The sequence below is a fragment of the Kitasatospora sp. NPDC048194 genome (genome assembly GCF_043202455.1).
Taxonomy (GTDB): Bacteria; Actinomycetota; Actinomycetes; order Streptomycetales; family Streptomycetaceae; genus Kitasatospora.
Map to the genome: position 1 here is coordinate 280954 of NZ_JBIDAK010000004.1, position 57287 is coordinate 338240.

The window sequence follows — 57287 nt, forward strand, 5'->3', positions numbered from 1 at the left end:
GGGGCGGCCGCCGTCGACGAGGCCTTCCTGCTCCGGATCACCTGGACCAGCCTCGCCGCGGCCGCCGGTTCCGCCCTGCTCAGCTGGCTCGTCCTCGGCCGCATCCTGCGCCCGGTGCGGCGGCTGGCCCACGCCGCCGAGCACATCACCACCACCCGCGACCTGGCGACGCCGCTGCCCGCCGCCGGACGGGACGAGGTCGGGCGCCTCACCCGGGCCTTCGAGGCGATGGTCGGCGCCCTGCGCCGCTCCCGGGAGCAGCAGCAGCGCCTGGTGCAGGACGCCAGCCACGAGCTGCGCACCCCGCTGACCTCGGTGCGCGGCTGCGCCGAACTCCTCCAGCGGGCGCGCGGGCGGCTCGACCCGGCGGACGAGGAGCAGATCCTCGGCACGCTGGTCACCGAGAGCGTGGCGCTCGACGAACTGGTGCGGGAACTGGTCGAGTTGGCCACCGCCCAGTGGACCGCGGAGGACCGGGAGCCGGTCGAGCTGCCGACTGCCGCCGAGGACAGCGCCCGCCGCTTCCGCCGCCGCACCGGCCGAGACATCGCCGTCACCGCCGACGGGCCGGTGCCGGTGCTGGCCCGCCCGCGCGCGGTGCAGCGCTGCGTGGACAACCTGGTCGGCAACGCCGTCAAGTTCAGCCCGGAGGGCACGCCGGTGGAGATCCTGGTGACCGGCACCCGGCTGGCCGTGCGCGACCACGGGCCGGGCATCGCCCCGGGCGACCGCCAGGCCGTGTTCCAGCGCTTCTACCGCGCGGCCGGGACCCAGTCCACGCCGGGCTCGGGGCTGGGTCTGGCCATCGTCGACGACCTGGTCGCCGCCGACCACGGCACCGTCTTCGCGACCGGGGCCCCCTCGGGCGGCGCCGAGGTCGGGTTCGAGCTGCCGCCGGCCCCCGGTGGCTGAGCCGGCGGCTCCGGCCGGCCGGCTCAGGTGATGGGCAGCAGCATGAGCGGCGCCGTGGTGGGGTGCGCGGAGCCGCCCGCCGGTTCGACGGTCACGCCGATGCCGCTCGCACCGTCCAGCGCTCCGGTGAGCAGCAGGCTGCCGTCGCCGGTGGGCAGCAGTCCGGCCGGGCGCATCGTTCCGGCGTCGTCGAACCACAGTTCGTAGGTGGTGCCGGCGGCGGGTGCGGGCATGCCGGAGGCCAGGAATCCGACCTGGCCGCGGCTGTGCGACCACACCACGGTGCCCAGTCCGTTCCCGCCCTGGGCGGCCGCGGTGGCGGTGCGGGCGTCGGGTGCGGTGAGCAGGCCGGCCAAGCGCTCCTGCTGCTGCTGGAGCGCGGCGGCGCGGGCCCGGGCCTGCTCGGCCTGCTGGTGCTGCTGCACGGCGATGCCGCCGGCGCCGGCGGCGAGTGCCAGGCAGGCCGCGAGGGCGAGTTTCGCCCAGCCCTTGGCGAGCCGGCCGCCACGGCGCCCCTGGACGGGTGCGGTGCGCGGCGCGTCCTGGCGCAGCGTGGGCAGCGCGGCCATCACCCGGGCCTTGAGGTCCGGCGGCGGGAGCACTGCCTGGGCCCCGCCGAGCCGTGCGAGGGTCGCGGCGAACTCCGTGACCTCCTGGGCGCAGGCCGCGCACCTGGCCAGGTGGTGCTCGAACTCGGCGCTCTCGTCGGGGTCGAGGGCGTGCGCGGCGTACGCGCCGGTCAGGGTGTGCAGGTCGGCGGTGCTCATGCTCCCACCCCCAGGCAGTCGCGCAGACGGATCAGTGCGTCGCGCATCCGGGTCTTGATCGTGCCCAGCGGTGCACCGAGGACCTCGGCGACCTGCGGGTAGGTGTAGCCGCGGTAGTAGGCCAGTGTCAACGCCTCGCGTTGGAGGTCGGTGAGCGTCTTCATGCACCGGCGAACCTGTTCGCGCTCGAGCCGGCCTTCCACCTGTTCGGCGACGTCGTCGAACGCCGGGGTGTGGGACGCCGCGGCCGCGCGCTGGTCGCGGTCGGCGGCGGCCTGAGCGGAGCGCACGCGGTCCACCGCGCGGCGGTGGGCGATGGTCAGCACCCAGGGCATCACCTCGCCCTGGTCGGCCCGGTAGCGCGCGGCGGTGCGCCACACCTCCAGCATGACCTCCTGCGCGACCTCCTCGGACTGCGCCGGATCCCGCACGACCCGGCGTACCAGACCAAGCACCGGCGCCGCGATGGCGTCGTAGAGCCGGGAGAAGGCGTCCTGGTCACCACGGGCCACCTGGGTGAGGAGGTCCTTCAGAACAGAGCCCGGCCGCCCCGGGCCGGGCAGGTGGACGACGGCGCTCATCCCGCCGCGCCTGCGGTGCGGCGGGCGGGCGAGGAGCCCAGCGGGCGGACGGCGGACATCACAGGCCTCCAGGGCCATGGCCGGAGCGGTGCCCCGGCGAGGTGGACGGAACTGACTGACACGTCTTGTTCGAAGCGCGCGGGGAGCTGGATTGGTCTGCCGGTTCGATCGCGGGCCGCCCCGCCCCACGGACCGAGCCGTGGCCCCGACGTGAGGGGGTCGTGACGCGATCCGTCGGACCGGGCCGTGTTCCGTCGGACCGGACCGTGTTCCGCCGGACCGGACCGTGATCCCCCGGGCAGGGCCGCGATCCCCCGGTGCCCGTCCGCAGCGGTCTTCGCGGGGCGGATCGACGCCTGCCGAACCGCCACCCATCCGGGACCGCGGGTGTGCCGAATGCGGGATGTGAGCAACGATGCAGCCCAGTCCCCCGGACGTCGCGGCCCCCGACTCGATCGGCTTGTACGGGCCGGCACGGCCGCCGCGACCGGCTGGGCGGCAGCCGCCGCCGCACTGGGTGCCGGGGAGCTGGTCGCCGCCGTCACCGGTCCGGACACCGCGCCGGTCATCGCGGTCGGCTCCGCGGCCATCGACCTGACGCCCACTGCGCTCAAGGAGTACGCCGTTCGGACCTTCGGCACCGATGACAAAGCGGTGCTGCTCGGCGGGATCCACCTGACGACGGCCCTGCTCGCCGCCCTCGCCGGCGTGCTCGCAGCACGCCGGCCGCTCCTCGGCGCGGGGGTCTTCGCGGCCTTCGGCCTCCTCGGCACCTGGGCCGCCCTCTCACGCCCCGCCGCCGACACCGCGGACGCCGCCCCCGCCCTCGTCGCGGGCCTGGCAGGCGCCCTCACCGCACACGTCCTCGCCCGCATCCTGCGAGCCACCGACAGGACCGCGGCGACGCGTCCGACCGCACCCGGTGAAGCACCGGAGCAGGACGGGCGCAACAAGGATCAGACCGCCGGTCCGGTGGTCACCAGCCGACGGGCCGTCCTGGCCGCCACCGGCGGGACGATCGCCGTCGGGGCCCTCGCCGGTGTCGGGGGCCGCAGCCTGTCCGACCACCGCGACGGCACCGGCGCCGCCCGGACCGCCGTCCACATTCCCCCGGCCGCCGCGCCGCTACCGCCGCTGCCCACCACGGTCCACCCGAACGTGCCGGGCCTGTCCCCGTTCGTCACCTCCACCGCGGACTTCTACCGCGTCGACACGGCGCTGACGCTGCCCCGCATCGACCCTCGTCGATGGGCGCTGCACATCCGCGGCATGGTCGACCGCCCCCTGCTCATCACCTTCGACGAGTTGCTGCGCGAACAGCTGGAGGAGCTGGACCACACGTTGTCCTGCGTGTCCAACGAGGTGGGCGGCCCCTACGTCGGCACCACCCGCTGGCTCGGCGCCTCCCTTCCCGCCCTGCTGCTCCGGGCCGGCGTGCGCCCCGGCGCGGACCAGTTGGTCGGACGGTCCCAGGACGGCATGACCATCGGCACGCCCCTGGAATCCGTGCTCGACGGACGCCGCGCGCTGCTCGCCGTCGCGATGAACGGCGAGGCCCTGCCCGTCGCCCACGGCTTCCCCTGCCGCAGCGTCATCCCGGGTTTCTACGGCTACACCTCCGCCACCAAGTGGCTCGTCGACCTGAACGTCACCACCTTCGCCGCCTACGACCCGTACTGGGTACGCCGCGGTTGGGACCGCACCGGAACGGTCCGCACCGCCTCGCGCATCGAGGTGCCGGCGCCGTTCGCCCGCGTCCCCGCCGGGGACGTCACCATCGCCGGCACCGCCTGGGCGACCCACCGCGGCGTCGCCGCCGTCGAGGTCCGCATCGACGACGGCTCCTGGCAGGAGGCGCTGCTCGCCGCCGACGCCGGAGCGGACCTCTGGCGCCAGTGGTCCTGCACCTGGACCGGAGCGACTCCCGGCACCCACCGGATCGAGGCCCGCGCCACCGACGCCACCGGCAGTGTCCAGACCGCGAACCGGGCCGCCCCCTACCCGGCGGGCGCCACCGGCTGGCACAGCACCGTCGTCACGGTCACCTGAGAACCCTTCAGCCACCCGTCCCACCGGGCACCGCCCGGCACCGCCCGCCCACGAGGGCGGCCGGCCCACCTCACAAGGAGATCCCTTCCATGTCCGTCACCACCCGCCGCCGCAACACCCTCGCCGCGCTGCTCGCCGCCACCGCGCTCGCGGTCAGCCTCGGCGCTTGCAGCAGCGGCGGCTCCGCGACGTCGTCCTCGTCCAAGGCCCCCGCCCCCGCCCCCGCCGCCACCGCGACCGCAATGTCCGCCGATGACGGCGCGGCTTCCGGCGCCGGCGCCGGGATGAGCGACCAGCCGTTCGGCACCGCCTGCGCCGCCGTGCCCAAGGACGGCGCCGGCTCCTTCACGGGCATGGCCAAGGACCCGGTCGCCACCGCCGCCTCCAACAACCCGCTGCTGTCCACCCTGGTGACCGCCGTCAAGCAGGCCGGCCTCGTCGACACCCTCAACTCCGCGCAGAACATCACCGTCTTCGCGCCCACCAACGACGCCTTCGCCAGGATCCCGAAGAAGGACCTCGCCGCCGTCCTCGCCGACAAGGACAAGCTCACCAAGATCCTCACCTACCACGTCGTCCCCCAGCGCCTCGCGCCCACCGCCCTCACCGGCGCGCACAGGACCCTCGGGACCGGCGACCTCACCGTCACCGGCACCAGCCCCGACTTCACCGTCAACGACACGGCCAAGGTGCTCTGCGGCAACGTCCGGACCGCCAACGCCACCGTCTACATCGTCGACACCGTCCTGATTCCGACCAGCTGACCGCACCCAGCGCTCCGGCCGGGACCGCCCCCTCGGGCGGCCCCGGCCGACGTCACCCGGGTGAGCGCGGGCCGCGGCTCACCCCTTCCGGCGACGGCAGGCCAGCCACACCACGGCGGCCACGCCCGCTGCTACCACCAGCACCGTGCCATTGGCCCGCGTCAGCGACGCGCCCCGGGCGGTCCCCTCCCGCACCGGCTCGGGTGCCTTCTCCTCCCACAGGTGACCGACCTCGGCGGCCTTGGCCCGGACCTGCCCGGCGGCCTGAGCGGCCTTCTCCTTCACCGGGTCGGGCAGCCGGTCCTGCACCTGGTGGGCCAGGTCGGTGGCCTTCGCCTTCAGTTCCCCCGCCTTGAGAGCGGCCTGCTCCTTCACCTCGCCGGCCTTCGCGGCGGCCTGCTCCCTGACCTCGGCGGCCTTCTCGTGGGCGCGCGCCCTGACATCGGTCTTCGCCGCGAACGCCTGGATCGTCTCCCCGAGCTCGGCCCGGGTCCGCTCGACCTGCTCGCGCAGTTCCTCGGGGCTGGCGGCGATGGGTTCGTCGTGAGGCGGCTGGGTCATCGGTGTGCCCTCTCCTTGATCTCGGCCAGGTCGGCCTTCACGTTCTCGACGGTCCGCTCGGGCACGGCCGGGCCGGCCCTGTCGATCTGTCTCTTTCCACTCACGGCCAGCACTGCGGTGATGACCCCCAGCACCGCCGTGACGATCAGCCCGGCCGCCCACACCGGCAGCGTCACCGCCAGCGCGGCGATCACGGTGGCGACCAGCGCCTGCGCCATCAGGAAACCGACCAGCCCGGCGCCTCCGAACAGGCCTCCGCCCTTGCCGTAGCGCCGGCCCTTCTCCTTCATCTCCTGCTGCGCCAGGTGGAGTTCGCCCCGCACCAGCTCGGTCAGCTGGTGCGAGGCCAGCTGGACCAGCTCACCCACCGACTGCCGGCCCGGTCGGTCCACGCTCGAGGCGGACCCGGCCCCGTGCGCCTGCGTGCTCGACACAGCGGTCACCTCCTCTCCCTCTGCGCTCCTCCTCCGCCGGCCGGAACGCGTGCGCCCGGCCGCCTGTCCAGGGCGCGCTTACCCCGGCCGGGCGAGTTCAGACCGGTCGTATGCCCGACGTGCCAGACGGCTTCACCGGTCCCCCTGGCCGGACTCGGGCCACCCACGGGCCGAGCCCCGACCGGTCCGGTGACTCCGGCCCAGGTTCGAGTGCCATTCGAGTGCCAAGGGTCACGATTCGCCCGGGCCGCGCCCGGTCGAGCCCACGAGTCCAGCCCAGCCCGCGAGTCCAGCCCAGCAGGAGCCCGGGCGCTGCCCGGTCCGGTCAGTCCTTCCTCGATGGCCTGATGTGACAGATCCTGGTCATTGCGGCCATGCCCGGCCGGGCGGAATGATCAGGGCATGCCCCCACCGCACCGCGTCGTGATCGCCGCCTTCCCCGGCATCGAGCTGCTGGACGTCACCGGGCCGGCCGAGGTCTTCTCCGTCGCCTCCCGGGTCGCCGGGGCCGAGCGGCCGGGCTACCTCGTGCAGATCGCGACGGCCGACGGCGGCCCGGTGGTCACCTCCAGCGGCGTTCGGCTGATGGCCGACCTGACCCTCGACGACGTGGCCGGCCCGGTCGACACCCTGCTGGTCTCGGGGGCGATCGAGATCGTCGGGGACGCCGTCGAGCCGGTGATCGACCAGGAGGTCACCCGCTGGCTGCGTCGCGCGGCGCCCCTGGCCCGGCGGATCGGGTCGGTCTGTGCCGGTGCGCACCTGCTGGCCGCCGCCGGGCTGCTCGACGGACGGCCGGCCACCACGCACTGGCTCACCGCGGCCCGGCTGGCCGCCGAACACCCCGGGGTCCGGGTCGACCCGGATCCGATCTTCGTCCGGGACGGGCAGGTGTGGACCTGCGCCGGCGTCACCTCCGGGATGGACATGGCGCTGGCCATGGTCGCCGAGGACCACGGCCAGGACCTCGCGCTCGCCACCGCCCGGATGATGGTGATGTACGTCAAACGCCACGGCGGGCAGAGCCAGTTCAGGGGCCCCCCTGTCCGTCCAGAGCTCCGAGGACGACCGGATCGACGAGCTGCGCCGGTGGATCGCCGAGCACCTCACCCACGACCTCTCGCTCGAAGCCCTCGCCGCTCGGGCGCACCTGAGCGCGCGCCACCTCGCCCGGCTGTTCCAGCGGCGCACCTCCACGACACCGGCCGCCTACGTGGAGGCGGCCAGGTTGGAGGCCGCCCGACGGCTGCTGGAGGACGGCAGCCGAAGCCTGCCCGAGGTCGCCGCCGCCAGCGGTCTCGGCTCCGTGGAGACCTTGCACCGCGTCTTCCGCCGACGGCTCGGCACCACCCCGGCCGAGTACCGCCGCCGCTTCTGACCCACCCCGCCCACCGGCCGGGGCGCGCCGCCCCGGCCGAGCTTCGCCATGCCCGCACACACGACATCGACCGACGAGCTCCGGAGGAGAGCCATGTCCCGCACGAAGGTCGTCCCGATCCCGGTCATGGGCCGGCACAACATCAACGCCTACCTGCTGCTCGGCCGACGGCCCGTCATCGTCGACGCCGGGACCCCGGGCAGCGGCCGGAAGATCCTCGCCCAGGTCGTCGCGCACGGCGTCGACCCCGCCGACGTCTCGTTGATCGTCATCACCCACGGCCACATCGACCACTTCGGCTCCGCCGCCGAACTGCACCGGCTCACCGGCGCACCCGTCGCCGGCCACGTCGCCGACCTCGGACCGTACCGCTCCGGGCGGGTCCGCGAACCGTACCTGCCCACCGGCCCGATGGGCCGCCTCATGGCCCGCAACCGCAAGCTCCACGTCCAGGCGGAGCCGGTCGAACCGGCCGTGCTCATCCGCGGCGAGACGAGCCTGGAGGACTTCGGGGTCGGGGCGCGCATCATGCCCACCCCCGGCCACACCGCCGGATCGGTGTCCGTCCTCACCGACGCCGGTGACCTCGTCGCCGGCGACCTGGTCGCCGGCTCCTTCATGGGCCTCGTCCCCGGCAAGCCCGCCAACCCGCCCTTCCACGACGACCCGCGGCAGAACCTCGCCAGTCTCCGCCGGGTGCTCGCCCTCGACCCCGTCGCCCTCCATGTCGGCCACGGCACCGCGCTCGACCCGGACCGGGTGCGCCGGTGGGCCGACCGGGAGCACGACCGCCTCGCCCGACTCGAGGCCGGCGGACGCCTGCCTTCCCGCGCCGGGTGACGCACGGGGTCCGGCCCAGCACCTCCCGGCCCAGCACCTCCCGGCCCGGACGCCGACCTGTCGGCGAGCGGGTCCGCCACCGAGGTCGGTGGCGGACCCGCTCGCCCTCCGGTGCCGTGCCGGGCCTGCTGAGCCGGCTACCACATCGCTGGAAGCCGCTCGGGAATCCGCTTCATGAAGCCCGTGCGCCAGACGAGTTGCTCGACGGGGACGGCGAGCTCGAGATCCGGAAGCCGCTCCAGCAGGACCTCCAGAGCGATCCGGGCGTGGACGCGCCCGTGTGCGGTGGCGGGGCAGTAGTGGGAGCCGCCGCCGAAGGAGAGGTGGTCGGCGGCGTTGGTGCGCTCCGGGTCGAAGCGGTGAGGGTCGGGGAAGGCCTCCGGGTCGAAGTTCGCGCCCTCGACCAGCACCAGGACCAGCTCTCCCCGTGCGACGTCGACGTCTCCGAGCCGCACGTCGGCGAGTGCGAGCCGGGGCAGGGCGTCGCCGATGGACAGGTTCACCCGCAGCAGCTCCTCCACACCCGCGTCGAGCAGATCGCGGCGGTCCCGCAACAGGTCCCAGGCGTCGCGGTTGGTGAGCAGGTGGACCAGGGCCATGGTGAGGAAGCCGGAGGTGGAGACGGTGCCGGCGCCGAACATGGTGACCCCGACGGTGGCCAGCATCTCGTCGGTCAGGTGCGCGTAGTCCGGGTCGTCGCGCAGGGCCGCGAGTTCCGCCATCAGCCCGGTGGTGGCGGGGTCGTCCAACAGCACGGCCATGCGGGCGATGTCGCGGTCCCAGTTGATCTTCGCGCCGGCGACGGGGCAGGCCGAGTTCATGAACGCGATGTCCAGGCTGCGCAGGAACGCGCCGCCCTCGGTCTGCGGAATGCCGAGGATGCGGCAGTGCAGGCCCGCGGAGTACGGCTCGCAGAACGCTCCGCGCAGGTCGGCCGTGGGGCCGTCCTCGACGAGCCGGTCGACGAGCCGCTCCGCCTCCTGGCGCAGCCACCGCACCAGTCCGGGCGCCTTGGGGTTCAGCGCCTTCATCACCGCCCTGCGCAACCCTGCGCCGGTGATGTTGCCCATGTTGTTGACGACCTCGGGCGGGATCGTCAGCGCGTACTGGCGGGGAACGCCCGGTGCCGAGGTGTCCTTCAGCGAGAACCGTTCGTCCGTCAGGACCTGCCGGCACAGCCGGTACGAGGACACCAGCCAGGCCTCGTCCCCGGCGATCGTGCGCACCCGCCGTACCGGCGTGGCCGCGCGCAGCTGCGCCAGTTCGGCGGGGAGCCGGCTGCCGTCCCGGGAGAACGGGAAGTCGAGCAGGTCGTGGCTGCCGACGGCCGGGGGCGCGGTCGTGGTGGTCGTGCTCATGCGCGGGCTCCTTCGGCGGGGGTGACGATGGCGTGGCCCTGGTTGCGGGAGGCCCGCAGGCCGGCGCCCCGGGCGTACAGGAGTTCTGCGAGCGGCAGGAGTTGGTGGTAGCAGTTGAGCGACGACGGCACGTCGACGATCGCGGGGGTGTCGAGGAACAGCGGTGCCTCGGCGCACACGTACTCCAGGCACACCGCGCGCTGCCGCTCGGTGGGTTCCTGTCCCCGTGCGGCCAGGAACCGGTTCACCAGGTCGTCGCAGGCCCTGCGGAGGTCGGCGTCCGTCTCCAGGCGGCGTGTCAGCTGCCGGTGGATCTCCTGGTAGGCGGTGTTGGCCCGGAACTCGGACATGGGCCGCCAGCGCAGCCGCGTCTGCCCCGGGTCCGCCGCCGTCACGGCGTCACGGACCTTGGCCCGCACGCTCCGCAGGTTCTTCGCCGCCTTCCTGCGGGCGTCGTCGGGACCGTACCCGCACGCCTCGTACATCTCGGCCACGTGGAGGTCGGTGTAGACGAAGTCGACCCGGTCGTAGTGGTCCAGGCTCCAGGCGGCGAGCTCGTGCAGCCGCCGGGCGGAGAAGTAGCTGTTGCCGGGCGAGACACCGATGACGGCGTGCGCGCCCTCGTCGTGGATGACCTCGCAGTGGCGCGTGTAGGGCTTCACCTGGAACACCTCGGCCATCAGCGGGGGTGCTGTGATCACACGCGTGATCCTCCACCGCGCGCTCCTGCCGACCGGGGCCCCGTGCCCCTCGGTGTGCGCTGCGGCCCCGTCACTCTATCTGCGGCGTACGGGCACCGACAGTAACCGCCGGGCTTTGTCCGAAACAGTGGTCGGGCGTCCGGAAGCCGCCCGCGCGCCGCCCGGGCGCCGCAGCCCCTCGGCGGGGAGGCAGCCGGGGCCCGGGAGAGCCGGCGTACGTCGTGCCCGCCCGGCCGGCTCTGTCCGCAAGACCGGCTGAGTCCGGCTCTGCCCACGGCGCCGGGCCCCGGCACGGCTGCCGTGCGGTGCCCCCGCCGGCTACAGGGCCGCCAGGGCCTCCGCCAGGTCGTCCAGGCCCAGCGAGCCCTGCCGCAGGGCCTTCATGTGCCAGCGTTTGAGGTCGAACCCGGCACCCGGCCTGCGCTGCGCCGCCTCGCGGCCGGCCAGCCAGGCGCGTTCACCGAGCTTGTAGCCGATGGCCTGACCGGGGCGGCCGAGATAGCGGACGATCTCGCTGTCGAGGTGGGTGGGTGTCAGGCCGACGTACTCGCCCATGAAGGCGGTGGCCAGCTCCGGGGTCCAGCGCTCGCCCGGACGGAACGGGGAGTGGGCCGGGATGACGCTCTCCAGGTGCATGCCGATGTCGACGATGACGCGGACGATCCGCATCATCTGCTTGCCGAGGTAGCCGAGCCGGCGTGCGGGATCGGTCAGGAAGCCCAGCTCGTCCATCAGACGCTCCGCGTACAACGCCCAGCCCTCCACGTTGGCGCTGATCTTGCCCAGGGACCTGGTAGCGGGAGAGCTGCTCCGCCGCGCCGGTCCAGGAGGCGAGTTGCAGGTGGTGGCCGGGAACGCCCTCGTGGTACCAGGTGCTGACCAGCCGCCAGGTGCGGAACCGCTCGTGGGCGTCGCCGTTGGCCGACGGCAGGTAGGTGCGGCCCGGGCGGCTGAAGTCGAGGCTCGGTCCGCTGTAGTAGGGCGTGGCGGCGCTGCCCACCGGAGCGATCCGGGTCTCGACCCGGCGCAGCGGGCCGGTGATGTCGAAGTGACGCCCGTCGAGCGCCTCGATCGCCTCCTCGATGAGCTGCTGCAGCCAGGCCCGCATCCGCTCGGTGCCCTGCACGGTGTGTCCGTGCTCGTCCAGGTGGACCCGGACCTGCTGGACGGGGGCACCGGGCAGGATGCGCCCGGCCTCGGTGCGCAGTTCGGCCCAGACCCGGTGGAACTCCTCCCAGGCCCAGTCGTAGGCCTCCTCCGGGTTCACGTCGGCGCCGGTGTACTGCCGGGACGTGATCAGGTAGCGCTCGCGGCCGACGGCGTCCGGTGTGCCGTCCGCGGCGGGCCGGTAGGTGTCACGGAGCCAGTCGCGGAACGCGGCCACGGCAGCGGTCGCCGCGCCCGCGGCCGCGTCCAGTTCGGGGCGGAGCCGTTGCGGGGCCGGGGCGACGAAGTCGGCGAACCAGCCGGCGCCGCCGGACGCCTCGCCGGTCCATGCGGTCAACTGGGTGGCGAGCACGTCCGCCTGCCGCGGCGCGGCGAGCAGTCTGCGGGAAATGCCCTCGGCCAGGGTGGCGCGGTAGCCGTCCAGTGCGGTGGGCAGGTTCCGCAGCCGGCCGAGCACCGGGACCCAGTCCTCCTCGGTCTCGGTGGGCATCATCGTGAGGACGCCGCGGAGCCGGTGGACCGGCGCGTGCAGGTTCCGTACGGCCCGGAAGTCCTCGCCCGCCTCGTACGTCCGGGCCTCGGCCGCCAGCCGCTCGCGCAGCAGTCGGGCGCAGGTGGCCTCGGCGGGGTCCGCGTCGTACCCGGCGCCGGGAAGGGCGTCGAGTCGCGCCAGCGCCTCCCGCACCAGCCGGTAGCCCTCCTCGATGCCCTCCGGTGACGGATCGGGCATCCGGTCGTCGCCCGGTGCCACGCCCAGGGACGTGGCGGTGACGGGATCGTGGGCGGCGACCCGGGCCACGTGGTCGTCGGCGATTCGCCGTGGGGTCGTCAGGTCCTCGTTCATGGTCCCCTTCTCGCCGGTCCGGTCTCGGACGGCCGGTTGGCTTCCGTTCCTCCAAGACGGTACGCGGGGTCGGGAGTTCGGCGTGCAGCGGCTCCGCGGCTGCGGGCGGGGGGCGGCTGCAGGGGGCGTCGAGCGGGGTGTTCGCCGCGTGCCCGGGGTACGGGCCCGAGGCGCGGGCCCGGAGTGCGGGCCCGGGGGCCCGGGGTGGGGGCTGGTCCAACCGCGGGATCAGGTGGTGTCGGGGCGGTCGTTCCAGCCGGCCCGCCGGACGGTCTCCGCGGCCTGCTCCGGGTCGGGCCTCGCGTGCCTCGGGTCGGACGGCCACTGTTCCACCAGAGCGGTCGCCCAGTGGGCCCAGTCGTCCACCATGCGGTAGAAGTCGGTGAGGAAGCGGCCGACGAGCTGGGTCTGCGCGGCGCGTTCGGGAAAGGGAGCCTGGCCGGCGAGGTGGGCGCGGGCAGCGGCGAGGTTCTCGTCGTTGCGCTCGGCAGCCCAGGCGTGCGCCGCCCGGAGGGTGGCCAGCGTGTCGTCCCGGGTGCCGTTCTCCGCGAAGAAGATCTTGAGGAGCTGCTCGCACTCCAGGACCGGCCCCGTGCCGGGCTCCTGCAACCACGCGGCGAGTGCCCGCCTCCCGGCGTCGGTGATGGAGTAGACGGTGCGGGGGCGGCGGCCCACCGATTCCCTGGTGGCCTCGGCGAGACCGTGGCGGACCAGCTTCTTCGGCTCCTCGTAGAGCTTGCTCTCGGCCCTGGGCCAGATCCGGCCGAGGCTCCGGTCCATCTGGCGGGCCAGTTCATAGGTGCTCCAGGGCTGTACGGCGAGCAGGCCGAGGATGGAGTAGGAGGTGGTGGTGAGTTCGGAGGCTCTTGACATCTTCGTCCCCTGGGGAGTATTCCGGACATATCAGACATTTTAGTCCCCTTGGGAGTAAGCAGGCGGTAGACATGAGCACGAAGACCCTTGGGGTCCACCCCTCGAACGTGCAGCAGGCACGGGCCTGGGACGGCGAGGAGGGCGGATTCTGGGCCGCGAACGCCGCGCAGTTCGACGCGGCCGTCGCCGGTTACCACACCCGCCTGCTGGACGCCGCCGCCATCGGCCACGCCGAGCGGGTCCTCGACATCGGCTGCGGGACCGGCCGGACGACCGTCGACGCGGCGCGCCGCGCGGCCGACGGCTTCGTCCTCGGGGTCGACCTGTCATCGGAGATGCTCGCCGTGGCGCGGCGGCTCGCCGCGCAGGAGGGCGCGGCCAACGTCCACTTCGTCCAGGCCGACGTCCAGGTCCACGACTTCGGCGCCGATCCGTTCGACGTGGCGATCAGTCGCACCGGCACCATGTTCTTCGCGGACGCCGCTGCCGCGTTCGGCAACATCGCCCGCGCGCTGCGGGCCGGCGGCCGGCTGGTGCAACTCGTCTGGCAGGCGCCCTCGCACAATCCCTGGTTCACCGGGTTCACCACCGCCCTGGCCGCCGGCCGCACGCTGCCGGCCCCGCCACCGGACGCGCCGGGCCCCTTCTCGCTGGCCGACCCGGACCGGGTCCGCGCCGTCCTCACCGCGGCCGGCTTCGACGAACCGGCTTTCGAGGCCGTCGCCGCCCCCATGCACTTCGGCCACGACGCGGACCGGGCGTTCCGGTTCGTCACCGGCCTGCTCGGCTGGATGCTCACCGACCTCGACGAGACCGCCCGCAGCCGGGCCCTGGCCGACCTGCGGACCACGCTCGAGGCGCACGAGACCCGCTCCGGCGTCTGGTTCGACTCCGCCGCCTGGCTGATCACCACCCGGCGAGGGGACGTCACGGGCTGACCGTCGCGCCTGGGCGGGAAGGCCGCACGACCGCCAGGCCGCGCCGCCCACCCCCGAGCCGTGCAGCACCACCAGGCCCGCCGGTCGCTGGCCGACGCCATGGCGTCGCCCGGCGACCGGACGGTGACGGAACACGCCGGCGAGATCCGCCGCCGGAGCATGTCATCCGTCCGTGGCGGCGTCGGCCTCCCACCGCAGCAGGTCGCCCGGCTGGCACTCGAGGACCTCGCAGAGCGCGGCGAGCGTCGCGAAGCGCACGGCCTTGGCGCGGCCGTTCTTGAGTACGGCGAGGTTCGCCGGCGTGATCCCCACCCGGTCCGCCAGCTCGCCCACGGACATCTTCCGCCGGGCCAGCATCACGTCGATGTCGACGGCGATCGGCATCAGATGACCTCGTCCAACTCCGCCTGCAGCTGCGCCGCTTCGACGTCGCGCGCAACGGCCTGGGCGAGCAGCGTGCGCAGCACGAACACGATGAGCGCGACCGCCAGGATGGCGAGACCGATGCCGCCCATGATGAGCGTGACCCCCGGGTCGTCCCGCTGGCCCGGCGCGTTGACGGCCGTGACCGCGAACCACAGCAGGGACGCCGCCACGATCGCGCCGGTCACCACGTCCACGTACCGGAAGGCGGCGTGGGAGAACACGGTGCCGCGGCGCACCATCGTCACCAGCCGCCACACGCAGACCAGGACGACCTGGGCCGACACCATGCCCAGGAGCACGATCACGCGCAGCGGGGTCAGCGGGAGCGATCCGTCCTCCGGATCGTTCCCGCTGATCAACGCCCACGCCATCGACGCCTGCACGAACACCGTGCCGGCGAACACCACTGCGAGCACGGCGCGCAACGCACGCACTGCCAGCTTCCCCATGCCTCATCCCTCCATCGAATCGCGATGGGAATCTATCGTTTCTCGATAGATTAAGCAAAGGTGGGGCGAGGTGAGGACGAGGCCGCAGTCGCGCTCGCGGTAGGCGCGGCCGCTTCCGGGCACGGCGGCTGCGTGAACTGTCCGACGCCCTCGGGCCCGGCCTCCTGGAACCCGGCCGCGCTCGAAGCCGGCCGCGCTCGAAGCCGGCCGCGCTCGGAGCCGGACACGCTGGGAGCACGACGCTCGGAGCCCGACACGCTCGAGCCCGGCCTCGCCAGCGGCGGACCGGGCGAGCCGCCTCCTGCGGTCAGACCGCGCCGCGGAGAACGTACGCCGTCATCGGGGCGGTGACCGGGCCCGGACCGAGGAGCCTTGTCATCTCCTCGATGACGGCGGCCCGGACGGCCGGCCCGTCGCCGCGCTCCTCCACGGCCGCACGCACGGGCGTCCCGGTGAGGAACCCGGTGGCGACGTCGGCGGCCGAGGCGGCCCGGCCCTCCAGCGTCAGCTCCAGCTCGTCCTCGACGGCGAACCCGGCGGCCCGCAGGTCGGCGGCAGCGAGAGCGGGGTCGGAGTAGCCGTGCGGGACGGTCGGGAGGAACTGCGGCGGGTCGGCCGGAAAGGCCCGCTCCAGCCCGGCCTGCACCGCGGCGTCGAAGCCATGCGCGGGAAGCGGCCCCCAGGTGCTGAACAGGAACCGACCGCCCGAGGCCAGCACCCGGCGGACCTCGGTGAAGGCCGCGATCCGGTCCGGGAAGAACATCACTCCGAACTGGCAGACGACCAGGTCGAAGGCGGCGTCCGGGAACGGCAGCCGCTGCGCGTCGGCCCGCCGCCACACCGCGCCCGGCGCCCGGGCTGCCCCGAAGGCGACCATGGCCTCGTTCAGGTCGGTGGCCGTCACCTCGGCCGTCGGCACCGCCTCGAGCAGCGCCGACGTCAACACACCGGTTCCGGCAGCGAGTTCGAGGATCCGCCCGGGGCGGAGTACGGCGGCCCGGGCGGCCAGGTCCGCGGCGAAGGGCCGGAAGAGCACCGGCACGAGGTACTGCTCGTAGGCCGCCGGCATGGACTCGGCCCAGCGCCGATCGGCGTCGCTTCCCGTCATCCACGTGACGGTAGCGGGGCCTCGGGAAACTCCCCTCACGCCACGCCGTCCTCCCACCTCGGGTGCGGCTCGCCCGGGACGGCCCACGACCGGCGGGCAGCGGGCCCGGGCCTCAGCCGGAGTCCCCCGCCCGGATCGCGGGCCCCTCGCTCGCGCGCGTGCCCGGCCGGCCGGGCCCCCCGGTACCTCCCGGCACGGGGCGTCGGCCTCCGTTCGCCACGGCACCGCGCCACGCTCACCCCCCGGCACCGCGGCGCCGCGCGTCGGACACTCCGCCATCCCCTCCGCGCCGGAGGCCCTACCCGGCCTGCTCGTCCGGGGCGTCGGCGAGCCGGGGGTCCGCGGCCCGGGCGTCGCGGATCTCCCCTCGGTCCTCCTCGTGGAACTGCCGGCGGAACTGCTCGCGGATCTCCTGCGGCCCGAAGGGCCGGACGCCCTCGACCTTCGACCAGACCAGGTAGCTCCCGAACCCCGGGCCCCACCCGAAGCCCGGGCCCCGGCTCCCCCGGGGGCCGCAGAACGGGCCGGGCTGGCCGCCGACCACCGCTGCGGTCGTGCGCGGCACAGGCGCGGCGACCGAGGGCGGACCCACTCGCACGAGTCTGGCCAAACGTTTGGCCCGTCGGTTGACCCAAACGTTTGGGTACGGCATCCTGGGCCCCCGAAACAGGGGGTGCCGATGACTCAAGAACCCATACCCGCACTGCTCTTGAAGCCCGTTCCGCTCCGGAGGCTGCCCGCCTACCGGCGCCTGGCCGCCGCCGGTCCGGTAGTAGGCCTGGTCATGCTGGGCGCCGCCGTCAGGGTGGTGGCGCGGTCCGATCGGGCCGGCATCGGCGCCGTGGGCGGCGTGCTCGTCGTCGCCCTGCTGGCCGTGTCCGCCCTGGCCTGGCTGGGCGTGTACCGCTGGCAGCGTTCGCACCGCCAGCGGGTCGCCTATGCGAACGGCCTGCTGACCGTCACCGACCGCCGCGGCCGGAGCTCTTCGGTCGAACCGACCGCGGCCACCGCGCACCCGGTGCGCGGATCCAAGGGCGAGTCCGTGCTCCTGGTGGTGTCGGGCACGGCGGGCCGGACGCCGGTGGTGCTGCGCGCGGAGCACTGGGACTGGCAGCGCCTGCAGGACAGGGTGTTCCGCCCCTGCGGGTTCACCATCGCGCTGGCGTCCGAGCGCGACAGCACGCCACAGGCGCTGCGGACGGCGTACCCGGGGCTGCGGCTGCCGTTCTCCGTGGCGCGGCCGTACCTGTTCGCGGCCCTGCTCACCGTCGGCATCCTCGTCCTGATCGCAGCCGTCGTCGTCCTGGTGTCCCTGCCCTACCTGACGTCGGGCACGGGCTCCTGACGCACGGACCGACCCGGCCCACGGCCCGCCGGTGTCCGTGCCCGACCGGCGAGCCCGGGCCCCTGTCCGGACGCCGGTGCCGGGCACCGCATCCGGGTGCCGGGACCGCGCGCCGGGACCGCAATGCGGGCCCGGGCGCCGGGACCGGCGTCAGCGAGCGAACGGTCCGGGAGCTGAGCGGCGGCCGCGGAAAGCCGGGCCGCTCCCGCCGCACGAGGGTGGGTGCGGCAGGGCTACCCTCCTCTCGCCGCAGGCCCGTACGTTGGTCGGCATGCACACGAAACGGCTGAGTGAGTTCCTGCGGGCCCGGCGCGCACTGGTGCGCCCCGAGGACCACGGGATGCCCGCCGGGGTGCGCCGTACTCCCGGTCTGCGACGCGAGGAGATGGCCGTCCTCGCGGGGGTGAGCACCGACTACTACGTGCGGCTGGAGCAGGGGCGCGAGCGCAACCCGTCGCCCCAGGTCCTGCGGGCGCTGGCGGCCGCCCTGCTGCTGAGGGACGAGGAGGCCGCCTACCTGCGCGCGCTGGTCGATCCGCCGCGTCCCGGACGCCCCGGGCCGGCCCGGGAGTACGCGGGCCCGCAGCTGGTGTCCCTGCTGGACACCTGGGCGGACACGCCGGCGCTGGTCTACGGCCGGTACCTCGACCTGCTGGCCGTCAACTCCCTGGGCGAGGCGCTGTTCTCCTGGCTCGGCAGCGGGACCAGCCTGATCACGGCGATGTTCCTCGAACCGGCTGCGCGGGAGTTCTACCGTGACTGGCCCGTGGTGGCGCAGGGGTGCGTGGCCGCGCTGCGGGCCGCGAATCCCGCTCCGGACGACCGGCGGTTGCAGGACCTGGTGGGCGAACTGTCGGTACGAAGCCCGGACTTCGCCCGCATGTGGGCCCGTCACGAAGTCCGGGCCAAGTCGGCCTCCAGCAAGCGCTTCCGCCACCCGCTGGTCGGCGAACTCACCCTGGGCTTCGAGACCTTCTCCGTCAACAGCGCCCCCGGCCAGCACCTGGTCGTGTACCGGGCCGAAGCCGGCAGCGCCGACGAGGAGTCGCTGGCCTTGCTGGGAAGCCTCGCCCTCGCCGAGTTCCCACCCGATTCCCACGACGTCCACGACGTCCACGACGAAGGACACCTCCCCCATGACCTCCCCTGACTCCCCCGTGTGGTTCATCACCGGCTGCTCCTCCGGCCTGGGCCGGGCACTGGCCCGGGCGGTGCTGGACCGCGGATGGCGGGCGGTGATCACCGCCCGGGACCCGGGCACGGTCGCCGACCTCGTCTCCGGACACGAGGAGCGCGCCGTCGCCGTGGCCCTGGACGTCACCGACTCCGAGCAGATCGCGTCGGCGGTCGCCCGGGCCCGGGCCGCCTTCGGGCGGATCGACGTCCTGGTCAACAACGCCGGCTACGGCTACCTCGCCGCCGTCGAGGAGGGCGAGGACGACGAGGTCCGCGCCCTGTTCGAGACCAACGTCTTCGGCCTGGTCGCCACCACCAAGGCCGTCCTGCCGGGCATGCGGGCCCGTCGCGCCGGCCACATCGTGAACATCTCCTCGCTCGGCGGTCTGGTCGGCTTCGGCGCCACCGGCTACTACCACGCCACCAAGTTCGCCGTGGAGGGCCTCTCCGAGTCGCTCGCCGCCGAAGTCGCCCCGTTGGGGATCAACGTGACGATCGTCGAGCCGGCCGCGTTCCGCACCAACTGGTCCGGACCCTCCATGCGCCAGTCCGCCACCACCATCGACGACTACGCCGACACGGCGGGCGCACGCGGCGCCGGCACGCTGGCCACCTACGGCCGCCAGCCCGGGGATCCGGCGCGCGCCGCCCGGGCCGTCATCGACGCCGTCACGGCCGAGGAGCCCCCGCTGCGGCTGCTGCTGGGCAAGGCCGCGTACGACATCGCCACCGCCAAGCTGGACTCCCTCAAAGCCGCCTTCGACGACTGGCGGGAGGTGACCCTCGGCGCCGACTTCCCCGCCGAGCACACCGCAGGCTGACGGCGCACACCCGCGGCAGCCACCGGCACCACCCGACGGCCGGACCCCGGCAGGGGCGCCGCAGGGGGCGCTCCGGCCGGGGCCGGCCCGCTCGAGCACCGCAATCTGAAACCTGCTCGGCCGCTCCTGCTTCACCGCCCGCCTCCCGGCCGCCGGTGCTCCGCGACCGCTGCGCGGGACGAAGGGCGCCGTGCGGGACCTGCAGTGCGCTGGTCGAGGCCCGGCTCTTCCCCTCGCGGGAACCGGTCCGCGCAGGTCGGCGTCCTCCCATGAGTCCGCAAGATCGACTTCGCCGAAGGGCGCACCCATGACCGGTACGGCTGCCCGCTACCTCTATCTCGCCCGTCACGGTGAGGCATCGCCGGACGAGAGCGAACTGACGGATGCGGGCCGCCGCCAGGCTGCCCTGCTGGGGGAGCGGCTGCGCGGCGTCCCGCTGACGGCGATCCACCACGGCCCCCTCCCCCGCGCCGAACAGACCGCCCGGCTGGTCAGTGAGCAGCTGGGCGGAGTCCCCTGTCGCCGTTCCGAAGCGGCCGGCGACTACCTCCCCTACCTGCCGACGCGCGAGGAGCTGCCGCCGGAGGCAGCGGACGCCTGGATCGAGTTCCTGCACCGGTTCCCGGTCGAGGAACGCGAGCAGGGCCCCGGGCTCGCCGCCTTGGCACTCGCAGAGTTCACGGGGCCGGTCCTCGGAGCCGAACCGCGGCACGAACTCGTCGTCACCCACAACTTCCTCGTCGGCTGGCTCGTCCGAGCCGCCCTCGACGCGCCCGAGTGGCGATGGCTGGGCATCAACCACGCCAACGCGGCCCTGACCGTCATCCGCTACACGCCCGACCGTCCCCCGGCGGTCCTGCTCTTCAACGACACCGGCCACCTGCCCGCCGAGCTCCGCTGGACCGGATTCCCGCCGGAGCTCCACGTCTGAGGCCCGCGGAGGAGTTCGATGACGAACCGTCGGAGGCGATCCGGACCCACGGCCTGACCCTCGCCACGGGCTGACCGCCCCCTCCGGCGGGTGCCGGGTGCCGGTCTTCCGCCCGCCGGCGGGAGGCCGGCGCCCGTGTCGGGACACCCGCGACATCCGGGGTTCACCCGGTCTTCGCGCTGCGGCCTCCCGGGGAAGCTTCCCTCCCGTGATGGACGTTCACGTGGACCGGCCGACGGCTCGCCGCGATCCAACAGTGATCCGAAGGCTCTTGACGGAGACTTTGTTAGCGTTAACACTTCATTTCACGCCAGGCCGGAGCCCTGCGGAGCCGACTCCCTCGATCCACGAGGTCCGCCCCCGGTCGGCCCCCGCTCGACCGCTCCCGGCCACCCGGGCAGCAAGGTGGCGCCATGCCGGTCGCGGAAGATCACTGGAGGAACTGTGCGCAAGCTTTCAGCGGGCCTCGTCGCCGCAGGTCTCGCTCTCTCCCTGGCCGCCTGCGGCCAGAGTGCCAACGGCGCCGGCGACGGCGCGGCGAAGGGGGACGCCAAGGGCGGTCTCGTCGGCATCGCCATGCCGACCAAGGCGTCGGAGCGCTGGATCAACGACGGCAACAACATGGTCAAGGAGTTCCAGGCCAAGGGCTACAAGACCGACCTGCAGTACGGCGACAACGTGGTGGAGAACCAGGTCTCCCAGGTGGAGAACATGATCACCAAGGGCGCCAAGCTGCTCGTGATCGCCGCCATCGACGGTTCCTCGCTCACCAACGTGCTGCAGAAGGCGGCCGACGCCCACATCCCGGTCATCTCCTACGACCGGCTGATCCGCGGCACGAAGAACGTCGACTACTACGCGACCTTCGACAACTTCAAGGTCGGCGTCCTCCAGGGCGGCTACATCGTCGACAAGCTGGGGCTCAAGGACGGCAAGGGGCCGTACAACATCGAGCTGTTCGCGGGCTCGCCGGACGACAACAACGCCACCTTCTTCTTCAACGGCGCGATGAGCGTCCTCAAGCCGTACATCGACCAGAAGAAGCTGGTCGTGCAGAGCGGCCAGACCGAGTTCAACCAGGTCGCCACGCTGCGCTGGGACGGCGGACTCGCCCAGTCCAGGATGGACAACCTGCTGAGCAAGGCCTACACCTCCGCCCACGTCGACGCCGTGCTCTCGCCCTACGACGGCATCTCGATCGGCATCATCTCCTCGCTCAAGGGCGTCGGCTACGGCACCGCCAAGTCCCTGCCGGTCGTCACCGGCCAGGACGCCGAGCTGGCCTCCGTGAAGTCGATCATCGCGGGCGAGCAGACCCAGACCGTCTACAAGGACACCCGCCAACTGGCCAAGGCCGCGGCCCAGATGGGCGACGCGCTGCTGACCGGTGGCAAGCCCGAGGTCAACGACACCAGCCAGTACGACAACGGTGCCAAGACCGTCCCGGCGCAGCTGCTCCAGCCGGTGAGCGTCGACAAGGACAACTACCAGCACGTGCTGGTGGACAGCGGCCAGTACACCGCCGACCAGCTGAAGTAGTCCACCGGGCCCGCCCGGCGGGGCCGGCTCCCGACCGGCGGTGCGGGGCCCGGCGAACCCGTGGCCACCGCACCGCCCCGAACGATACGGACGCACAACCATGGCTGGACCCGTTCTCGAGATGCGGTCGATCAGCAAGTCGTTTCCCGGCGTCAAGGCGCTCTCCGAGGTCAACCTGACCGTCGCCGCCGGCGAGGTCCACGCCATCTGCGGCGAGAACGGCGCCGGCAAGTCCACCCTGATGAAGGTGCTCAGCGGCGTCTACCCGCACGGCAGTTACGAGGGCGAGATCCTCTTCGAGGGCGAGCCCTGCCGCTTCAGGGACATCCGGGCCAGCGAGCAGCGCGGCATCGTCATCATCCACCAGGAGCTGGCGCTGGTGCCGTACCTGTCGATCGCCGAGAACGTCTTCCTGGGCAACGAGCACGCCACCCGGGGCGTCATCAGCTGGCACCGGACGCTCACCCACGCCGGCGAACTGCTCCGTCAGGTCGGCCTGGACGAGAGCCCGCAGACCAGGGTCGCCGATCTCGGGGTGGGCAAGCAGCAGCTGGTGGAGATCGCCAAGGCGCTGGCCAAGAAGGTCAAGCTGCTCATCCTGGACGAGCCGACCGCCGCGCTGAACGACGAGGACAGCCGCAAGCTCCTCGATCTGATCCTGGAGCTCAAGGCGCAGGGCATCTCCTGCATCGTCATCTCGCACAAGCTGAACGAGATCGCCCGGGTCGCCGACGCCGTGACGATCCTGCGCGACGGGCGCACCATCGAGACCCTCGCGATCGGCCCGGAGGGCATCTCCGAGGAGCGGATCATCCGCGGCATGGTCGGCCGGGACCTCGAGCACCGCTACCCCGACCGCGTCCCGGACGTCGGCGAGGTCGCCCTCGAGATCGAGGACTGGAGCGTCCGGCACCCGATCGACCAGCAGCGCCTGGTGGTGGACGGTGCCTCGCTGAACGTGCGGCGCGGCGAGATCGTCGGCATCGCCGGCCTGATGGGCGCCGGCCGCACGGAGCTCGCGATGAGCGTCTTCGGCCGCTCGTACGGGCGCTGGAGCGGCGGACGGGTGCGGCTGCACGGCCGGGAGATCCGCACCCGGACGGTGCCGGAGGCGATCGGGCACGGCATCGCGTACGTCACCGAGGACCGCAAGCGCTTCGGCCTCAACCTCATCGACGACATCAGCCGGAACATCTCGCTGAGCGCGCTCGGCAAGGTCGCCCGGTTCGGCCGGGTCGACCGGCACGAGGAGGCCAAGGTCGCCGAATCGTTCCGGCGGTCCATGAACATCAAGGCCCCGACGGTGTTCACCCGGACCGGCACGCTCAGCGGCGGCAACCAGCAGAAGGTCGTCCTCAGCAAGTGGATCTTCGCCGAGCCGGAGGTGCTGATCCTCGACGAGCCCACCCGGGGCATCGACATCGGCGCCAAGGCGGAGATCTACGCCGTCATCGCCGAACTCGCCGCCCAGGGCAAGGCCGTGCTCGTCATCTCGTCCGAACTCCCCGAACTCCTGGGCCTGTGCGACCGGATCTACACCATGGCCGAAGGCCGGATCACCGGCGAGGTGGCCCGTGCCGACGCCACCCAGGAATCCCTCATGCGGCTCATGACCATGAGCGCCGCATCCAGCAACGAGCAGGTGTGAGGCATGGCCCAGACCGAGATCATCCCGGATTCGTCCCCGAAGGCACCGCAGGCCGGCCCGAGCCCGACCGCCGGCTCCGTCCTGGCCCGCGCGCTGCGCGGCAACGTGCGCCAGTACGGCATGCTGGTCGCCCTCGCGCTGATCGTGCTGCTGTTCCAGATCTGGACGGACGGCATCCTCCTCCAGCCGCTCAACATCACCAACCTGATCCAGCAGAACGGCTACATCCTCATCCTGGCGATCGGGATGATGATCGTCATCATCGCCGGGCACATCGACCTCTCCGTCGGCTCACTGGCCGCCTTCGTCGGAGCGGCCGCCGCGGTGATGATGGTCCGCCACCACGTCCCGTGGCCGGTGGCGATGCTGGCCGCGCTGGTCATCGGCGCCCTCGCCGGCGCCTGGCAGGGGTTCTGGATCGCCTACCTCGGGATCCCCTCGTTCATCGTCACCCTGGCGGGCATGCTGCTCTTCCGCGGCGGCACCCAGATCCTGCTCCAAGGCCAGTCGGTGGCGCCCTTCCCCAAGGGCTTCCAGAGCATCAGCAGCGGCTTCCTCCCCGAGGTCGGCCCGCACACCGACTACCACAACCTCACCCTGCTGCTGGGCCTCGCGGTGCTGGCCGTCGCGCTCCTCCAGGAACTGCGCGGCCGGCGCCAGACCGCCGCGTACGGGCTGGAGGTGCTCCCGCTCGGACTGTTCCTCGCCAAGCTCGCCGTCATCACGGCCGCCGTGCTCGTCTTCACCCTGCTGCTGGCCAGCTACCACGGCGTGCCGATCGTCCTGCTGATCCTCGGCGCCCTGCTGGTCGGCTTCGGCTACCTGATGCGCAACTCGGTCATCGGCCGGCACACCTACGCCATCGGCGGCAACGAGGCCGCGGCCAAGCTGTCCGGTGTGAAGAGCAAGCGGGTCGTCTTCCTCGCCTTCACCACCATGGGCGTCCTCGCGGCGCTCGCCGGGCTGGTCTTCGCCGCGCGACTCAACGCCGGCACCCCCCAGGCCGGCATCAACTTCGAACTGGAGGCCATCGCCGCCGCCTTCATCGGCGGCGCTTCCGCCAGCGGCGGCGTCGGCACCGTCATGGGCGCGATCATCGGCGGCCTGGTGCTCGGCGTGCTGAACAACGGCATGTCGCTGGTCGGCGTCGGCACCGACTACCAGCAGGTCATCAAGGGGCTGGTGCTGCTCGCAGCCGTCGGATTCGACGTCTACAACAAGCGCAAAGCCGGTTCCTGACCCCCTTCGACCGCGGGCGGGAGCAGCACCGTGATTGAGGGCACGGTGCAGCTCCCCGCCCGCTCGTCACCTCTCCCGGTGGGACGGTGACGGAGGTGTCCGGCGCGGCCCGGGAGGAACTCCCGGGGGCGTCCGGCTGGTGGACCTCGCCCCGGCGAGCGGCCGCCCGGCGGTGGCGGCCCCGGCCGGCCCACCAGCGCGCCCGGCGCAGGCGGAACGACTGCGGCCACGGGCCGTGCGCGCCGGCCGAGCGACCGCTGGGGGACCACCTCTCCGTCACCGCGCCCAGGCGGCGGACCGACACCACCGCCCGCCCATCGCTCACCCACCGTCCGCCCGCGGCTCAGTCACCGTGCGCCCGCGGCTCGGTCACCGTGCGCCCGCGGCTCGGTCACCGTGCGCCCGCGGCTCGGCCGCCGCAGAAAAAATCCCGCACCGGCGCGGCAACCTTTCCGTCTCCGGCGACCACTGGTCGCTGAAACGTCGAGTCGATCCACCGGGTCGAGCTACCGAATGGGATGGGAATGAGGGCAACGAAGCACGCCGCCCGGCAGTCGGGCCGCCGGCGGTCGAACCCCCGGCGCGGGCTGGTGCTCGGCATACCGGTGACGCTGGTGGCGGTCGGAGTACTGGCCTGCCTGGCCTTCGCGCTCCTCCGGGGGAGCGGGAGCCGGGACGCCGGCGCCGCGGAGCCGGCCGCCGCCTCCGTCGGGGCCACCGCGCCGAGCGCGCCCCAGGACGCCGCCGCACCGGCCGACCCCGCACCCTCGACGGCAGCGCCGTCGGTCAGCGGCCCCGCGACCTCGGCCGCCGCCACCCCGTCAGCCTCGGGCAGCGCGACGCCGTCGGCCACCGCGGCGCCGCGACCGTCGACCCCCACCGCCACCAGGGCCACCGCGCCGCCGCCGAGCGCCGGCAAGGCCGCCGACGACGCCTCCGGCGGCGCACCGGCCGCGGCGTCCCTGGCGGGGCGGATCAAGCCCGGGGCGAACTACCAGGGCGTCGCCACGTCCTACGACGCCGCCGACGGCAACGGCGCCTGCTCCTTCGGGCCGTCCGGCGACCTGATGATCGCCGCGATGAACCACACCGACTACGAGACGTCCAAGGCGTGCGGCGCCTCCGTGCTCGTCCGCGCCGCCAACGGGGCGAGCGTCACGGTGCGGATCGTCAACGAGTGCCCGCTGCCCTGTGCCCCCGGACAACTGGACCTGAGCCACGAGGCCTTCGCCAGGCTCGCGGACCTCTCGGTCGGCCGCCTGCCGATCACCTGGACGCTGCTGAGCCCGGGCACGGGGCCCGCCGCGGTGTCGCTCCGGTACAAGGCCGGCTCCAGCCAGTGGTGGTGCGGGATCCAGGTGATCGGACACCGGAACCCGGTCGCCTCCCTGGAGGTCCGGGCCGGCGCCGGCTGGCGGCAGCTGTCGCGCACCGACTACAACTACTTCCTCTCCCCCGACGGCACCGGATGCGGTGGCCCGGTCAGGATCACCGACATCTACGGGGAGCGACTGACCGTCGACGGGATCGCGGCGGAGCCGGACGTCGTCCAGCCGACCCGCGTCCAGTTCGCCCGGCATTGACGGCGCTGCTCGCCCGTCGGCCGTCGGCGACGGCCGTCCAGGGCCACCACCACCGCACCAGGGAGGCACTGCTAGGCTCATGCCGCTTGTTAACGCTCACATAGCAGGGAGAGGGCGACCGGGGGAAATGCTCCTCGATGACGCGTCCGCGGAGTTCCACGACTTCTTCGAACGCCACCACGCCGAACTCGCCCGTCTCGCCCACCTCCTGACCGGTGAGACGGACGCGGCCGACGACCTCGCCGCAGACGCCCTGATCGCCCTGTGGCAACGCTGGGACCGGCTGCGCGCGGCCGACCACCCGCTCGCCTACGCCCGCGGGGTGGTCGCCAACATGGCGCGCGCCCGGATCCGCAGCGCGGTCCGCGAGCGGCGCCGGGTGCTGCTGTTCTGGACCCGCGGCCCGGAGCGGACCGAAGGGCCGGACGTGGCGGCCGTGCTGGACGTCCGTGCCGCGCTCGCCAGGCTCCCGTTCCGCAAGCGGGCGTGCGTGGTGCTGCGCCACGCCTTCGACCTGTCCGAGAAGGACACCGCGGCGGCGCTCGGCATATCGGTCGGTACGGTGAAGAGCCAATGCTCGAAGGGCATGGCCGAGCTGCAACAGCTGCTCGGCGCGCGAGCGGTCGGAGAACTGGCGGCAGGAAGGAGGAACCGGTGAACGAGCACATCGCCCGGCAGCTGCGCGAGGCCGCCGAGGCCCACCAGCCCGACCGCGCAAGGATGCTGGCCCGGATGCAGCGCGGCGCGGTCGGCCCCGCTCCCCGTCACCGCGCGCGGTCGGGCCTGCGCTCGTGGCCGAGGGCCGCGCTCGCCGGCCTCGCCACCGCCGGGATCCTGGCCACCGGCGGCCTCGCCGTGGCCGCCATCGTCCAGACCCGGCCCTCGCCGGAAGCCACCACCACACCTGCGGCCCCGTCCCCGACGGCCACGCCCTCGCCGACGCCCTCGGCCCCGCCGACCACCTCGGCTCCGGTCCCGGCGCCCGCCGCGACCACCCCGGCCACGGCGCGCCCGACCCCGTCCGCGACCGGCCGGGCCCAGAACGGCCCGTTGTGGTCGGAGGCGTCGGTCGACGCGCACAGCAACCTCTACTGGGCCCAGAGCGACCTGATCCTGAGGACCGCCCAGCCGCTCACCTCGCTCACCGTCGAGCTGCGCATCGCGCAGACCGGCGACGTGCGCGACACCGGCAACTGGCGGACCCTGCCGAGCGAGGACTTCACCGTCACCTCCCAGGAGTCCGGCGGCGTACTGGTCTACCGCTGGGTCCTCAAACCCGGCCGTACGGTGCCCGCGGGGCAGCACGAGTTCGCGGCGCAGTACAACCACGCCCCGGGGGTGCGCAGCTCCGCGAGCGACAGCTACCGGGTCGACGCCCAGTCGGCGGGCGGCTCCTCGTCCGTCGGGGGAGGCTTCGCCCCGGCCCGCTGAGCCCCGGCACGCTCAGTCCCGGCACGCTGCGGCCCGGCACACCACGCGCATGCGCACCACGACGGCGCCCGCTCGAACGAGCGGGCGCCGTCGTCCGGTTCGGACGCGGGAGGTCCGGGCGCCGAGACCGGCCCGGCGTGGGCGTCCGCCGCGCGGCCGCTCCGCCATCGGCACCCCCGTTCGGCCGGCATCCCCGAGAACGCACCGACGACGGCCGCCGAGAAAGTCCCGGGCGCGCGGCAACCTTTGCGGCGTCCGCGACCACAAGGAGGTGGGTCCGGCCGGTTCCGGTGGTCGGATCCGCCCTTCTCGTGTCTCTCGTGACCGGTTCGCAAGGAGAACGTCTACCCATGAGCAACCCCACGAACGGCAGGCGCCGCGGGCGTCACCGCCGTCGCTGGAGCGCCACCGCCGTCCTGATCGCCGTGCCCGTCGCCGCCGCCTCGTACCTGTTCGTCCACCAGGAGTCGCAGGCCGCGACGGTCGAAGGCGACGCCTACTACCGGCTGGTCTCCGTCCGCAGCGGCCAGGTGCTGGACGTCAACGCCTTCTCCACCGCCGACGGCACCCGCATCCAGCAGTGGACCGACCAGGACACCGCCAACCAGCAGTGGCGGCTGAGGCCCACCGGGGACGGCTACTACGAGCTGGTGAACCGCAACAGCGGCAAGGTGCTGGGCATAGCGGGCGGCTCGACCGACCGGGCGGCCGTCGCCGAGCAGCAGACGGACAGCTCCTCGCCCGCCCAGCAGTGGCACATCGACGACGTGGGCGGTTCCGGCGCCGTCACCTTCACCTCCCGCCGCAGCGGTCAGGTCCTGGACGTGTCCGGGGCCTCCGAGGCCCGGGGCGCACAGGTCATCCAGTGGCCCCGCCACGGCGGCGGCAACCAGCAGTGGAAGCTGGTGAAGGCGGGCGGGGCCCAGCCGTCGGGGAGCGGGCCGTACGTGTGGCAGAACGCCCCGGTGGCGGGCGGCGGGTACGTCACCGGGCTGGTCTTCAACCAGAAGGAGAAGGGCCTGCTGTACGCGCGCACCGACATGGGCGGCGCCTACCGCTGGGACGCCGGGGCCGAGCAGTGGATCCCGCTGACCGACTGGATCGGCGAGAAGGACTGGAACCTGCTGGGCATCGAATCGCTGGCCACCGACCCGGTCGCCCCGGACCGGCTCTACCTCGCGTCGGGCACCTACACCAACGACTGGGCCGGCAACGGAGCGATCCTGCGCTCCACCGACCGCGGCCGCACCTTCCAGCGCACCGACCTGCCGTTCAAGCTGGGCGGCAACGAGGACGGCCGCGGCGCGGGCGAGCGCCTGGTGATCGACCCCGCGAACCACGACACCCTGCTGCTGGGCACCCGCAAGAACGGCCTGTGGCGCAGCACCGACGCCGGCGTGACCTGGAACCAGGTCCCCTCCTTCCCCGTCAAGGACGGGGCGGGCTTCGGCACCGGCATCTCCTTCGTGACGTACGGCCCGGCGGGCAGCAACACGATCTACGTCGGGGTCGCCGACAGGTCGACCAGCCTCTACCGCTCCACCGACGGCGGCAACAGCTGGCAGGCCGTCCCCGGTCAGCCCACCGGCCAGATGCCGCAGCACGGGGTGCTCGCCGGTGACGGCACGCTGTACCTGACGTACTCCAACGCGCCCGGCCCCAACAACGTGACGGCGGGCTCGGTGTGGAAGTACGCGCCGTCCGGCGGGACGTGGAAGAACATCTCGCCGTCCCAGGGCAGCTACGGGTTCGCCGGTCTGGCCGTCGACCCGCAGAAGCCGTCCACGGTGATGGTCACCACCCTGGACCGCTGGTGGCCCCAGGACGAGGTCTACCGCTCCACCGACGGCGGTGCGACCTGGAAGGCCCTGGCCGACAAGTCGGTGCGGGACGCCTCCGCCGCCCCGTACCTGGGCACCGGCATCGGGCACTGGATGACCGCCCTGAGCATCGACCCGTTCGACTCCGGGCACGTGATGTACGGCACCGGCAACGGCATCTGGGCGAGCAAGGACGCCGACGCGACCGACGGCGGCGGCACCAGCCACTGGTTCGTCGGGGCCCGCGGGCTGGAGGAGACGGCGCTGACGGACGCGATCTCCCTGCCCGGCGGTGCCCCCCTCATCACCGCGATGGGCGACCAGGGCGGCTTCCTGTACGACGACGTGACCAAGGAGCCCTCCAACCGGCTGACCAACCCGACCATCTACCAAGGCAGTTCCCTCGACTTCGCGCAGTCCGCCCCCTCGCTGGTGGTCCGGGCCGGCCAGGGCGGCGAGCAGGGCGGCGGCTACTCCACCGACGGCGGCCACCACTGGAACGGCTTCAGGACGGCGCCGGTGCCCGGCGCCCACAGCGGCCACATCGCCATCGCGGCGGACGGCTCCAGCATCGTGTGGACCCCGGCCGGTCAGGCCCCGTACCGCTCGACCGACCAGGGGGCGAGCTGGTCGCGGGTCAACGGCCTGGGCAACGACGCCGTCGTCGTCGCCGACCGAGCCTCGTCCGGGACCTTCTACGCGCTGGTCGGCGGCACGCTCTACGCCAGCACCGACGGCGGCGCCGGCTTCGGCGCCCGCGCCACCAACCTGCCCGCCGGCCGGCTCAACGCCGTCCCCGGCGTCGCGGGTGACCTGTGGATCTCCGGCGGCGGGAAGGGGCTGCTGCACTCCACGGACGGCGGCCGCAGCTTCACCACGCTCTCCTCGGTGGAGTCCGCCGCCGGCCTCGGCTTCGGCAAGGCCGCGCCCGGCACCGCGTACCAGGCGCTCTACCTGATCGGCCACGTGAAGGGCGTCGCAGGCGTCTTCCGCTCCACCGACCGGGGCGCGAGCTGGGTCCGCGTCAACGACGACGCCCACCAGTGGGGCAACTTCGCGGGCAACCCCACCATCACCGGGGACCCCAACACCTTCGGCCGCGTGTACGTCGGCACCAACGGACGCGGTCTCCAGTACGGGACCCCGTCCTGACGCCGACTCCCTCCCTGGGCGGGGCCGCGGGCAGACCCGGGGGCCGCGCGCCAGTAGGCGCAGGAACTCCGGGGCGGCCCGATGCGGAAAACGGCCCATCCGGCGCCCCCCGTGCGGGCGGCCGGGCTCGAGGGGCCCTCCTCTCTCACGGGCCGGGAGCCGGCGGGAGGTCGTGAACGGTGATCTCCGGGTGCAGTCGGCGGGTGTGGTCGAGCGGGCGGGCCGGACCGGTCAGGCGCAGCGGCACGGTGAGGCGGGGATCGGTGCTGGAGGCGGAGATCCGCAGTTCCAGTGCGCCGGGTTCGACGATCCGCCGGCCGTCGCGGCCGGTGAACGAGGCCAGGTCGGCGGGCACGGTCAGCTCCACCCGGCAACCCGCTCCGGCGTCCAGCGGGATCCGCCGGTAGCCGATCAGCCGCTGCACCGGCTGGACGACGGTGGCGACCGGGTCGTGGAGGTAGAGCTGCACGACCTCGGTGCCCGCCCGGTCGCCGGTGTTGCGGAGCCGGAAGGCGAGCCGGAACTCCCCGTCGGTGCCGGTCTCGCCGGTCCGCACCTCCGGATCGGACCACGTGAACTCGCCGTAGCCGAGCCCGTGTCCGAAGCCGAAGGCGGGCGTCGGGTCGGTGCTGGAGACCTCGCCGGCCTGGGCCAGCCGAGCGCCCAGGTAGGTGGAGGGCTGGACGCCGGGGTGGCCGGGGACGGAGACGGGCAGCCGCCCGGACGGGTTGACCCGACCGCTGAGCACGCCCGCGAGCGCCGCCGTCCCGGCTTCACCGGGGAAGAAGCACTGGACGATCCCGGCCGCCTCGGTGACGGCCCGCCCGAGTGCGTACGGCCGCCCGGCCAGCAGGGTGACCACCACGGGTGTGCCGGTGTCCAGCACCGCCTCCATCAACTGCCGCTGTTGGCCAGGCAGTTCGAGAGAGGCGGCATCGCAGCCCTCACCGCTGGTGCCACGCCCGAACAGCCCCGCCCGGTCACCGAGGGCGAGCACCACCACGCCGGCCCGCCGGGCGGCGACCACGGCCTCGGCGATGCCGGCGCCCTCCTCGGTACCGGCGGTCCCGCCGTCGACCGTCACGCCGCGCACCGTCCGCAGCTCGCTGCCGGGGAACTCGGCCGCCAAGGCCTCGCGCAGGGTCGGGAGTTCGATGCCGAGCGGGGTCCCGGGGTGCTGTCCCCCGACGTGCACCGGGAAGGAGTAGCAGCCGAGCACCGCGGTGGGTTCGTCGGCGTTCGGACCGATCAGCGCGATCCGGGGTGGCTCGCCCAGCGGCAGCAGGCCGTCGTTGCGCAGCAGCACCACGGCCTGCTCGGCGAGGTCGGCGGCGAGCGCACGGTTGGCGGGCCGGTCCAGGTCGACCAGGCCGCGCAGCGCCGCCGGGTCGCTCAGGTCGGCGCCGGCCAGGGCGGGGGGTACCGGGCTCCAGTCGGGGTCCAGCAGCCCGAGTTCGGCCTTCTGGGCCAGGACGCGGCGCAGCGCCCGGTCGATCAGCCGCTCCGGGACGGTGCCCTTGATGACGGCGTCGGCCAGTGGCTGTCCGAAGGCGTCGACGGTCGGCAGTTCGACGTCGACTCCCGCGGCCAGGGCCTGTGCGGCGGCGTCGGAGCGGTCCTCGGCCACGCCGTGCAGGGTCTCGAGGAAGGCGATGCCGAAGTAGTCGGCGACGACCGTGCCGGTGAACCCCCAGGTCCCCCGCAGCAGTTCGGTGAGCAGGGCCTCGTCGGCGGTGGCGGGGAGGCCGTCGGTGTCGGTGTAGGCGGGCATGACCGAGCGGGGCCGCCCTTCGCGGACCGCCATCTCGAAGGGCGGCAGGATGACGTCGGCGCGTTCGCGCGGGCCCATCGACACCGGGGCGAGGTTGCGGCCGGCGCGGGAGGCGGAGTACCCCGCAAAGTGCTTGAGGGTGGCGACGATCCCGGCCGACTCCAGGCCCTGCACGTAGGCGGTGGCGATGGTGGCGACCAGGTACGGGTCCTCGCCGATGGTCTCCTCCACCCGCCCCCAGCGGGCGTCGCGGACCACGTCGAGAACGGGTGCGAGGCCCTGGTGCACCCCGACGGCCCGCAGGTCGCGGCCGATGGCGGCGGCCATCGCCCTGACCAGCTCCGGGTTGAAGGCGGCGCCCCAGGACAGCGGCACGGGGTACGCCGTGGCTCCCCAGGCGGCGAAGCCGGCCAGGCACTCCTCGTGGGCCAGGGCCGGGATGCCGAAGCGGTTGCCCGCGGCGATCCGCTGCTGGGTGCGCAGCAGGGAGAGCGCGCCGAGCGCCGGGTCGACCGGGGCGGTGCCGAACGGCCGGGTGAGCTGGCCGAGTCCGTACGGCAGGAGGGTGTCCAGGTCGGGCGGTGGCTCCATGTCGGTCTGGTGCGGGGCGACTTCGTCGCCGTCGGCGTCGGCGCCGACCCAGACGCCGACCAGTTGGGCGGTCTTCTCCCGCAGGGTCATGGCGGCGATCAGGGCGTCGGCCCTGGCCTCGGGGGTGAGCGTGGTGTCCCGCCAGGCGGGCTCGGGCCCGGGGGTGCGGTGGCCGTTCATTTCCCTCCCACTCCCGTCAGGCCCTGGACCAGGGCGCGGCGGGCGAACAGGTAGACGACGAAGACGGGGAGCATGGACAGCACCACGGCGCTGAGCAGTCCGGGCACGTCCACGCCGTGCTCGGTCTGGAACTCGTACAGGCCGAGCGTGATGACCTTGGTGGAGTCGGACTGGGTGAGGATCAGCGGGAAGAGGAAGCCGTTCCAGGCCTGGAGGGCGGCGAAGACGGTGATCGAGGACAGTCCGCCCTTGGACAGCGGCAGCACCAGCTGCCGGAACACCCGCGCCGGGGACGCGCCGTCCATCGCCATCGCCTCGTACAGCTCGGGGCTGATGTCGCGCATCGCGCCGGTCAGCACCAGGGTGCAGACCGGCAGGCAGAAGGCCGCGGTCGGGAGGATGACGCCGATCAGGTGGTCGTACAGGCCGGTCTGGCTGATGACGAAGAACATCGGCACGATCACCGCCTGGGCGGGGATCGCCAGCCCGAGCAGGAACAGCCGGAACACCCACCCGGTCGCCCGGCCGCGGGCGCGCACGATGGCGTAGGCGAGCGGCGGGACGACCAGCAGCACGACGGCGACCACGCCGGCGGTCACGGTCAGGGTGTTGAGGAAGTCCCGGCCGAAGCCGTTCGAGAGGTCGGTCAGGTAGTTCTGCAGGGTCCACTGCGCGGGCAGCGTCAGCGGGCCCTCGGTGGAGTAGTCCGCCCGGGTGCGGAAGGTGGCGATCAGCAGCACGTACAGCGGCAGGCCCACCAGCACCAGCCACGCCAGGGAGCCGAACCCGGCCAGGACGTTGGGGCGTCGGCGCATCACAGCCCCTCCGCCGTGCCGCGCATCCGGTCGTAGCCGGAGATCCGGACCACCGCGAGCGAGATCAGGGTGGCGACCGCCACCAGGACCAGCGCGATCGCCGATCCGGTGCCGAAGTCGAAGCCCTTGAAGGCCTTCTGGTACATGTAGTAGGCGGTGACGGTGGTGTCCGTGCCGGGGCCGCCCTGAGTGAGGATCAGCACCGTGTCGAAGGTGGTCAGGCCGCCGACGACCATGAGAATCACCGAGGTGATGACGGTGTTGCGCAGCTGCGGCAGGGTGATGTGGAGGAACTGCCGTACCCGGCCCGCGCCGTCGACGGCCGCGGCCTGGTAGAGCACCTGGGGGATGGCCCGGGCGCCGCCCTGGTAGATCAGCGCGTGCAGCGGGGTGAACTGCCACACGCCGACGAAGGTCAGCACCGCGATCGCCCCGCTCCTGCTGCCGAGCAGGTTGCCGTCGCCGAACAGCCCGGTGAGCTGGGCCGGTACGCCGAAGTTGGGGTCGAGGACGGCCCGCCACACCACCGAGACCGCGGTCGCCGAGAGCAGCAGCGGCACGAAGTAGATCGCCGAGAGCACGGCCCGGTTGCGCTGCTGTCCGGCGGCCCAGACGCCCAGCAGGATGCTGACGGGCGTCTGGGTCAGCACGCCGAGGGCGGTGAGCAGCAGGGTGGTCCAGACGGACCGGAGCATCACCGGGTCGTCGAACAGGGCGCTCCAGTTGTCCAGGCCGTTGAAGCGCGGTTCGCCGATGCCGTCCCAGCTCGTGAAGGAGAGCACGACGACCAGCAGCAGCGGTGTGATCGCGAACAGCAGGAAGAACACCGCCGCGGGGAGCGCCCAGACGAAGCCCGGGCGGGTCGCCTCCGCGCCGGGCCGCGTGCGGCGCGTCATGAGGCCGGCAAGGCCTGCATGGCCTTGATGAAGCCGTCGGCGTCGATCCTGCCGTCGAAGAACTCCTGGACGGCGGTGTGCATCGGGGTCATCGCGCTCGGCGGGTAGGCCTGGTCCCAGGAGAGCTGGAACGAGGGGGCGCTCTTGACCAGCCGGTACTGGTCCTTGGAGTAGGCGGGGCTGGCGGAGAGGTCGAGGAGGTTCTCGGTGCCGGTGGTGGTCGGCAGGTTCCCGATGGCCAGCTGCGCCTTCACGAACTCGTCGGAGTACATCAGTTCGAGGAACGCCGCGACGGCCTCCGGGTGCTTGGTCCTCTTCAGCACGGAGTAGAAGTTGTTGGTGTTGCCGACGACGTCGGCCGCGTCCCCCTTGCCGCCGCTCAGAGCGGGGAAGGCGGCGTAGCCCAGGCCCGACGTGGCGAAGTCCGGGTTGGCGTCCTGCTGCGTGGAGTAGTACCAGGAGCCCATGAGCTCGAATGCGGCCTTGCCCTTGGCGACCAGGGCCGGGGAGCCGCCGTCGGTGAACTTGACGGAGTCGAAGTTGCTCCCGAAGGCCCCGGCGTCGACCAGTTGCCGGAGGGCGGCCAGTGCCTTGCGGCTGTCCTCGCTCGCCCAGGCCTCCTTGTCGCCGCCGCGGGCCCGCTGGAACAGGCCGGGGCCGGCGATCCGGTCGTAGAGGTACTCGAACCACATCAGGGTGGGCCACTGGTCGCCGCCGCCGAGCGCGATCGGCGTGATCCCCTTGTCCTTCAGGACCTTGGTGGCGGCCAGCAGGTCGTCCCAGGTCCTCGGCGGGGTCAGTCCGGCGTCCGCGAGCACCTTCTTGTTGTGGAACAGCAGGACCGGCTGGGTGCCGCGCATCGGCACTCCGTACGGCTTGCCGTCGATCACCGCCGAGTTGAAGACCGCGGGCAGGAAGTTGTCCTTCAGGCCGGGGTCCTTGGCGATGAAGTCGTCCAGCGGCAGCAGCAGCCCCGCCTTGGCGAAGGACTGGATGGAGCCGCCGCCCCAGTTGAAGAAGACGTCCGGGGCCCGCGGGGTGTTGATGACGGTCTGGAGCTTCTGCTGGTAGTCCGCGCCGGGGACGGTGTCGAGCACCGCCTTGACCTTGGAGGTCCGGTTGAAGGTGTCGACGATCTGCTTCTCGACCTTGTTGGCGGCGTCACCGTAGACCAGCACGTGGATCGTCCCGTCTCCGGCACCGGAGGAGTCCCCGCCGGAGCCGCAGGCGGCGGACGTGCCCAGGACGAGTGCGGTGACCAGGGTGACTGCGGCGAATCTCGATCGCATATCCTGCCCTCTGTTTCGAATGTTTCGAGCAAGTTGCCGAATGTTCTGGAAAACTAGAACCGGCCTGACCGCCAGTCAAGAGTGCGGACGGGATCGGCCCGGCCCGCCCGCGGGCTAGCATCCGTGCGGTACGGACCGCCTGCGGCCGTGCCCGACAGCCATCCACGACGGAGTCCGCCCAGCAGGGGCAGTGCAGGAGGAACCCGTGAACAGAGCGGCCACGCTCGCTGAGATCGCCCAGGAAGCAGGGGTCTCCGCACCGACTGTTTCGAAAGTCCTGAACGGGCGCGCCGACGTCGCCCCGGCCACCCGCGAGCGGGTGGAGGAACTGCTGCGCCGGCACGGGTACCGGCGGCGGCGCGGCAACCGCCGGGCGAGCCCGCTGCTGGAGCTGGTCTTCCACGAACTGGAGAGCGCCTGGGCGGTGGAGGTGATCCGCGGCGTCGAGAACGCGGTGCGCGAGGAGGGCCTGAGCATCGTGCTCTCCGAGTCCGCCGGGCACGGCCCCGGCCAGTCCTGGGTGGACGGCGTGCTCGCCCGACGCCCCACCGGTGTGGTGCTGGTGCTGTCCGACCTGGACCGCTCGCTGCGCGAGCAACTTGCCCGCCGCGACATCCCCTTCGTGGTGATGGACCCGGCCGGCGACCCCGGGCAGGAGGTGCCCGCCGTCGGCACGACCAACTGGGACGGCGGCCTCGCGGCGACCCGGCACCTGCTCGACCTCGGCCACCGCCGGATCGGCCTGATCGGCGGCCCCGCCCGGATGATGTGCAGCCGGGCCCGGGCCGACGGCTACCGGGCGGCTCTCGACATGGCGGGCATCCCGTACGACCCGGAACTCGTCCGCGAGGGCGACTTCCACCACGAGTCCGGACGCCGGCTCGGCCTGGAGCTGCTGCGCCTGCCGCAGCGCCCGACCGCCGTGTTCGCCGGGAACGACCTCCAGGCGCTCGGCCTGTACGAGGCCGCCCGCGAGGTGGGACTGCGCATCCCGGAGGACCTCAGTGTGGTCGGTTTCGACGACCTGCCGCTGGCGCGCTGGGTGGGCCCGCCGCTGACCACCGTGCGCCAGCCGCTGACCGAGATGGCCGAGACGGCGACCCGGCTGGTCATCGACCTGGCCCGCGGTGAGCGGCCCGGCACCCTGCGGGTGGACCTGGCCACCAGCCTGGTCGAACGCAGCAGCACCGCCCCGCCGCGAACGGCCGACGGGGCGGTGGGGCGGTAGTGCGAGGCGGTGCGGCCGGAGCGTACCGGGCCCGGCGCGGCCCCTCGGCCGCGCCGCTTCATGGTGTCAGCCGAGGGTCCACTGCTGGTTGCTCCGGCCGCTGCACGTCCACAGTTGGGCCAGGGCGCCGTCGACGGTGGAGGCTCCGGAGACGTCCAGGCACAGGCCGGACTGGACGCCGGTGACCGTGCCGTCGGCGTTGAGGTGCCACTGCTGGTTGGCCTGGCCGTTGCACGGCCAGACGACCACCTTGGTGCCGGCGGCGGTGCCCTGCCCGGAGGCGTCCAGGCACAGTCGGCCGCTGCCGTCGTAGACGCTCAGCTGGTCGCCCGGGGTGTGCGTCCAGATCTGGTTGGTACCGCCCCAGCAGCTGTAGATCTGCACCTGGGTGCCGGCCGCGGTCGAGGCGTTCGGCACGTCCAGGCACTTGCCGGCACCGACCGCGCGCAGCTCACCGGTGGTGCCGCCACCGCTGCCGGAGCCCGAGCCGCCGAGGGCGGAGAGCGCCGAGTAGTAGGCCGGCTTGGGCTGGAAGCCGCCGTCGTACATGGTGGCGGCGCCGGTGCCGGGGAAGGCCCCGGGGATCCAGGAGTGCGCGTCGTCCACGCCCCACTGGCTCACGCCCACGCAACGGGGGACGGCCAGGCAGGACCGGACCACCGCCGCGTAGTCGGCGGCCTGCTGCTGGAGCGCGGCGCCGGAGGCCGGTAGTTGGATGCGGTCGTCGAGTTCGGTGACGGCCACGTCCAGGCCGAGGTCCGCGAACCGCTGCAGGTTCGCCCTCAGGTCGGCGGGCACCTGGCCGAGGACGAAGTGGCTCTCGAACCCGATGCCGCCCAGTGGCACCCCCTGGGCGAGCAGCGTCCGGGCCAGGCCGTACAGCGCATCGCTCTTCGCGTTCACGCCCTCGATGCCGTAGTCGTTGATGTAGAGCCTGGCGCCCGGGTCGGCGGCGTGCGCCGTGCGCAGCGCGTCGGCGAAGTACTCGGCGCCCATCGCCCGGTAGAACACGTCCGGGACGAAGGAGCCGTCGCCGTTGAAGGGCTCGTTGATCACGTCCCAGGCGTACACCTGGCCCTTGTAGTGGGTGGCCTCGGCGGTGATGTGCGCCTCCATCGCGGAGCGCGCCTGGTCCAGCGGCAGGTTCGCGGCCCAGGCGGGGAGCTGGTTCTGCCACACCAGGTTGTGGCCGCGCACCCGCATGCCGTGCGTCCGGGCGAACTGGACGAGTCGGTCGCCCGGCCCGAAGTCGAACGAGCCGCGGGACGGCTCGATCGTGTCCCACTTCATCTCGTTGGCCGGGGTCAGCATGTCGAACTGCGCCCCGGCGACGGCGGTCTCCCCGGCGACGCCGAGGTCACCGCCCGTCAGGGCCGTGCCGAAGTACCGGCCGTTCGCTTCCGCCGCCGCCTTCAGCGTGCCGCCGGCCGCCACGGCCGGGGCCGTCGCGGCCAGGGCGCCGGTCGCGAGCACCAGTGCCACGGCCAGGACGGCGGCCCAGGCGTGGTGGATTCCGGTCAGGATCCTTCGGAGAGGCATGGTCGACCTCCAGAGTCGCTCCAGGGGGACGTGCACCCCGCGCTGTCGGCGGGTCGTGGCGCACGAGCGATGACGGCGGGCAGCCGTCGGTTCGGGGAATTCGGGGAAGGGGAGCACGGCGGCAGCCGTCCTGCGGACGGCGCCAGGGGTGTGGGTGGTGCTCCTGCGTGCCCCAGGTAACTCGGAGTGTGCGGGACGCGTCAATACGCAGTTGAATGTTTCGCCGATGTTTCGGAATGTCGGGCGGCTGAAGCCGTGCCGACCCCCGCTCCGCCGGCGGTCCGCAGGGCCGGGTCCGGGCCCGGCGGGGTGTGCCGCCCAGCTGCCCGGGTTGACCGCGGGAGCCCACCGGGCGTCCCGCTCGACGGCGTGTAAGTTTCAGCGGGCCGGTGGGAGCGCTCCCGCGCCTATTGACGGGCTTTCTCATGCCCTGGCTTGATGTGCAGGGGATCGCCACGCCCGGTCTGGGCGCGTTCCCACCCGAATCGGCGATCCCCTCAGGCACCCCCACCCATCCGAAAGGACCCGGACGTGCCCCAAACCGTCCTGCGCCGCCTGCGCACGGCAGCAGCCGCCGCGCTGCTCGGCGCCACCGGCCTGCTGCCGAGCATCGGAGCCGTCGCCCCGGCACACGCCGCGCCCGCCCGCACGACCCCCGCGCAAGCCGCCGTCCACGTGGCCAACCCGTTCGCCGGTGCCACCGGCTACCTCAACCCCGACTACGCGGCCGAGGTCAAGGCCCAGGCCGCCGCCGACGGCGGCACCCTCGGCGCCCTCGAGTCCCAGGTCGCCGCCAACCCCACCGCCGTCTGGATGGACCGCATCGGCGCGATCGCCGGCGACGCCACCCACCTCGGCCTCCAGGCCCACCTGGACCACGCGCTCGCCCAGCAGCAGCAGAGCGGCACCCCGGTCGTCTTCCAGGTCGTCGTCTACGACCTCCCGGGCCGGGACTGCGCCGCCATCGCCTCCAACGGGGAACTCCCGGCCACCGCAGCCGGGTTGGCCACCTACGAGACGCAGTACATCGACCCGATCGCGGCCGTCCTGGCCAACCCGAAGTACGCCGGCCTCCGGGTCGCGGCCATCATCGAGCCGGACTCCCTGCCCAACGCCGTGACCAACCAGTCCAAGCCGGCCTGCGCCACCGCGACCCCGTACTACGAATCGGGCATCGAGTACGCGCTCAACAAGCTGCACGCGATCCCCAACGTGTACGACTACCTCGACATCGGCCACGCGGGCTGGCTCGGGTGGTCCAACAACATGGTGCCCGCGGGCCGGGAGTACGCCAAGGTCGCCCAGGCCACCACCGCCGGATTCGCCAGCGTCGACGGCTTCGTCAGCGACACCGCCAACACCACTCCGCTGACCGAGCCGTTCCTGACCGACCCCGACCTGACGGTGGGCGGGCAGCCGCTCAAGTCGGCCAACTTCTACCAGTACAACCCCGCGTTCGACGAGTACCACTACGACAACGCGATGTACTCCACCCTGGTGTCCAACGGGTTCCCGAGCAGCATCGGCATGCTGGTCGACACCTCGCGCAACGGCTGGGGCGGCCCCGCCCGGCCCACCGCGCTCAACTCCGCCCCCACCACGGTGGACGCGTACGTCGCGGCCAACAAGGTCGACCAGAAGCCCTTCCGCGGCGACTGGTGCAACGTCAACGGCGCCGGCATCGGCGCCCGCCCGCAGTCCCTGCCGTACGGCGCGGGCAGCCCGATCATCGCGTTCCTCTGGGTCAAGCCGCCGGGCGAGTCGGACGGCGACTACCCGGACGCCTCCCACCCGCACGGCGACCCGCACTGCGACCCGAGCGGCACCCAGACCGACGGGAACGGCAACACCTACCCCACCGACGCCATCCCCGGGTCCAACATCCCGGCCGGGCAGTGGTTCCCCGTCCAGTTCCGGCAGTTGGTGCAGAACGCCTACCCGGCGTTCGGCGGCTCCACCGGCACCGGCCCGACCGCGCCGAGCGGGCTGACCGTCACGGGCGCCACCGCCAGCAGCGTGTCGCTCAGCTGGACGGCGTCCACCGGCCCCGCGGGCGTGACCGGCTACGCGGTGTACCGCAACGGCACCAAGGTCGCGACCGTGACCGGCACGAGCTACACGGACTCCGGGCTCTCCCCCGCCACCGCGTACCGGTACACCGTCACCGCGCAGGACGCGGCCGGGAACGTCTCCCCCGCCTCCGCGGCGGTGACCGCCACCACGGCGACGTCGGGCGGCGGTGGCAGTAGCGGCTGCTCCGCCACCTACGCGGTCGCCAACGACTGGGGCAGCGGCTTCACGGCCAACGTGACCGTGACCAACACGGGCACCTCGGCGACCAGGTCCTGGACGGTCACCTGGAGCTGGGGCGGCAACCAGCAGATCACCAACAGCTGGAACGCCACCACCGCCCAGAGCGGCACCGCGGTGACGGCCACCAGCCAGGCCTACAACGGCGCGCTGGCACCGAACGCCAGCACCGGCTTCGGCTTCCAGGCGGCGTACTCGGGCGGCAACACCGCTCCGTCCCTGACCTGCACCGCGAGCTGACCCCTCCCCCGCCGGGGCCGCATCCGGCGGCCCCGGCCCCCACTCCCGAGGAGCTCGGCATGCCCCGGACTTCACCTCGCCGCACCACCGCTGCGCTGGCGGCCGCCACCGCCGCGTGCGCCGCCCTGGCAGTCCTCCCCCTCACCGCCTCGGCGGCCCCCGCCGCCGGCCCTTCCTGCAGCGTGGCGTACGCCGTCAACGACTGGGGCAGCGGCTTCACCGCCAACGTCACCATCACCGACACCGGCACCACCCCCGTCAACGGCTGGACCCTCGGCTACAGCTACCCCGGCAACCAGACCCTCCAGAACGGCTGGAACGGCACCTGGACCCAGACCGGGCGAACGGTCACCGTCACCAACCCCTCCTACGCCCCCACCATCGACCCCGGCGGCGCCTACACCACCAGCGCCAACTTCTCCTACACCGGCACCAACACCGCCCCCACCGCCTTCACCCTCAACGGCACCCCCTGCGGGCCGCCACCGAGCCCGTCCCCGAGCCCGACGCCGACCCCGACCCCGACCCCGGACGGGCCGGCACCCGCCGTGCACGTCTCCGGCAACACGCTGGCGAGGGCCGACGGCACCCCGATCACCCTGCACGGGGTCAACCGCTCCGGGGCCGAATTCATGTGCGTCCAGGGCCACGGCTTCTTCGACGGCCCGGCCGACCAGACGTCCGTCGCCGCGATCAAGGCCTGGCACGTCAACGCCGTCCGGGTGCCGCTCAACGAGGACTGCTGGCTCGGCCACCCCGACGTCGACCCCGCCTACGCCGGCCCGGCCTACATCGACGCGGTGCGCGGCTACGTCGACCTGCTGCACCGCAACGGCCTGGTCGCCGTCCTGGACCTGCACTGGACCGACGGCGCGTACACCGGCCCCTCCGCCGGCTGCTCCGACGCCAACGCCACCTGCCAGAAGCCCATGCCGGACGCCGCCGGCGCCCTCCCGTTCTGGACCTCGGTGGCGCGGACCTTCAAGGGCGACGACGCGACCCTCCTCGACCTGTTCAACGAACCGTACCCGTCCCGCGCCACCGGGAGCGAGACCAGCGGCTGGGCCTGCTGGCGGGACGGCGGCAGCTGTCCCGGCATCGGCTACCAGGTCGCCGGCATGCAGGCGATGGTCGACGCGGTCCGCTCGACCGGCGCGGACAACGTCCTGCTGCTGGGCGGCCTGGAGTACGCCAACGACCTCAGCCAGTGGGCCTCGTACCAACCGGCCGACCCGCTGCACAACCTGGCCGCCTCCTGGCACTCGTACAACTTCAACGCGTGCGGCACGGCCTCCTGCTGGGACGCGCAGATCGCTCCGCTGGCGGCCCGCGTGCCCGTCGTGACCGGGGAACTGGGTGAGAACGACTGCGCGCACGGCTACCTGGACACCCTGCTGCCGTGGCTGGACCGGCACGGCGTCTCCTACCTCGCCTGGGCCTGGAACACCTGGGACTGCGGCAGCGGCCCCGCCCTGATCAGCTCCTACGACGGCACGCCGACGGCCTTCGGCGCCGGCTACCGCGCCCACCTCGCGGGCTCGTAGTCACGCCGACTCCCGCACCACCAGTTCCGTCGGCAGGACCGTCTGCCGGCGGAACCGGCCCGGCCGGGCGATCTCCTCGAGCAGCAGCTGGACCATCAACCGGCCCATCTCCTCGGTGGGTTGGCGCACACTGGTGAGCGGCGGGTCGGTGTGCCGGGCCACCACGGAGTCGTCGAACCCGATCACGGCGACGTCCTGCGGCACCCGGCGGCCGGCCTCGCGCAGCGCCCGCAGGGCACCGGCCGCCATCAGGTCAGAGGCGCAGAACACCGCGTCCAGGCCGGGTCGGCGGGCGAGCAGTTCCCGCATGCCGTCGCGGCCGCCGCGCTCGGTGAAGTCCCCGTGGGCGACGAGCCCTTCGTCGGCCGGCACCCCGGCCTCGGCGAGCGCCTGGTGGTAGCCGGCCAGACGCGCCGCGGCGCCCTCCATGTCGAGCGGCCCGGTGACGGTCCCGACGGCCGTCCTGCCCCGGGCCAGCAGGTGCCGGACGGCCGCCCGGGCGCCGCCCGCGTTGTCGGCGTGCACGTAGCTCAGCGGCTCCTGGGCGGAGCGTCGGCCGCCCAGCACGGCGGGCAGTTCCAACCGCTCCAGCAGTTCGGGGAGCGGATCGTCCTCGTGCACCGAGACCAGCAGCACCCCGTCCACCCGGCGCGCGGTGAGGTAGCGCGCCAGCCGTTCCCGCTCGCGTTCGTCGCGCACCAGTACGAGCAGCAACTGCAGGTCGGAATCGGCGAGTTCGGCGGACACCCCGGTGATGATGTCGGAGAAGTACGGTTCGGAGCTCAGCTTCGCGACGCTCTCGGGGATGACCAGCGCGACCGCGTCCGTCCGGGACGTGACCAGCGAGCGCGCCGCCTGGTTGGGGACGTAGCCGAGTTCCGCGATGGCCTGCTCGACCGCCGCACGGGCCTTGGCACTCACCTTGGGCGAGCCGTTGACGACCCGCGACACCGTGCCCCGGCCCACTCCGGCCCGCGCCGCCACGGCTTCCAGGGTGGGGCGGGCAGCGGGCTCCTGCTCTGCGGCTCGGCTCATGATCGCTCTCCTGGCGGGCGGTGGACGGCGGGCGGAAGACGACGGACGGCGGACGGCGTGCGGCGGGCACCGCAGCGCGATGGCCGCGGCTACGGCGACCGCGCCGAGGCGGGCCGGACGACACGTTCCGGTAACGGACCCGTTGCTCGCCCTTGACACTCCTCGCGCGGCGAAGCAATCTTCCCACATCGCAGTGGGAGCGCTCCCACACATCCTGTGCGGATGCCCCCACAGCTCCCGGCGCCGCCGGCCGCCCCCTGCGCGGCGCAGCCATGGACCACCTGGACAAGGAGATTCGGCCATGCGGAACCCCGGCACCACCCTCGGCGGCAGAGCCGCCACCACGCTCCCCGTACGCCACGCCAACCGAGCGCGCACGGCGCGCCGGCACCTGCTGAGCACCGCCACCGCGGCCCTGTGCGCCCTGCTGGTGGCCGGCTGCGGCAGCGGCGGCTCCGCCACCAGCGCGGCCCCCGGAGGCAGGATCACCCTCACCGTCGGTGACTACGGCACCTTCGGCTTCAAGCAGGCCGGCCTGTTCGACGCCTACATGCGGGAGCATCCCGGCATCACCATCGTCGAGCACACCGTCGAGCAGGAGACCGACTACTACCCCGCCCTGCAGACCCACCTCGCCTCCGGCAGCGGCCTGGACGACGTCCAGGCGGTCGAGGTGGGCCGGATCGCCCAGATCGTGAAGAAGCAGGCCGACAAGTTCGTCGACCTCGGCAAGGCCGACGGGGTCGCCAAGGACGCCTTCCTGCCGTGGAAGTCCCAGCAGGCCACCACCTCGGACGGCCGCACCATCGGCCTCGGCACCGACATCGGCCCGATGGCGATCTGCTACCGCAAGGACCTGTTCCAGCAGGCCGGGCTGCCCACCGACCGCGACCAGGTGGCCGAGCTCTGGCAGGGCGACTGGGCCCGGTTCCTGGAGACCGGCAAGCAGTACCAGGCCAAGGCGCCCGCCGGGACCTTCTTCACCGACTCCGCCGGCGGGCTGTTCAACGCCGTGGTGTCCTCCAGCGCCACGCAGTACGACGACGGCGGCGGCCGGCTGGCCTACAAGGACAGCCCCGGCGTCAAGAACGCCTGGAACCTGGCCACCGGCGCGATCCAGGCCGGGATCAGCGCCGGCCTCAAGCAGTTCGACACCCCGTGGTACCAGGCGTTCGCCAACTCCAGGTTCGCCACCGTCGCCTGCCCGTCCTGGATGACGGCCATCGTCGCCGACAAGTCCGGGAGCGCCAACAAGGGCAAGTGGGACATCGCCACCGCACCGGCCGCCGGCAACTGGGGCGGGTCCTTCCTCGCCGTGCCGAAGGCCGGCAAGCACCAGAAGGAGGCCGCGGCGCTCGCCGCCTGGCTCACCGCACCCGAGCAGCAGGCGAAGGTCTTCACCACGGTCGGCAACCTGCCCTCCAACCTCGAGGCACTGAACCGGCCGGAGGTGCAGAACGCCACGCTCGACTTCTTCGGCGACACGCCCACCGGCCGGATCTACGCCGCCACCGCGCAGTCCATCCGGCCGAACGTGATCGGCGAGTGGGACGGCCTGGTCAAGGACACCCTCACCAACGGCGCCCTGCTCAGCATCGAGCAGCACCAGAGCGACCCCGCCAAGGCGTGGAGCAACGCGGTCAAGGAGATCGACGACAAGGTCGGCGACTGACGGCCGACCCCGGCCGTCCGGGCCCGGACGGCCCCGTGTTCCAGAGAGGTCACCACCATGCTCGACGAGGCCGTCCCGGCCACCGCCCCCGGCCCGCCCCGCCCCGCTCCCCCACCTCCCCGCCCCTGGCGCACCCGCCTCTACCGGTGGGACCTGAAGGCCTCGCCGTACCTGTACGTCGCGCCCTTCTTCGTCTGCTTCCTGGCGTTCGGCCTGTTCCCGCTGCTCTACACGGGCTGGGTGTCGCTGCACAGCGTCGACCTGCAGACGCCCGACCGGATGCAGTGGCGCGGCTTCGGCAACTACACCCGGCTGTTCCAGGACGAGCTGTTCCGCAACGCGCTGCGCAACACCGTCACCATCGGCGTGCTGTCCACCGTGCCGCAGTTGCTGATGGCTCTCGGCCTGGCCCACCTCCTCAACTACCGCCTGCGCGGCCGGGGCTTCTTCCGGATCGCGATGCTCGCGCCCTACGCGACCTCGATCGCGGCGGCGACCCTGGTGTTCACGCTGCTGTTCGGCCGGGACTACGGGATGATCAACTGGCTGCTGGGCCACCTGGGCCTCGGCCACGTCGACTGGGAGGGCGGCACCTGGAGCTCGCAGATCGCCGTCTCCACGATCGTCACCTGGCGTTGGACCGGCTACAACGCCCTGATCTACCTCGCCGCAATGCAGGCCGTCCCGCCCGACCTGTACGAGGCGGCGGCGCTCGACGGCGCCAACCGGTGGCAGCAGTTCCGGCACGTCACGGTGCCGTCGATCCGCCCCACCATCCTGTTCACCGTCGTCGTCTCCGGCATCGGCGCCACCCAGCTCTTCGGCGAGCCCCTGCTGTTCGGCGGCGGGGCGACCGGTCACAGCGGCGGCTCGGCCCACCAGTACCAGACCCTCGGCCTGTACCTGTACGACCAGGGCTGGTACGCCTTCCACCTCGGCCGGGCCGCCGCCGTGGCCTGGACGATGCTGCTGATCCTGCTGGCCATCGGCGCGCTCAACCTCGGCCTGGTCCGAATCCGCCGCGCCCGGAACGGGGGTTGAGCACCGATGGCCGTCAAAGCGGTGCGCCGTGCCGGAGCACGGGGCCTCACCGGAGCCGGGCCGTTCACCTACGCGGTGCTGGTCCTCGTCGCCGTCCTGTCCCTCTTCCCGCTGTACTGGACCCTGGTCGGCGCCTCGACCTCCGGCAGCCGGATCGCCCGGACCCCGCCGCCCCTGCTGCCCGGCGGGAGCCTGTGGCACAACCTCGACATCGCCTGGAACCAGGTCCACATGGGCCGGGCGCTGCTCAACTCGGTGGTCGTGGCGAGCTGCGTGACCGCCAGCACGGTGCTGTTCGCGACCCTGGCCGGCTTCGCCTTCGCCAAACTGCGGTTCCGGGGCCGGGGCGCCCTGCTGAGCCTGGTCGTGGCGACCATGACCGTGCCCGCCCAGCTGAGCGTCATCCCGCTGTACCAGATCATGGCGCAGCTGCACTGGACCGACCGGTTGCAGTCGGTGATCCTGCCGAACCTGGTGGCCGCCTTCGGGGTGTTCTTCATGCGGCAGTTCCTCTCCGAGGCGCTGCCCGTCGACCTGGTCGAGGCGGCCCGGGTGGACGGCGCGAGCAGCCTGCGGATCCTGTGGAGCGTGGTGCTGCCGATCGCCCGGCCCGGCATGGCCGTGCTCGGCATGCTGGTCTTCGTGCAGTCCTGGAACGACTTCTTCTGGCCGCTGATCGCGCTGAGCCAGAGCAATCCCACCGTCCAGGTCGCGCTGGCCGGCCTCGGCGGCGGATCGTACGACTCCGACCAGGCCGTCATCCTCACCGGCTCGCTGATCGGGACCGCACCGCTGCTGCTGGTGTTCGCCCTGCTGGGCAGGCACGTCGTCAGCGGCATCACGGCCGGCGCGGTCAAGAACTGACGTACCGTTCACCCAACTCACCGGAAACGGAGAAGCCAGCGATGACTTCCGCACAAACCGGTTCGGCCCCGGCCGACAGCTCGGCCACCGCCTTCCCCTCCGGCTTCCTCTGGGGAGCCGCGACAGCCGCCTACCAGGTCGAGGGGGCCGTCGACGTGGACGGCCGGACGCCCTCCATCTGGGACACCTTCAGCCGGACCCCGGGGCGCACCGCCGGCGGCGACACCGGCGACCGGGCCACCGAGCACTACCTCCGCTACCGGCAGGACGTCCGGCTGATGAGCGAACTGGGCCTGGGCGCCTACCGGTTCTCCGTGTCCTGGTCCCGGGTGCAGCCGACCGGACGCGGGCCCGCCGTCGAACGGGGTCTGGACTTCTACCGGCGCCTGGTGGACGAGCTGCTGGAGCACGGCATCGAACCCGCGGTGACGCTCTACCACTGGGACCTGCCGCAGGAGCTGGAGGACGTGGGCGGCTGGCCCGTCCGCGACACCGCGAGGCGGTTCGCGGACTACACCGCACTCGTGGCCCAGGCTCTCGGCGACCGGGTGCGCATCTGGACCACCCTCAACGAACCCTGGTGCTCCGCCTTCCTGGGGTACGGCTCCGGCGTGCACGCCCCGGGCCGGGCCGACTGGACGGCCGCCCTGCGCGCGGCCCACCACCTCAACCTCGGCCACGGCCTCGCGGTCGAGACGCTGCGCGCGGCGCTGCCCCGGGACGCGCGGATCGCCGTGTCGCTCAACCTGCACGAGGTGCGCCCGCTCACCGGCTCCGCCGCGGACCGCGAGGCCGTCCGCCGGATCGACGCGGTGGGCAACCGCGTCTTCACCGGACCGATGCTGGACGGCGGTTACCCCGACGACCTGCTCGCCGACACGGACCACCTGGTCGACTGGGCGGCGCTGGTCCAGGACGGCGACCCGGCGGCGATCGCCCGGCCGATCGACCTGCTGGGTGTCAACTACTACACCCCCACCGTGGTGTCCGCCCTGCCGGAGGGCGCGGCCCCGGACCCGGTGGCCGCACGCGACGCCGGCCACGGCGACGGCGCCCAGTCCCCCTTCCCCGGCTGTGCCGACGTGCTCTTCCACCGCGCGCCCGGCCCGCGCACCGCCATGGACTGGCCGATCGACCCGACCGGCCTGACCGACCTGCTGCTGCGCCTCCACCGCGAACACCCCGGCCTGCCGCTGATGGTCACCGAGAACGGTGCCGCCTTCGACGACCTCCCGACCCCGCAGGGCGCGGTGCACGATCCGCAGCGCATCGACTACCTGCGCGGACACCTCGGCGCCGTCCGGCGGGCGATCGCCGCCGGCGCGGACGTGCGGGGGTACTTCCTCTGGTCGCTGATGGACAACTTCGAGTGGTCGTACGGCTACGGCAAGCGCTTCGGCCTGTACTACGTGGACTACGACACCCAGGCCCGGATCGCCAAGGACAGTGCCCGCTGGTACGCGGAGGTGATCCGCCGGGGCGCGCTGCCCGACCTGGACGGGTGAGCGGTCGGATCCCTTGACGGCGCCCTGCCGACCGCCGAAGCTGGCAGCGGTGGGTGAACAGGTGCGCACGGTGGGTTCGGGGTGCGGTTCCCGTGTCGAGGATCGATCCAGGACGGCCCCATGTCGCAGCCCTTCCCCAGCAACGACCCTGCTCCGACCCTGGCCGAGGTGGCCCGGCGGGCCGGTGTCTCCATCGCGACCGCCTCCCGCGTGCTGAACCGTTCCGCCCGGGTCTCCGCCGACGTGGCGGCCCGGGTGGAACGGGCGGTGCGCGAGCTGGCGTACGTCCGCCGCCGGGCGCCCAGTGCCGGGGAGACCGGCGTGGTGGCCGTCGTGGTCTTCGCCGACCCGCGGCAGTACCACGCGGACTCCTTCCCGGCGCGGCTGCTGGCCGGCCTGCGGCGCTCCCCGCTCGGCGCGGAGCGGGAGTTGGCCGTCTTCACGGTCCCCAGGCGCTCCCGGCGGCCCCCACTGGTGCGCTACCTGTGCGGCGGCCACGTCGACGGGGTGCTGCTGGTGGGCCCCTGGGGCGATACCGCGCTCGTCCGCCTGCTGCACGCCGCCAGGGTGCCCGTGGTGTCACTGGGCCGACCGCCGGAGCCGGGCACGGTGGCCTTCGTGGACGCGGACAACCTCACCGGTGCCAGGGAGGCGGTGCGGCGCCTGCACGCGTCCGGGCGCCGTTCGGTGGCCACCATCGCCGGGCCCCCGGACACCGCCGCCGGGTCGGACCGGCTGGCCGGCTACCGGGCGATGGCCACCCTGCTCGCCTTCCGACCCGCCGTGGCGCACGGCGACTTCAGCAGCGCCTCCGGCGAGCACGCGATGCAGTGGCTGCTGGACCAGCGCCCCGAGCTGAACGCGGTGTTCGCCGCCTCCGACCAGATGGCCGCCGGCGCCCTCAGGACCTTGCGACGGCACGGCCTGCGGGTGCCCGAGGACGTGGCACTGATCGGCTTCGACGACGCCCCCGTCGCGGCCAGGTGCCGCCCGGCGCTCACCACGGTCCGCCAGCCGGTGGAGGAACTCGGCTCGCGCGCCCTGGAGTTGCTGCTGCGCAACCCGGCACCCGGCGAATCGGTGGTGCTGCCCACCCGGCTGGTCGTCCGGGCCTCGGGCTGAACGTGCTCGGTCCGCTCTGCGCGCCGCTCATGACCGGGGCCCGCCGGCGCGCCGGCGCGTCCGCGCCACTGGACTCCGAAGGCTGGTGGCCGAGGGCTGCCGGGCTGCCGGGCTGCCGGTGCGAAACTTTCGAACGACCTGTGAAAGTTACAGCCGGTTCCGGGCAGGGCCGGGCGGCGGCGCCACCGCCGCACTCGCAGATCCATGGGCTTGACCAGGAATTCCCGGCGTGAACGGCAGGCCCGGGAGCCCACCGATCCTTTCGCTCACTCCGCCGAAAGTGTTGACATCTTGTCGAGTGCAGGCCAACACTGGCGCCGTTCTTCCCTGCGCTGCGGCGCGGCGTCGTCCGGCCCACCCATCCGCTGGTGTCACCGACAGCGCAGAGTCCCCACTCGTCGGCAGAACGGATCACCCCGTGAATCCTCCCCACCCCACGAGCCGCAGGACCGGGCGCTTCCGGCGGTTCGTCCGCCGAGCGCCACTCCTGGTGCCGGCCCTCGCGACCGCCCTCCTCCTGCCCGGCACCGCTGACGCCGCCACCGTGACGACGAACCGGACCGGCACGGACGGCGGCTACTTCTACTCCTTCTGGACCGAGGGCACCGGTGCGGTGTCGATGTCGCTGGACGGCGGCGGCCGCTACGGCACCTCCTGGAACAACGCCGGCAACTTCGTCGCGGGCAAGGGCTGGGGCACCGGCTCACGCAAGCCGGTGACGTACTCGGGCTCCTGGAGCACCGACGGCAACGCCTACCTGTCGCTCTACGGCTGGAGCACCAACCCGCTCGTCGAGTACTACATCGTCGACAACTACGGCTCCTACAAGCCCACCGGTGCGTACAAGGGCACCGTGACCAGTGACGGCGGCACCTACGACATCTACGAGACGACGCGCTACAACGCCCCCTCGATCGAGGGCATCAGGACCTTCAACCAGTACTGGAGCGTCCGTCGGGACCGGCGGACCGGCGGGACGATCACCGTCGCGAACCACTTCGACGCGTGGGCCAGGAACGGCATGAACCTCGGCACCATGAACTACGAGATCCTCGCCACCGAGGGCTACCGGAGCAGCGGCCGCTCCGACATCACCGTGGGCTCCTCCAGGACCGCAACCAGTACCTCGTGATCGTCGAGGCCCGCGGCACCAACGAACACCGCTACTTCCGCTCCTTCACCGCCACCACCCTCAACGGCCCCTGGACCCCCCAAGCCACCACCGAGAACAACCCCTTCGCCGGCAAAGCCAACAGCGGCACCACCTGGACCGACGACATCAGCCACGGCGACCTCATCCGCGACAACCCCGACCAGACCATGACCATCGACCCCTGCCACCTCCAACTCCTCTACCAGGGCAAGCCCCCCACCGCCACCGGCCCCTACGACCAACTCCCCTGGCAGCCGGCCCTCCTCACCCTCCAGCGCTGACCGGCACGCGCCACCACCGGGAGCCCCGGCCGCCGAGCCGGCCGGGGCTCCCCACAGCGTCCGATCAGCGCCCGGCCCCACGGGCCCGTGGGGCCGCGGGCCGCGCAGGGCCGGCAGGTGCCGTACCGCGACGCCGCGCGTCGACTCGCCGGCTCCGCCGAGGGAAAGGTCCTCGGCTCAGTAGCCGAAGATCATGTTGTAGGCGACCTGCGGCAGGAACTGTCCCGCCGTCGATCCGGCGCCCACGCCGCAGTTGCCGTCGGACTCGCCCGGCGCCTTGATCCACAGCAGCATCTCGGCTCCGCCGCCGCCGTACTGCGTGGGCGTGCCGATCCGGCGTCCGGGCGGGTTGCACCAGGCGCCGTTCGATCCGTTGCCGTTGCGGCTGGTGTCGACGACGTACGGTTTGGTGAAGCCGTTGGACGCCCGGAGGGCGGCGTTCACGGCGTCGCCGTAGGCCGTGTTCTGCCCGGTGTCGACGTAGTTCGACACGTTCAGCGAGAATCCGTGCGCTCCGCTCACCCCGGCCGCGGCCAGGTGCTGGGCCATGGTCGAGGCGCTGAGCCAGGCGGGGTTCCCGGCGTCCAGGTAGACCCGGGTGTTCGGGGCTTTGGCGTTGAACTGCGCGATGGCGTTGCGCAGCATGGCGTTGCGCTCGTCGATCTGACCGGCGCTCATGCAGCTCTGGTCGCCGAGCGCGTCGGGCTCGAGGATGACCACCGCCGGCCGGTTGCCGATGCCGCTGGCGAAGGCAGCGATCCAGGTGGCGTACTCGGCGGCGGACCCGGCGCCGCCGCCGGACTGGCCGGCGCAGATGTCCCGGTTGGGGATGTTGTAGGCCGCCAGGACCGGCAGCTTGCCCCGGGCGGCAGCGGCGCCCGCGTAGGCGCCGGTGGCCGTGCCGATGGTGCCGCTCCAGTTGCCGAACCAGCGGGCCGTCGGCACGGAGGCGATCGAGGAGCGGATGGCGGCGGCCCGGCCGTCGCCGGGGTTGGCGTTGAGCCACTGCTGGGCGCTGGAGTCCGGGTCGACGTAGAAACCGCCGGCCAGGGTGGTGGGGTCGGCGGCGTGGGCGGCTCCGGGCTGGACCGCGGCCAGGAGCAGGGTCAGGGCGGGGGCCAGGAGCAGGGACAGCCTGCGAAGCGAGCGGCGCACGGGCTTCCTCCACGGGGTGGGGGTGGACGTGGGGAGGTTGGTGGGAGCGCTTCCACGTGTCAGGATGATTGGGCCCGACCGAACGTGCCGTCAAGAGCGCGCACGGCAAGTGCCGGACGGTGCCCTGGCGTTGAGGGGACCGACGGGGGTGGCGGACGGAGCAGGGTGGCCACGCGGAACCGAGCCGCCCGGCCTCGAGGGCTGTCCCGTGACGGACCTCCGAGAAGGCCGCCGGGCTCTGCCGACGGTGGGCCGCCAGGACGATCGAGGGGTGGCTCTCGCGGGGGATGCCGATCGTGCGTGCAGCCGACGCGCCGTCGTGGGGATTCGTCGACCGTGGGGGTCATGCCGATCACACGCCCCGCCCTCCCGCTCGGCGACACCGAGCGCCCCGTCCCCGTCTGGGCCCTCCGGCTCGCCAAGGCCCTCCCGTTCGTGGTGCTGCCCCACTGCCCGTGGCGACTGCCGTTCGCCGCCGACTTCCGGATGGGCACGATCGACCCTGCGGCGCCGGTCGCTCCCTGGTGGACTCCGTGCTACGTCGTCGGGCTCAGTGTGCTCACCGAGGCGCTGGCTCTGCTGACCACCGGGCTGGTGGCCGGCTGGGGTAAAGGTGGTGCCGCGCTGGGTGCCGTTCGTCGGTGGCCGGCGGGTGGCGCCGTTCGCCGCGGTGGTCCCGGCGGTCCTGGGCGGTCTGGCTCTGGTGGCGATGTTCGACCTCTACCCACTCGCCTGGGCAGGCGTCCTACCCGAGGTGGGTACCGCAACGGATGGTGGATGGCCCTGGCCCGGCTGTGCGTCAGCCCGGCGATGCTGTGGGGGCCGATCGTGCTGGCCCTGGCCTGGGCCTACTACCGGCGGCGCCGGCCCGCCTGACGGGTTCGACCTCACTCCGGACAGCGGCGAGGCCGCGACGGAGCGGCTGCTCGCGGAGCGTCCCGACCTCGGCGCCGCGTTCGCGGCCGGTGACGGCATGGCGCCGGGAGCCCTGCGCGCCCTGGGAGCGCGCGCGGCGGCGGGCCGGATCTACGCTGGAACGAGGCGCCGGACTCCCCTTCCGGCGTGCACGGCTGCCCGACGGAGGCGGGTGTGGAGACGACGGGCGCGCAGGACGCCCCCACCGCCGTTGCCGTGGTCGAGCCGGACGGCGTGGTGAGCGGCTGGAGCGAGGGCGGACTCCTGCTGCTGGGCTGGACGGCGGAGGAGACCGTCGGCCGCCCCGTGACCGACTTCCTGGTCGATCCCCCACCGGGGTTCCCCTCGGCTGACGGACCCCGCCCCAAGGGATCGATCGCCGTACGCCACCGGGACGGCTCCACGGTCGACGCCACGGTGACGGTCCACCCCCTGCGCCGTGCCGACGGCGTGGCGGCGGGTCTCGTGGTGACCCTCCAGCGCTGGGACCGCCGTCCCGTGATCGCCGACCGGGCCTTCGAGCAGTGCCCCTTCGCGCTGGGCGTCTACGACCCCGATCTGCGGTTCCTGTGGGTGAACGCCGCCGCGGCCGCGGTGGTGGCCCACACGGAGGAGCAGATCCTCGGTGAGAAGTACCGCGAGCTGTTCGCGGTCGGCGAGACCCCCGAGCTGGACGACACGGCCTACACGGACAAGCTCTCCGAGGTCGCCAGGACGGGCGAGCCCGCGCGGCTCATCACGATCTTCCGTCCGCTGGGCAGCGCCTACGCGAACGCCTGGGCCACCAGCATGTGGCCCGTCCGGGACGCCGAGGGCACGGTGCGCGCGGTCGCCAACTGGGGCTTCGACATGAGCGCCGAGTACTGGGCCCGCCAGCGCCTGCTCATCCTCAAGGAGGCCACCAGGGGCATCGGCCGGACCCTGGACGTGATCAGCACTGCCCGCGAACTGGCCGAAACCCCGGTACCGGGCTTCGCCGACCTCGTCACCGTCGACCTGTTCGACGAGGTCCTGCGCGGCGAGGAACCGCCCGTCTCCGCCGCGGTCACCACCGGCGGAACCATCACGCTCGCCCGCGCCGCCCGGCACAGCGCCAAGGAGGACCCCGACCCGGCGCCCGGACCGGCGGCGCCGGTCGGCTACGCCCCGGGCTCCATCGCCGCGCGCTGCATGTCCACCGGCGGTTCCATGGTCCAGCTCGCCGTCGAGCCCAGCCAGGGCGGCGAGTGGGCCTTCGGCCCCGGGCTCGCCGCCGACCCCGCCCACTGGCCACCCGGCCTCCCGCTGATCGACCAGTCCATCGCCGCACGGGGACTGACCGGCCGGATCACCGTGCCGCTGCTGGCGCGCGGCGCCGTGCTCGGCGTGGTCACCTTCGCCCGCCGCGACCGGCCCGAGGCCTTCACCGCCGACGACCTGATCCTCTCCGAGGAACTGGCCGCCAAGGCCGCCGTCGCGATCGACAACGCCCGCCGCTACACGCGCGAGCACACCCTCGCGCTGACCCTGCAACGCAGTCTGCTGCCGCAGCGGCTGCCGCACCACGGAGCGGTCGACGTGGCGTCCGGCTACCTGCCCGCCGGCGCCGGCGCCGGCGTGGGCGGTGACTGGTTCGACGTCATCGCCCTCTCCGGCGCCCGGGTCGCCCTGGTCGTCGGCGACGTCGTCGGCCACGGCGTGCACGCCTCGGCCAGCATGGGCCGACTGCGCACCGCGGTGCGCACCCTGGCCGACGTGGACCTTCCGCCGGACGAGCTGCTGACCCATCTGGACGACCTGATCCTGCACCTGCCCGACGACCCCCGGCCCGAAGGCGGCTTCGAGCCCACCGGCGAGACCGGCGCCACCTGCCTGTACGCCGTGTACGACCCGGTCTCCCGCCGCTGCACCATGGCGAGCGCGGGCCATCCGCTGCCGCTGCTCGTCTCGCCGGACGGCACCGGCGCCCCGGTGGTCGCCCAGCCGGGGCCCCCGCTGGGCATCGGCGGGCTGCCGTTCGAAGTGACCGAGATCGAGCTGCCCGAGGGCAGCCTGCTCGCCCTCTACACCGACGGGCTGGTGGAGAACCACGGGCGCGACGCCGGAAAGGGCACCGCCGACCTGCTCCGGATCCTGAGCGAGCCGGGCTCCTCCCTGGAGGCGCTCTGCGACACCGCGATGAAGGTCATGCTGCCCGACCACCGCACCGACGACGCGGCCCTGCTGCTCGCCCGCACCCGCGCCCTGGACCCCGACCACGTGGCCGACTGGGAGATCGAGCCCGACCCCGCCCAGGTGGCACACGCCAGGCGTCTGGCCGCCGACCAACTGGCCCGGTGGGGGCTGGAGGAGCCGGCGTTCGTCACCGAGCTGGTCGTCAGCGAGCTCGTCACCAACGCGATCAAGTACGGTCAGCCGCCCGTCAGGCTGCGACTGATCCGCGATGCGGCGCTGATCTGCGAGGTCTCCGACGGGAGCGGCACCGCCCCGCACCTGCGACGGGCCCGCACCTTCGACGAGGGCGGCCGCGGCCTGATGCTCGTCGCGCAGCTCACCCAGGGCTGGGGCACCCGGCACACCACCAACGGCAAGACCATCTGGTGCGCCCAGAACCTCGGCCCGACGTGATCCGGGGGCGGTCCGACCCGCCGGAGGACCGGCCTGACGGCGGCTCCCGCCTCCTCCGCACGGTGGTCCCGTCCGCCGGAGGAGCAGGACGGGTCCCACCGCCAGGACGGTCCTGACCTCTCCCCAATGCCGGTGCGGCGTCGTGCAGTTCTCGCGACGACAGCCAGGTGAAAGTCATCCGTCGGGGGAATCACGCAGGACTCGAGGAGCCCTCGCCGGACCGAGCGGAAGCCTTGTGCCGCCGGGATCAGCTGACCGGGAAGGGCGAGGTCGCGCCCGTCACCGACGAGGCGATCACCGTCCTGCGCTCGCTGATCGACGGCCTGTCCGGGCCCACCACGCGGGCACGGATCCGGCGCGGGCGGCCGGACACGGGCTGCCGTGGGAGTACGGCGGCGCGTACGTCCACGCGCGGGTCACCACCGGGGACGGGCACGCGGGGGTCGTCGCCGAGCACGACTGACCGCGCGGCGACACGTCCTCCGGTCACCCGGCGGGCAGCAGCATCGGGTCCGCCATGATCCGGCGCACCGTCGTCAGCGCCGCGCCCAGCAGCGGGCCGCGCCGCCCCAGCGCGGAGGGACGCAGGGCCTGCGGGTCCCAGGGCCGGACGGTGACCCGGGCGGCCAGCTCGGCGCGCACGGACGGCAGGAGCCAGTCGGCGAGTTCGGCGTAGGCGCCGCCGAGGACGAGGGCGTC

The 57287-nt window shown here is 73.2% G+C and carries 45 protein-coding genes and 3 pseudogenes (2 of these 48 only partly in view); 28 read left to right on the forward strand and 20 right to left on the reverse strand.

All coding sequences use genetic code 11. The annotated features are described in order from the left end of the window. Positions 1-912: the 3' portion of a sensor histidine kinase gene (locus ACGF07_RS08240; protein ID WP_392896550.1), read on the forward strand. 402 nt of this gene lie to the left of the window's left edge; only the last 912 of its 1314 coding nucleotides appear in the window; the start codon falls outside the window, past its left edge; the stop codon is at positions 910-912. 23 nt (positions 913-935) lie between these two features. On the opposite strand, the gene ACGF07_RS08245 is transcribed toward ACGF07_RS08240, so the two are convergent. Both ACGF07_RS08245 and sigK read right to left on the reverse strand, forming a co-directional pair. After that, complete coding sequence (locus ACGF07_RS08245) at positions 936-1679, reverse strand: anti-sigma factor domain-containing protein (protein WP_392896553.1); 744 nt, start codon at positions 1677-1679, stop codon at positions 936-938. Next, a complete protein-coding gene (sigK, locus tag ACGF07_RS08250; protein ID WP_392896556.1) occupies positions 1676-2260 on the reverse strand; it encodes an ECF RNA polymerase sigma factor SigK in 585 nt (194 codons plus the stop codon). The genes ACGF07_RS08245 and sigK overlap by 4 nt, the downstream gene beginning before the upstream one ends. A gap of 405 nt (positions 2261-2665) precedes the next feature. Here sigK and ACGF07_RS08255 point away from each other — a divergent pair, with 405 nt between their 5' ends. Both ACGF07_RS08255 and ACGF07_RS08260 read left to right on the forward strand, forming a co-directional pair. Beyond that, positions 2666-4309, forward strand: coding sequence for a molybdopterin-dependent oxidoreductase (locus ACGF07_RS08255; RefSeq protein ID WP_392896559.1), 1644 nt, complete (start codon positions 2666-2668; stop codon positions 4307-4309). Between the two features lie 89 nt (positions 4310-4398). Beyond that, on the forward strand, positions 4399-5073 hold the full coding sequence (locus ACGF07_RS08260) for a fasciclin domain-containing protein (protein ID WP_392896561.1): 675 nt from the start codon (positions 4399-4401) through the stop codon (positions 5071-5073). 78 nt (positions 5074-5151) lie between these two features. Here the strand turns inward: ACGF07_RS08260 and ACGF07_RS08265 are convergent, their stop codons facing one another. Continuing rightward, complete coding sequence (locus tag ACGF07_RS08265; RefSeq protein WP_350750117.1) at positions 5152-5634, reverse strand: DUF3618 domain-containing protein; 483 nt, start codon at positions 5632-5634, stop codon at positions 5152-5154. Further along, positions 5631-6002, reverse strand: coding sequence for a phage holin family protein (locus ACGF07_RS08270; RefSeq protein WP_392896671.1), 372 nt, complete (start codon positions 6000-6002; stop codon positions 5631-5633). The genes ACGF07_RS08265 and ACGF07_RS08270 overlap by 4 nt, the downstream gene beginning before the upstream one ends. Before the next feature lie 468 nt (positions 6003-6470). Between ACGF07_RS08270 and ACGF07_RS08275 the strand changes: the two are divergent. Together ACGF07_RS08275 and ACGF07_RS08280 are read left to right on the forward strand one after the other, a co-directional pair. Next, positions 6471-7446: pseudogene (locus ACGF07_RS08275) on the forward strand (GlxA family transcriptional regulator). A gap of 93 nt (positions 7447-7539) precedes the next feature. Beyond that, positions 7540-8286 (forward strand): MBL fold metallo-hydrolase, encoded by a 747-nt coding sequence (locus ACGF07_RS08280; protein WP_392896563.1) that lies wholly within the window; start codon positions 7540-7542, stop codon positions 8284-8286. A 137-nt stretch (positions 8287-8423) separates the two neighbouring features. On the opposite strand, the gene ACGF07_RS08285 is transcribed toward ACGF07_RS08280, so the two are convergent. From ACGF07_RS08285 to ACGF07_RS08300, 4 genes and pseudogenes are all read right to left on the reverse strand, one after another. Next, positions 8424-9644: a cytochrome P450 gene (locus ACGF07_RS08285; RefSeq protein ID WP_392896566.1), complete on the reverse strand. Its 1221-nt coding sequence runs from the start codon at positions 9642-9644 to the stop codon at positions 8424-8426. Further along, positions 9641-10345, reverse strand: a complete 705-nt coding sequence (locus tag ACGF07_RS08290; protein ID WP_392896568.1) for a tRNA-dependent cyclodipeptide synthase — start codon at positions 10343-10345, stop codon at positions 9641-9643. The genes ACGF07_RS08285 and ACGF07_RS08290 overlap by 4 nt, the downstream gene beginning before the upstream one ends. A 318-nt stretch (positions 10346-10663) precedes the next feature. Continuing rightward, positions 10664-12356 (reverse strand): annotated as a pseudogene (locus ACGF07_RS08295) (DUF885 domain-containing protein). 228 nt (positions 12357-12584) lie between these two features. Next, positions 12585-13229 (reverse strand): PadR family transcriptional regulator, encoded by a 645-nt coding sequence (locus ACGF07_RS08300; RefSeq protein WP_350743160.1) that lies wholly within the window; start codon positions 13227-13229, stop codon positions 12585-12587. Between the two features lie 71 nt (positions 13230-13300). Between ACGF07_RS08300 and ACGF07_RS08305 the strand changes: the two genes are divergently transcribed. Beyond that, the gene (locus ACGF07_RS08305) at positions 13301-14167 is read left to right on the forward strand and encodes a class I SAM-dependent methyltransferase (protein ID WP_392896570.1); all 867 of its coding nucleotides are present in this window, start codon (positions 13301-13303) and stop codon (positions 14165-14167) included. A 162-nt stretch (positions 14168-14329) separates the two neighbouring features. On the opposite strand, the gene ACGF07_RS08310 is transcribed toward ACGF07_RS08305, so the two are convergent. The 4 genes from ACGF07_RS08310 to ACGF07_RS08325 form a co-directional block, all read right to left on the reverse strand. Then, positions 14330-14551, reverse strand: a complete 222-nt coding sequence (locus tag ACGF07_RS08310) for a helix-turn-helix transcriptional regulator (RefSeq protein ID WP_350743164.1) — start codon at positions 14549-14551, stop codon at positions 14330-14332. Next, positions 14551-15042, reverse strand: coding sequence for a DUF2975 domain-containing protein (locus ACGF07_RS08315; RefSeq protein ID WP_392896571.1), 492 nt, complete (start codon positions 15040-15042; stop codon positions 14551-14553). Before ACGF07_RS08315 ends, ACGF07_RS08310 begins: the two co-directional genes overlap by 1 nt. Positions 15043-15349: 307 nt before the next feature. Continuing rightward, positions 15350-16150 carry a class I SAM-dependent methyltransferase gene (locus tag ACGF07_RS08320; RefSeq protein ID WP_392896573.1) on the reverse strand — a complete coding sequence of 267 codons (801 nt, stop codon included), beginning with the start codon at positions 16148-16150 and terminating at the stop codon, positions 15350-15352. A gap of 298 nt (positions 16151-16448) precedes the next feature. Then, on the reverse strand, positions 16449-16742 hold the full coding sequence (locus ACGF07_RS08325; RefSeq protein WP_392896575.1) for a hypothetical protein: 294 nt from the start codon (positions 16740-16742) through the stop codon (positions 16449-16451). A gap of 87 nt (positions 16743-16829) precedes the next feature. Between ACGF07_RS08325 and ACGF07_RS08330 the strand changes: the two genes are divergently transcribed. From ACGF07_RS08330 to ACGF07_RS08380, 11 genes are all read left to right on the forward strand, one after another. Next, positions 16830-17495 (forward strand): hypothetical protein, encoded by a 666-nt coding sequence (locus ACGF07_RS08330; RefSeq protein ID WP_392896576.1) that lies wholly within the window; start codon positions 16830-16832, stop codon positions 17493-17495. Positions 17496-17766: 271 nt separating this feature from the next. Further along, complete coding sequence (locus tag ACGF07_RS08335) at positions 17767-18645, forward strand: helix-turn-helix domain-containing protein (protein WP_392896578.1); 879 nt, start codon at positions 17767-17769, stop codon at positions 18643-18645. Beyond that, positions 18632-19492, forward strand: a complete 861-nt coding sequence (locus ACGF07_RS08340; protein ID WP_392896580.1) for an oxidoreductase — start codon at positions 18632-18634, stop codon at positions 19490-19492. Before ACGF07_RS08335 ends, ACGF07_RS08340 begins: the two co-directional genes overlap by 14 nt. Positions 19493-19799: 307 nt before the next feature. Then, complete coding sequence (locus tag ACGF07_RS08345) at positions 19800-20423, forward strand: histidine phosphatase family protein (protein WP_392896582.1); 624 nt, start codon at positions 19800-19802, stop codon at positions 20421-20423. 444 nt (positions 20424-20867) lie between these two features. Then, positions 20868-21962, forward strand: a complete 1095-nt coding sequence (gene chvE, locus ACGF07_RS08350; protein ID WP_392896586.1) for a multiple monosaccharide ABC transporter substrate-binding protein — start codon at positions 20868-20870, stop codon at positions 21960-21962. A 100-nt stretch (positions 21963-22062) separates the two neighbouring features. Then, positions 22063-23610, forward strand: coding sequence for a multiple monosaccharide ABC transporter ATP-binding protein (mmsA, locus tag ACGF07_RS08355; protein WP_392896588.1), 1548 nt, complete (start codon positions 22063-22065; stop codon positions 23608-23610). 3 nt (positions 23611-23613) lie between these two features. Next, positions 23614-24849: a multiple monosaccharide ABC transporter permease gene (mmsB, locus tag ACGF07_RS08360; protein WP_392896589.1), complete on the forward strand. Its 1236-nt coding sequence runs from the start codon at positions 23614-23616 to the stop codon at positions 24847-24849. A gap of 524 nt (positions 24850-25373) precedes the next feature. Next, complete coding sequence (locus ACGF07_RS08365; protein ID WP_392896591.1) at positions 25374-26432, forward strand: expansin EXLX1 family cellulose-binding protein; 1059 nt, start codon at positions 25374-25376, stop codon at positions 26430-26432. A 127-nt stretch (positions 26433-26559) separates the two neighbouring features. Next, on the forward strand, positions 26560-27090 hold the full coding sequence (locus ACGF07_RS08370; RefSeq protein WP_350743196.1) for a SigE family RNA polymerase sigma factor: 531 nt from the start codon (positions 26560-26562) through the stop codon (positions 27088-27090). Continuing rightward, positions 27087-27863, forward strand: coding sequence for a hypothetical protein (locus ACGF07_RS08375; RefSeq protein ID WP_392896593.1), 777 nt, complete (start codon positions 27087-27089; stop codon positions 27861-27863). Before ACGF07_RS08370 ends, ACGF07_RS08375 begins: the two co-directional genes overlap by 4 nt. A gap of 350 nt (positions 27864-28213) precedes the next feature. Then, entirely contained in the window at positions 28214-30835 is a 2622-nt protein-coding gene (locus ACGF07_RS08380) for an RICIN domain-containing protein (protein WP_392896595.1), read from the forward strand. A gap of 145 nt (positions 30836-30980) precedes the next feature. Here the strand turns inward: ACGF07_RS08380 and ACGF07_RS08385 are convergent, their stop codons facing one another. The 4 genes from ACGF07_RS08385 to ACGF07_RS08400 are packed head-to-tail and all read right to left on the reverse strand — an operon-like array spanning position 30981 to position 36377. Continuing rightward, the gene (locus ACGF07_RS08385) at positions 30981-33377 is read right to left on the reverse strand and encodes a glycoside hydrolase family 3 N-terminal domain-containing protein (RefSeq protein WP_392896597.1); all 2397 of its coding nucleotides are present in this window, start codon (positions 33375-33377) and stop codon (positions 30981-30983) included. After that, positions 33374-34192 (reverse strand): carbohydrate ABC transporter permease, encoded by an 819-nt coding sequence (locus ACGF07_RS08390; protein WP_392896599.1) that lies wholly within the window; start codon positions 34190-34192, stop codon positions 33374-33376. Before ACGF07_RS08390 ends, ACGF07_RS08385 begins: the two co-directional genes overlap by 4 nt. Continuing rightward, complete coding sequence (locus ACGF07_RS08395; protein ID WP_350743085.1) at positions 34192-35088, reverse strand: sugar ABC transporter permease; 897 nt, start codon at positions 35086-35088, stop codon at positions 34192-34194. The genes ACGF07_RS08390 and ACGF07_RS08395 overlap by 1 nt, the downstream gene beginning before the upstream one ends. Further along, positions 35085-36377, reverse strand: coding sequence for an ABC transporter substrate-binding protein (locus ACGF07_RS08400; protein WP_392896601.1), 1293 nt, complete (start codon positions 36375-36377; stop codon positions 35085-35087). Before ACGF07_RS08400 ends, ACGF07_RS08395 begins: the two co-directional genes overlap by 4 nt. Positions 36378-36582: 205 nt before the next feature. On the opposite strand from ACGF07_RS08400, the gene ACGF07_RS08405 reads away from it, so the two are divergent. Beyond that, entirely contained in the window at positions 36583-37605 is a 1023-nt protein-coding gene (locus tag ACGF07_RS08405; RefSeq protein WP_392896603.1) for a LacI family DNA-binding transcriptional regulator, read from the forward strand. A gap of 66 nt (positions 37606-37671) precedes the next feature. On the opposite strand, the gene ACGF07_RS08410 is transcribed toward ACGF07_RS08405, so the two are convergent. After that, positions 37672-39144, reverse strand: a complete 1473-nt coding sequence (locus ACGF07_RS08410; RefSeq protein WP_392896604.1) for an endo-1,4-beta-xylanase — start codon at positions 39142-39144, stop codon at positions 37672-37674. A gap of 531 nt (positions 39145-39675) precedes the next feature. Between ACGF07_RS08410 and ACGF07_RS08415 the strand changes: the two genes are divergently transcribed. Together ACGF07_RS08415 and ACGF07_RS08420 are read left to right on the forward strand one after the other, a co-directional pair. Further along, positions 39676-41694: a glycoside hydrolase family 6 protein gene (locus ACGF07_RS08415; protein WP_392896606.1), complete on the forward strand. Its 2019-nt coding sequence runs from the start codon at positions 39676-39678 to the stop codon at positions 41692-41694. A gap of 59 nt (positions 41695-41753) precedes the next feature. Beyond that, complete coding sequence (locus tag ACGF07_RS08420; protein ID WP_392896608.1) at positions 41754-43238, forward strand: cellulase family glycosylhydrolase; 1485 nt, start codon at positions 41754-41756, stop codon at positions 43236-43238. On the opposite strand, the gene ACGF07_RS08425 is transcribed toward ACGF07_RS08420, so the two are convergent. Further along, a complete protein-coding gene (locus ACGF07_RS08425; protein ID WP_392896610.1) occupies positions 43239-44273 on the reverse strand; it encodes a LacI family DNA-binding transcriptional regulator in 1035 nt (344 codons plus the stop codon). It abuts the gene before it with no gap. A gap of 301 nt (positions 44274-44574) precedes the next feature. On the opposite strand from ACGF07_RS08425, the gene ACGF07_RS08430 reads away from it, so the two are divergent. The 7 genes and pseudogenes from ACGF07_RS08430 (at position 44575) to ACGF07_RS08460 (ending at position 51911) form a co-directional block, all read left to right on the forward strand. Continuing rightward, a complete protein-coding gene (locus ACGF07_RS08430; protein ID WP_392896612.1) occupies positions 44575-45945 on the forward strand; it encodes an ABC transporter substrate-binding protein in 1371 nt (456 codons plus the stop codon). A 57-nt stretch (positions 45946-46002) separates the two neighbouring features. Next, positions 46003-46986 carry a carbohydrate ABC transporter permease gene (locus tag ACGF07_RS08435; protein WP_392896614.1) on the forward strand — a complete coding sequence of 328 codons (984 nt, stop codon included), beginning with the start codon at positions 46003-46005 and terminating at the stop codon, positions 46984-46986. Positions 46987-46992: 6 nt separating this feature from the next. Further along, positions 46993-47850: a carbohydrate ABC transporter permease gene (locus ACGF07_RS08440; RefSeq protein WP_392896616.1), complete on the forward strand. Its 858-nt coding sequence runs from the start codon at positions 46993-46995 to the stop codon at positions 47848-47850. A gap of 41 nt (positions 47851-47891) precedes the next feature. Then, positions 47892-49355, forward strand: coding sequence for a glycoside hydrolase family 1 protein (locus ACGF07_RS08445; protein ID WP_392896618.1), 1464 nt, complete (start codon positions 47892-47894; stop codon positions 49353-49355). Positions 49356-49475: 120 nt separating this feature from the next. Continuing rightward, positions 49476-50477: a LacI family DNA-binding transcriptional regulator gene (locus ACGF07_RS08450; RefSeq protein ID WP_392896620.1), complete on the forward strand. Its 1002-nt coding sequence runs from the start codon at positions 49476-49478 to the stop codon at positions 50475-50477. 418 nt (positions 50478-50895) lie between these two features. After that, a pseudogene (locus tag ACGF07_RS08455) lies at positions 50896-51585 on the forward strand (glycoside hydrolase family 11 protein); the annotation flags it as partial. Between the two features lie 20 nt (positions 51586-51605). Continuing rightward, positions 51606-51911 (forward strand): non-reducing end alpha-L-arabinofuranosidase family hydrolase, encoded by a 306-nt coding sequence (locus ACGF07_RS08460; protein WP_392896622.1) that lies wholly within the window; start codon positions 51606-51608, stop codon positions 51909-51911. Positions 51912-52088: 177 nt separating this feature from the next. Here the strand turns inward: ACGF07_RS08460 and ACGF07_RS08465 are convergent, their stop codons facing one another. Beyond that, complete coding sequence (locus tag ACGF07_RS08465; RefSeq protein WP_392896624.1) at positions 52089-53066, reverse strand: glycoside hydrolase family 6 protein; 978 nt, start codon at positions 53064-53066, stop codon at positions 52089-52091. Positions 53067-54155: 1089 nt separating this feature from the next. On the opposite strand from ACGF07_RS08465, the gene ACGF07_RS08470 reads away from it, so the two are divergent. Continuing rightward, positions 54156-56588 carry a SpoIIE family protein phosphatase gene (locus tag ACGF07_RS08470; RefSeq protein ID WP_392896626.1) on the forward strand — a complete coding sequence of 811 codons (2433 nt, stop codon included), beginning with the start codon at positions 54156-54158 and terminating at the stop codon, positions 56586-56588. A gap of 486 nt (positions 56589-57074) precedes the next feature. On the opposite strand, the gene ACGF07_RS08475 is transcribed toward ACGF07_RS08470, so the two are convergent. Next, positions 57075-57287 carry the 3' portion of an ROK family protein gene (locus ACGF07_RS08475; protein ID WP_392896673.1) on the reverse strand. Its footprint extends 945 nt past the window's final position, so 213 of the gene's 1158 nt are visible here — the last part of the coding sequence; its start codon lies off the right edge, out of view; the stop codon is at positions 57075-57077.

Excerpts from the sequence above, each read along its gene's own strand:
- ACGF07_RS08245 (WP_392896553.1), bottom strand. The coding sequence starts at position 1,679 with ATGAGCACCGCCGACCTGCACACCCTGACCGGCGCGTACGCCGCGCAC.
- sigK (WP_392896556.1), bottom strand. The coding sequence starts at position 2,260 with ATGAGCGCCGTCGTCCACCTGCCCGGCCCGGGGCGGCCGGGCTCTGTT.
- ACGF07_RS08260 (WP_392896561.1), top strand. The coding sequence starts at position 4,399 with ATGTCCGTCACCACCCGCCGCCGCAACACCCTCGCCGCGCTGCTCGCC.
- ACGF07_RS08265 (WP_350750117.1), bottom strand. The coding sequence starts at position 5,634 with ATGACCCAGCCGCCTCACGACGAACCCATCGCCGCCAGCCCCGAGGAA.
- ACGF07_RS08280 (WP_392896563.1), top strand. The coding sequence starts at position 7,540 with ATGTCCCGCACGAAGGTCGTCCCGATCCCGGTCATGGGCCGGCACAAC.
- ACGF07_RS08285 (WP_392896566.1), bottom strand. The coding sequence starts at position 9,644 with ATGAGCACGACCACCACGACCGCGCCCCCGGCCGTCGGCAGCCACGAC.
- ACGF07_RS08300 (WP_350743160.1), bottom strand. The coding sequence starts at position 13,229 with ATGTCAAGAGCCTCCGAACTCACCACCACCTCCTACTCCATCCTCGGC.
- ACGF07_RS08305 (WP_392896570.1), top strand. The coding sequence starts at position 13,301 with ATGAGCACGAAGACCCTTGGGGTCCACCCCTCGAACGTGCAGCAGGCA.
- ACGF07_RS08310 (WP_350743164.1), bottom strand. The coding sequence starts at position 14,551 with ATGCCGATCGCCGTCGACATCGACGTGATGCTGGCCCGGCGGAAGATG.
- ACGF07_RS08315 (WP_392896571.1), bottom strand. The coding sequence starts at position 15,042 with ATGGGGAAGCTGGCAGTGCGTGCGTTGCGCGCCGTGCTCGCAGTGGTG.
- ACGF07_RS08320 (WP_392896573.1), bottom strand. The coding sequence starts at position 16,150 with ATGACGGGAAGCGACGCCGATCGGCGCTGGGCCGAGTCCATGCCGGCG.
- ACGF07_RS08330 (WP_392896576.1), top strand. The coding sequence starts at position 16,830 with ATGACTCAAGAACCCATACCCGCACTGCTCTTGAAGCCCGTTCCGCTC.
- ACGF07_RS08335 (WP_392896578.1), top strand. The coding sequence starts at position 17,767 with ATGCACACGAAACGGCTGAGTGAGTTCCTGCGGGCCCGGCGCGCACTG.
- ACGF07_RS08340 (WP_392896580.1), top strand. The coding sequence starts at position 18,632 with ATGACCTCCCCTGACTCCCCCGTGTGGTTCATCACCGGCTGCTCCTCC.
- ACGF07_RS08345 (WP_392896582.1), top strand. The coding sequence starts at position 19,800 with ATGACCGGTACGGCTGCCCGCTACCTCTATCTCGCCCGTCACGGTGAG.
- mmsA (WP_392896588.1), top strand. The coding sequence starts at position 22,063 with ATGGCTGGACCCGTTCTCGAGATGCGGTCGATCAGCAAGTCGTTTCCC.
- mmsB (WP_392896589.1), top strand. The coding sequence starts at position 23,614 with ATGGCCCAGACCGAGATCATCCCGGATTCGTCCCCGAAGGCACCGCAG.
- ACGF07_RS08365 (WP_392896591.1), top strand. The coding sequence starts at position 25,374 with ATGAGGGCAACGAAGCACGCCGCCCGGCAGTCGGGCCGCCGGCGGTCG.
- ACGF07_RS08370 (WP_350743196.1), top strand. The coding sequence starts at position 26,560 with ATGCTCCTCGATGACGCGTCCGCGGAGTTCCACGACTTCTTCGAACGC.
- ACGF07_RS08380 (WP_392896595.1), top strand. The coding sequence starts at position 28,214 with ATGAGCAACCCCACGAACGGCAGGCGCCGCGGGCGTCACCGCCGTCGC.
- ACGF07_RS08385 (WP_392896597.1), bottom strand. The coding sequence starts at position 33,377 with ATGAACGGCCACCGCACCCCCGGGCCCGAGCCCGCCTGGCGGGACACC.
- ACGF07_RS08390 (WP_392896599.1), bottom strand. The coding sequence starts at position 34,192 with ATGCGCCGACGCCCCAACGTCCTGGCCGGGTTCGGCTCCCTGGCGTGG.
- ACGF07_RS08395 (WP_350743085.1), bottom strand. The coding sequence starts at position 35,088 with ATGACGCGCCGCACGCGGCCCGGCGCGGAGGCGACCCGCCCGGGCTTC.
- ACGF07_RS08400 (WP_392896601.1), bottom strand. The coding sequence starts at position 36,377 with ATGCGATCGAGATTCGCCGCAGTCACCCTGGTCACCGCACTCGTCCTG.
- ACGF07_RS08410 (WP_392896604.1), bottom strand. The coding sequence starts at position 39,144 with ATGCCTCTCCGAAGGATCCTGACCGGAATCCACCACGCCTGGGCCGCC.
- ACGF07_RS08420 (WP_392896608.1), top strand. The coding sequence starts at position 41,754 with ATGCCCCGGACTTCACCTCGCCGCACCACCGCTGCGCTGGCGGCCGCC.
- ACGF07_RS08425 (WP_392896610.1), bottom strand. The coding sequence starts at position 44,273 with ATGAGCCGAGCCGCAGAGCAGGAGCCCGCTGCCCGCCCCACCCTGGAA.
- ACGF07_RS08430 (WP_392896612.1), top strand. The coding sequence starts at position 44,575 with ATGCGGAACCCCGGCACCACCCTCGGCGGCAGAGCCGCCACCACGCTC.
- ACGF07_RS08435 (WP_392896614.1), top strand. The coding sequence starts at position 46,003 with ATGCTCGACGAGGCCGTCCCGGCCACCGCCCCCGGCCCGCCCCGCCCC.
- ACGF07_RS08440 (WP_392896616.1), top strand. The coding sequence starts at position 46,993 with ATGGCCGTCAAAGCGGTGCGCCGTGCCGGAGCACGGGGCCTCACCGGA.
- ACGF07_RS08445 (WP_392896618.1), top strand. The coding sequence starts at position 47,892 with ATGACTTCCGCACAAACCGGTTCGGCCCCGGCCGACAGCTCGGCCACC.
- ACGF07_RS08450 (WP_392896620.1), top strand. The coding sequence starts at position 49,476 with ATGTCGCAGCCCTTCCCCAGCAACGACCCTGCTCCGACCCTGGCCGAG.